The following is a 56,022-nucleotide window of genomic DNA, read 5'->3' on the forward strand; positions in this document are numbered from 1 at the left end:
GCGTTTCCGACTCTATCAGATCTTTCCGATCCGATTTCCTCGGTGCTTTCCAGGTTCCCGCTTCCGCGTTTCCCTTTCCGGCGGTTCCGACTTTACCAGATCCTTTTCCGGTCTGATCCCCAGTCAGCGGGGTTCGTCCTCGCGGCCGTTGGGCCGTTCCGACGAGTGAGACTTTAGCGGATTCCTGGCTCCCGATCTAATCGAGGGCCGGCGTCCTTTCGAACGCGGATTCCTCATTCCGTAAATACGCGCGCCAATGACACGACGGCAGCCGGACGACTGTCGTCGGAGAATGGTTGGTACTTATGGAGTGGCTGTCCGGGGACCGACCGGGGTCGGCGCTCACGTCGGACAACTCGGAGAACACTACGGATGGGCGTGGGGCGTGTCAACTTCGCTGCGGTCGGCACCCTGCGGGCGTACCCTGACGACCATGACGACGCGCACGTACAGCCAGTTTTGGTGGGCCGCCTGACGGCGGCCGATGTCACGTGCGCACACACGGCCGCCGCCCCGGCGGCCGTTCTCGTTTCTCCCTCCTGAGGTTCTGAGGGTCGGCCGGCCGGGACGGCGGCCTCGACCAGGAGGTGGAGAAGATGACGCGGGTCTTCAGCGGGATCAAGCCGACCGGGCACCTGACGCTGGGGAACTACCTGGGTGCGATGCGGCGGTGGGCCGCAGTGGATCAGCACCAGTCCGACGCCCTGTTCTGTGTCGTGGATCTGCACGCGCTGACCGTGGACCACGATCCGGCTCGGGTGCGCAGACTCAGCAGGCAGGCGGCGACGCTGTTGCTCGCGTCGGGGCTGGATCCCCGGCTGTGCACCGTCTTCGTGCAGAGCCATGTGGACGAGCACGCGCGGCTGTCGTACCTGCTGGAGTGCGTGGCCACGGACGGCGAGATGCGGCGGATGATCCAGTACAAGGAGAAGGCGGCGCGGGAGCGGGTGCGGGGCGGGAGCGTACGGCTGTCCCTGCTGACGTATCCCGTGCTCATGGCGGCGGACATCCTGGCGTACGGGACCGACCGGGTGCCGGTCGGGGACGACCAGACGCAGCACGTGGAGCTCGCGCGGGATGTCGCGGTGCGGTTCAACCAGCGGTACGGGCACACGTTCGTGGTGCCGCGGGCCACGGCGCCGCAGGTGGCGGCGCGGGTGATGAACCTTCAGGACCCGGCTTCGAAGATGGGCAAGAGCGATGACTCGGGGCCGGGCATCGTCTATCTCCTCGACGAGCCGGACACGGTGCGCAGGAAGATCATGCGGGCTGTCACCGACAGCGCCCGGGACGTCGTGTACGACCCGGAGGCGCGGCCGGGTCCGGCGAACCTGCTGGAGATCCTCGCGGCGTGCACGGGTGGGAACCCATCCGAGCTGAGCGGTGTATATGAAACGTACGGGGCTTTGAAGAGGGACACCGCGGACGCCGTGGTCGAGGCTCTGAGGCCCGTGCAGGAGAGGCACAGGGAGCTGTGCGCGGATCCCGGCTATGTGGAGGGGGTGCTGCGGGATGGTGCGGAGCGCGCGCGGGCGATGGCCCGGCCGACCGTGGATGCCGCGTATCGGGCGATCGGGCTGCTGCCGGCGGCCGCGGATGACGGTGCCGCCGTCGCCGATATCGGGGTGACCGCGTAGTCGGGCCGCCCGGTGCCGGGCGGCCCCGGGGCGTCAGCTGTTGCCGGAGGCCAGTTCGCGGCTGCGGTCGCGGGCGGCTTCGAGGGCGGCGATGAGGGCTGCTCGTACGCCGTGGTTCTCCAGTTCGCGGATGGCGTTGATGGTGGTGCCGGCGGGGGACGTCACGTTCTCGCGGAGCTTGACGGGGTGCTCCCCGCTGTCGCGGAGCATCGTCGCGGCGCCGATCGCGGACTGGACGATCAGGTCGTGGGCCTTGTCGCGGGGCAGTCCGAGCAGGATGCCGGCGTCCGTCATGGCTTCGACCAGGTAGAAGAAGTAGGCCGGGCCGGAGCCGGAGAGCGCGGTGCAGGCGTCCTGCTGGGACTCCGGCACGCGGAGCGTCTTGCCGACGGCGCCGAAGATCTCCTCGGCGTGGGCGAGGTGGGCCTCGCCGGCGTGGCTGCCCGCGGAGATGACCGACATGGCCTCGTCCACGAGGGCCGGGGTGTTCGTCATGACGCGGACCACGGGGGTGCCGGTGGCGAGGCGGGACTCGAAGAAGGAGGTGGGGATGCCCGCCGCGCCGCTGATGACGAGGCGGTCGGCGGGGACGTACGGGGCGAGTTCGTCGAGGAGAGTGCCCATGTCCTGCGGCTTGACGGTGAGGATCAGGGTGTCGGCCGACTTGGCGGCTTCCGCGTTGCTGACCGGGGTGACTCCGTGGCGGGAGCGGAGTTCCTCGGCGCGCTCCGGGCGGCGGGCCGTGACCAGGAGGTCGGCCGGGGTCCAGCCGCCGCGGATCATTCCGCTGAGCAGGGCTTCGCCGATCTTGCCGGTGCCGAGGACTGCGACTTTCTGGGTCATGGCTGGGGTGCCCTCCGGGGGTTGCGTCGTCCGGGTTCATCCTCGCACCGGAGGGCGGGGCGCGCGGTGGAGTGTCCGGTGGGCGGGACGTGGGGGGCGCGGGGGGTCAGGCCGTCCGTCGGCGCAGGGTCGCCGCGCCCAGACCGAGGACCAGGAGGGCGCAGCCCGCGACGATCAGGGCGTCGCGGATGAAGGTGGCCGTGATGTCGGTGTGCCTGAGCACTTCGTTCATGCCGTCGACGGCATAGGACATGGGGAGGACGTCGGAGAGGGCTTCGAGTGCGGGGTGCATGGCGTCGCGGGGAGTGAAGAGTCCGCAGAGGAGGAGCTGGGGGAAGATCACGGCTGGCATGAACTGGACGGCCTGGAACTCGGAGGCGGCGAACGCCGAGACGAAGAGGCCGAGGGCGGTGCCGAGGAGCGCGTCGAGCAGGGCGACGAGCAGGAGCAGCCAGGGGCTGCCGGTGACGTCGAGGTCGAGCAACCACAGGGCGAGTCCGGTGGCGAGCGCGGACTGGACGATCGCGAGGGCGCCGAAGGCGAGGGCGTAGCCGGCGATCAGGTCGCCTTTGCCCTGTGGGAGGGCGAGGAGGCGTTCGAGGGTGCCCGAGGTGCGTTCGCGCAGGGTGGCGATGGAAGTGACCAGGAACATCGTGATCAGCGGGAAGATCCCGAGGAGGGAGGCGCCGATGGTGTCGAAGGTGCGCGGGCTGCCGTCGAAGACGTAGCGCAGCAGGAAGAGCATGACGCAGGGCACGAGGAGCATCAGGGCGATGGTGCGCAGGTCGTGGCGGAGCTGGCGCAGGACGCGGGCCGCGGTGGCGAGGGTGCGGGCGGGGCTGAGGGCGCCGGTGGGGGCGGGGCGGAGCGGGGTGGGTGTGCTCGCGGTGGTGCTCATCGGGTGGTCTCCTTCGCGCGGGCGGCGGCGGCCGCCTCGTCGACCAGGTGCAGGAAGGCCGCTTCGACGGTCTCGGAGTCCGTACGGGCGCGGAGGGCTTCGGGGGTGTCGTCGGCGAGGACGCGGCCCTCGCGCATGAGGAGGAGGCGGTGGCAGCGCTCGGCCTCGTCCATGACGTGAGAGGAGATGAGGAGGGTGGCGCCGCGGGAGGCGGCGATGTCGTGGAAGAGGGCCCAGAGGTCGCGGCGCAGGACGGGGTCGAGGCCGACGGTCGGTTCGTCCAGGACGAGGAGTTCGGGGGCGCCGAGGAGGGCGACGGCCAGGGAGACGCGGCTGCGCTGGCCGCCGGAGAGGGTGCCGGCCAGGGCGTCGGCGTGGCTGGTGAGGTCGACGTCGGCGATGGCGCGGGTGACGTGGTCGGCGCGCCGGTCCGCGGCGGAGCGGCCGGGGTCGAGGATCGCCGCGAAGTAGTCGAGGTTCTGGCGGATCGTCAGGTCGTCGTAGACGGAGGGAGCTTGGGTGACGTAGCCGATGCGGGTGCGCAGGGTGGGGTGTCCGGCGGGGTGGCCGAGGACGTCCAGGGTGCCGGTGACTTTGGCCTGGGTGCCGACGATGGCCCGCATGAGGGTGGTCTTGCCGCAGCCGGAGGGGCCGAGCAGGCCGGTGATCTGCCCGCGCGGGACGGTGAAGGCGAGGTCCCGCAGGACCTGGCGGGTGCCGCGGACGACGTGGAGGGAGTCGGCCCGGACGGCGGGCTCGTCCGGGGTGCCGTCGGGTGGGTCGGTGCGGGCGGCGTCATAATTCATCATGCGATGAATAATGCTCGCGCCGGGGCGGGAGCGTCAAGCGCCGTGGGGGCTCTCAGCGCTCGGACGCCGGCGTGACGGCGACGACCAGGTCCACGTCGTACGTCTCCTCGACGGTCCCGTCCGGGAAGGCGTCGAGGAGGTGGCGCCTCTCCTCGTCGAAGAAGGCGGTGTTCGCCTCGGCGCCGTGGACCAGGAAGACCGAGTGGCTGCCGAGGTTGGCCAGGTGGGTGTCGACGGGGACGCGGCGGCTCCAGCGGACCCTGCGGGAGGTGAAGGCGAGGCGGCCCGAGGGGTCGGTCCGGGCGGCTCGGTCGCCCCTGCCCTGCTGCTCGACGGCGGGAGCGGGGCCGCCGGAGTGGAGGCCGAAGCGGCGCTCGATACGGACCGCCTGCTCGACGTGCCAGGGGATGTCGAGCGGGGTGATGTTCCACCAGAGGGCCAGCGCGCCGCCGGGGCGCAGCACCCGCAGGGCCTCCAGCACCGAGCGGGCGGGGTCGGTCCAGTGCCAGGCCTGGGCGTAGGTGAGGAAGTCGGCGGAGGAGGTGGCCAGGGGAAGGGCGTCGCCGTCGCCCCGCACGAGCGGGAGGCCGGGGTGGCTGTGGCGGAACTGGGCCGCCATGCCGGCGCCGGGCTCCACCGCCAGCACGTCGGCGCCCCGGTCGTGCAGCAGGGCGGTGGCGATCCCGGTGCCGGCGCCGACGTCGACGACCCGTGCGCCGGTCAGGGACCGCCCCGCGAGTTCCTCGACCGCGTGGAAGAGGGCGGGTGGATAGGAGGGGCGGTTCGCCGCGTACTGGGCGGCGGCGGCGTTGAAGGAGTGGGCGCGGGCTGCGTGGGAGGGGGTCGTCATGGGGCCATGGTCCCCCTGATGGCGGGGCGCGGGCCGGGCGGCCGGAGGGTCGCCGGCGACCGCGGGAAGCGGGCCGCGCGGCGAACGCGGTGGGCTGCGACGACCTCGAGGTCGTCGAGGCGCCGCGGGCGTCGTCAGGTGCGGCGCCTGCGCTTCGACGGGTTGCCGGTGCGGCGGGTGGTACGGGACTCGTGCCGCTTGCGGGCGGTCTCGTACTCCTGGCGGTGCAGCTTCTCGCCGGGGGCCTCGACGAGGGAGCGGAAGAAGTAGGCGAGGAGGGAGCCGACGAAACCGATGGTGAGCAGACCGCGCAGGCCGGCCTGGCGGTCCGGGTCGGGGCGCTTGGTGAAGCCGTCCCAGGTGTGGCGGAACGCGAGCGCGCTGCAGACCGCGAACATGACCACGACCAGGACGGTCACGAAGCTGCCGCTGCCGGCGATCGCGATGCCCTCGTAGGCGAAGCGCAGCACGAGGCAGGCGGCGGCCGCGGCGGCCAGGGAGCCGGCGGCCACGCCGAGGCGGCGGAGCGCGTAGCCGTGGTCGTGCTCGACCCAGGTCGTGCCGAAGAAACGCAGGGGCTCGGGGCGGGGGCCCGAGGAGCCCGCGGGCGTGGCCGGGGTGCCGTTCGTGTCGCTCACGCGTCGATTATGGCCCCGGCCCGGCCCGGCGCGGGCCGTGGCCGGGCGGGGCCGGGGGCCGGGGAGGGGCCACCTGGTTGCGGCAGCCCCTGCCCGGACCTCGGCCGAGTCCTCACCTAAACCCTCGCCCAGCCCTCGCTACGAGCAGCGCGGCCGGATGTAGCCGTCGCTGCCGGTCCTGATGTACGCGTCCGAGACGTACTCGCCGTTGGCGATGTTGTCCCAGATGGCCGAGGTGCCGTACGGGCCGGTCACGCTGGTGCCGGGCCGCTGGCAGTAGATCGCGACCTGCGCGCCCTCGGGCAGGACCTTGACGATCGGGTAGCTGGTGCCGGGGCCGCTGCGGACGTTGAGGCGCACGCCCGGCGCGACCGGGTAGTAGGTCACGGCCGCGGCGGCCTCGAGCGTGGTGACGGCGTCGTCCTCGCCGCGGTTCGTCATTTCGGCACGGTCGACAGACATAGGTACTCCCCCCGTTGGAGCCCACGACGATCGTGGGGCCCCGTTGATTCCCCCAAATCACGCCACGAAACAGGCGTACTCGCATCGAACGCGAACACTAGCAAGCCGCCTCCGTCTCGCACGCATCATCGACTAGGCTCCGTGCGTCGCGCGCGTGGACGAACAGCACGGGGGTGGTCCCATGGCGTCACGGCACAACATCGGGGCGGGCGCGGAAGCGGAACTTCCCGAGTACGCCGGGCACTACCGCCTGGAGTCCCCCCTCGGTGCCGGGGGCATGGGTGTCGTCCACCTGGCCAGGAGCACGTCGGGCATGCAGGTCGCCGTCAAGGTCGTGCATGCCGAGTTCGCGAAGGACCCCGAGTTCAGGGGCCGTTTCCGGCAGGAGGTCGGCGCGGCGCGCAAGGTCAGCGGGGCCTTCACGGCACCGGTGGTGGACGCCGACCCGGAGGCCGAACGGCCGTGGATGGCCACGCTGTATATCCCCGGTCCGACGCTCTCCGACCATGTGAAGCGGAACGGCCCGATGGATCCCGCGCAGCTGCGGCGGCTGATGGCCGGGCTGGCGGAGGCGCTGCGGGACATCCACCGGGTCGGTGTCGTGCACCGCGATCTCAAACCGAGCAACGTCCTGCTCGCCGACGACGGCCCGAAGGTCATCGACTTCGGTATTTCTCGGCCAAAGGACAGCGAACTGCGGACCGAGACGGGCAAGTTGATCGGCACGCCGCCGTTCATGGCGCCGGAGCAGTTCCGGCGGCCCCGGGAGGTCGGTCCCGCCGCGGATGTCTTCGCGCTCGGCTCGGTGATGGTGCACGCGGCGACGGGGCGCGGGCCGTTCGACTCGGACAGCCCGTACGTCGTCGCCTACCAGGTCGTCCATGACGAGCCGGATCTGACCGGGCTGCCGGAGAACCTGGCGCCGCTCGTGCTGCGCTGTCTCGCCAAGGAGCCCGAGGACCGGCCCACTCCGGACGAGCTGATGCGGGAACTGCGGTCCGTGGCGGCGTCGTACGACACGCAGGCGTTCATACCGGCGCAGCGCACGGGCGAGGAGCGGGCCCCCGAGCCCGAGCCCCGGTCCCAGCGAAGGTCCGCCGGGTCGCGGCGGCCCCGGACGGCCAGGCGGGGGCGGCCGGCCCTGGTGACGGCGGCCGTGGTGGCGCTGGGCGTCGCCGCGGGTGCCGTGCTGTGGCCGGGGGGCGTGGACGGGCCGAAGCGTGAGGCGGGTGCGGGCAGGCCCGCCGCCGCGTCGGCGGTCCGGCCCTGGGCCGTGAAGCCGTCCCCGAAGGGTGGCGGTCTGCCGCGGTGCGCGCACGAGGACCGGCGGTTGCTGTGTGCGCAGCCGGGGCTGGTCAGCGCGCTCGACCCGGCCGACGGTCAGGTGCTGTGGCGGTACGAGCTGGCCAAGGGTGATGCGCCGGGCCGCGCGCCCGAGGTCTCGGCCGGGCTCGCGCACGTCGTGACCCACGCGGGCCGGCATGTGGAGGCGATCGACCCCGCGTCCGGCGAGCCCCGCTGGGAGCTGGACGTGTCGGCGTACCGCGGGTTCCGGTTCGCGGGCGACATGCTGGTGCTGATCGGCGCGGACGGCACGGCGCGGGGCGTCGACAGCGCGTCCGGCGAGACCCGGTGGGAGCGGCGGATACCGGGCCTGGGTGACGCGTACGCCGTCTCGTTCCCGGGGAACCCCTGGCTCTTCGTCGCGGGTACGTCGGCCGACGGCACCCGTACCCGCGTGCGGTCCATCGACCCGAAGGACGGCAAGGTGCGCTGGGACGCGCCGTTCGACGGCGCCCTGACACCGGTCGGCGCCACCGACGGCGAGGTCTTCCTCGTCGCGGGCGACGGAGGCTACGGCGAGGCGACGGCTGTGGTCCGCTACAGCCCGGCGTCCGGCGCGACCCGGCGCGTGGCCCTGTCGGAGTCGCTCACCCAGGCGCAGGCCGGGGTGCACGACGGGACCGTCTACCTGCTGGGGACGGGCGGCTCCCTGGTGGCCGTCGACCTGCGCGCGGGACGGCAGCGGTGGTCGGTGCAGACGAGCGTCAGCCAGGGTTCGGCGCCGGTGTCGGACGGCCGGCGCGTGTACCTGAGCGCGGCCGACGGGCGGCTGCTCGCGGTGGACGCGGGCAAGGGGCGGCTCGTCGGCCAGACGGACCCCCGGCTGAACCCGGACGCGGCGGCGGCCACCGCCGACCTGCCGGTGCCCGCGCTCGCCGGCGGCCGTGTCCACGCCGGCGCCCCGGACGGCACGGTCTTCGCGGTCGACGCACGCTCCCCCGGCGCCTGGTGAGCCGGCCCGCGCACGGCGAAGGGGCCGCCTCCCGAGGAGGCGGCCCCTTCGACACGGCTTCTCGCCGTGCGGGTCAGCCCAGCTTCGAGACGTCGCGCACCGCACCCTTGTCCGCGCTGGTGGCCATCGCCGCGTAGGCGCGCAGGGCCGCCGACACCTTGCGGTCGCGGTTCTTCGGCGCGTACACGCCGTTCAGCGCCTGCTCGCGGCGGGTGAGCTCGGCGTCGTCGACGAGCAGTTCGATCGTGCGGTTCGGGATGTCGATGCGGATGCGGTCGCCGTCCTCGACGAGGGCGATGGTGCCGCCGGACGCGGCCTCCGGGGAGGCGTGGCCGATGGACAGGCCCGAGGTGCCGCCGGAGAAGCGGCCGTCGGTGATCAGCGCGCAGGTCTTGCCCAGGCCGCGGCCCTTGAGGAAGGACGTCGGGTACAGCATCTCCTGCATACCGGGGCCGCCCTTGGGGCCCTCGTAGCGGATGACGACGACGTCCCCGTCGGTGACCTGCTTGTTGAGGATCTTCTCGACGGCCTCCTCCTGCGACTCGCAGACGACGGCCGGGCCCTCGAAGGTCCAGATGGACTCGTCCACGCCCGCGGTCTTCACGACACAGCCGTCGACGGCGAGGTTGCCCTTGAGGACCGCGAGGCCGCCGTCCTTGGAGTAGGCGTGCTCGACGCTGCGGATGCAGCCGCCCTCGGCGTCCTCGTCGAGGGCCGCCCAGCGCTCCGACTGGGAGAACGCCTCGGCCGAGCGGACGCAGCCGGGGGCCGCGTGCCACAGCTCGACGGCCTCCGGCGAGGGGGAGCCGCCGCGCACGTCCCAGGTCTTCAGCCAGTCGGACAGCGACGGGCTGTGGACGGAGTGGACGTCCTCGTTGAGCAGGCCGCCGCGGTACAGCTCGCCCAGCAGGGCGGGGATGCCGCCGGCGCGGTGCACGTCCTCCATGTAGTACGTGCGGTCCTTGGCGACGTTCGGGGCGACCTTGGCCAGGCAGGGGACGCGGCGCGAGACGGCGTCGATCTCCTCCAGGCCGAACGGGACGCCCGCCTCCTGGGCGGCGGCCAGCAGGTGCAGGATCGTGTTGGTGGAGCCGCCCATGGCGATGTCGAGGGCCATGGCGTTCTCGAACGCCGCGAAGGTGGCGACGTTGCGCGGCAGGACGGTGTCGTCGTCCTGCTCGTAGTAGCGGCGGGTGATGTCCATGACGGTGCGGGCGGCGTCCTCGTACAGGCCCTTGCGGGCCGTATGCGTGGCGAGGACCGAGCCGTTGCCCGGCAGGGAGAGGCCGATGGCCTCGGTGAGGCAGTTCATCGAGTTGGCGGTGAACATGCCGGAACAGGACCCGCAGGTCGGACAGGCGTTCTCCTCGATACGGAGGATGTCCTCGTCCGAGATCTTGTCGTTCACGGCGTCGGAGATCGCGTCGACCAGGTCGAGGGTCCGGACCGTGCCGTCGACCAGCGTGGCGCGGCCGGACTCCATCGGGCCGCCGGAGACGAAGACCGTGGGGATGTTGAGCCGCAGGGCGGCGTTCAGCATGCCCGGGGTGATCTTGTCGCAGTTGGAGATGCAGATCAGGGCGTCGGCGCAGTGTGCCTCGACCATGTACTCCACGCTGTCCGCGATGAGGTCGCGGGAGGGCAGGGAGTAGAGCATGCCGCCGTGGCCCATGGCGATGCCGTCGTCGACGGCGATCGTGTTGAACTCGCGGGGGATGCCGCCGGCCTCCCTGATCGCCTCGCTGACGATCCGCCCGACGGGCTGGAGGTGGGTGTGGCCGGGCACGAACTCGGTGAAGGAGTTCGCCACCGCGATGATCGGCTTCCGGCCGATGTCCGCACCGGGTACACCGGAGGCGCGCATAAGGGCGCGGGCGCCCGCCATGTTGCGGCCGTGGGTGACTGTGCGGGACCTCAGCTCGGGCATCGTCGCTCGCTCCTTCAGACAGATAGGGCTCTCAATGAGCGTACGCCGGTCATCCAGTGGGCGGGACGAGGCGTCCGCCATACGGGACGGATGTCTCGCGGAGAGGGCCGTACGGGCCTCAGGGGCCGGTGAGGTGCCCCTGGACGACGGGGGCCACGCGCGCGACGATCCGCTCCAGGTCGGCCGAGGCGATCGGCTCGATCTTGATGACGTACCGCATCATCGCGATCCCGACGAGCTGCGCGGCGGCCAGCTCGGCGCGCAGCTCCGCGTCCGGCGCGTCGATCTCCCCGGCGATCCGGCGCAGCAACTGGCTGGCGACGAGGCGGCGGAACACGGTGGCCGCGACCTCGTTGGTGACCGCGGAGCGGACGATCGCGAGCAGCGGCTTACGGGTCGCCGGGTTCTCCCAGAGCCCGAACAGGAAGCGGGTCATCCGCTCGCCTACGTCGTCCAGCGGTGCCGCGAGGACGGCGTCCCGCACCTTCAGGGCGGGGACGAGGGCGACCTCGACGGCCGCCTCGAAGACCTGCTCCTTGGTGCCGAAGTAGTGGTGGACGAGGGCCGGGTCGACCCCGGCGGCCTTGGCGATGCCGCGTACCGACGTCTTCTCGTAGCCCCGCTCGGAGAACTCCTCGCGGGCCGCGTCCAGGATGCGCTCGCGGGTGCCGGCGGACTCGGTGCGCGGGGGGCGGCCGCGGCGTCGCGTGCCCGGCCCGTCCGGGGCCGGTCCGGCCTCGGTCACGGCCGGGGCACCTTCACCGGGGACGCCAGATGAAGGCGGGTGAAGGCGAGGGCCTCCGCGAGGTCGGCCTCCCGTTCGGCGCCGGACAGGGCGCGCCGGGTGTTGACCTCGATCACGACGTGCCCGTCGAAGCCGGTCCGGGCGAGGCGTTCCAGCACCTCGGCGCAGGGCTGGGTGCCGCGGCCGGGGACGAGGTGCTCGTCCTTCGCCGAGCCCCGGCCGTCGGCGAGGTGCACATGCCCGAGCCGGTCGCCCATGCGGTCGACCATCTGGAGCGCGTCGCAGCGGGCGGTCGCCGTGTGGCTCAGGTCGATCGTGAAGTGCCGGTAGTCGTCCCGGGTGACGTCCCAGTCGGGGGCGTAGGCGAGCATCTCGCGGTCGCGGTAGCGCCAGGGGTACATGTTCTCGACGGCGAAGCGCACGTCCGTCTCGTCGGCCATGCGCCAGATGCCCTCGACGAAGTCCCGGGCGTACTGGCGCTGCCAGCGGAAGGGCGGGTGCACGACGACCGTGCCGGCCCCGAGCTTCTCGGCGGCGGCCTGGGCGCGCTTGAGCTTGGTCCAGGGGTCGGTGGACCACACGCGCTGTGTGATCAGCAGACAGGGGGCGTGGACGGCCAGGATGGGGATGCGGTGGTAGTCGCTGAGCCGGCGCAGCGCCTCCAGGTCCTGGCTGACCGGGTCGGTCCACACCATGACCTCGACACCGTCGTACCCGAGGCGCGCGGCGATCTCGAAGGCCGTCGCCGTCGACTCCGGATAGACCGAGGCCGTCGACAGGGCGACCTTCGCATCCGGGATGCGCACCACTGGATCTGCCACGAGGGACAGCGTACGGGGACTCCCCCGGCCCGCGGGAACGGATGACCATGTGCCCGGCGCCTTCGCACACAACCGGCCACCTGTGCGAACAGGACGTTTACGGGTCGGGGCGCGGTCGGCGACCCGACGGGGGTGTGGCGGGCTTCACGCGGGTGGTGCGGTGGACCGCCGGAGCGCGCGGGGCGGACGCGGGCGCCGCCGGCGGCACACCCGGGAAGCGCGCCGTCACGGGGTCATGTGATCCAGCTTGCGCAGGATGACGCCTTCGCGCAGGGCCCACGGGCAGATCTCCAGCGTCTCCACGCCGAACAGGTCCATGGCGCCCTCGGCGACCAGCGCCCCGGCGAGCAGCTGTCCCGCGCGGCCGTCGGAGACGCCGGGCAGTTCCGCGCGCTGGGCGGCGGTCATGCCGGCCAGCCGCGGGACCCACGCCTCCAGGGACTCCCGCTTCAGCTCGCGCTGCACGTACAGACCCTCCGCGGAGCGGGCGGCACCGGCGATACGGGCCAGCTGGCGGAACGTCTTGGACGTGGCGACGACGTGGTCGGGCGCCCCGAACCGGCTGAACTCGCCGACCGTACGGGCGATCTCGGCCCGTGCGTGGCGCCGCAGCGCGCGTATGTCCTCCGGGTCCGGCGGGTCGCCCGGCAGCCAGCCCGCGGTGAGGCGGCCCGCGCCCAGGGGCAGGGACACCGCGGCGTCCGGTTCCTCGTCGATGCCGTACGCGATCTCCAGGGAGCCGCCGCCGATGTCCAGCACGAGCAGTTTCCCGGCCGACCAGCCGAACCAGCGGCGGACGGCCAGGAAGGTCAGCCGGGCCTCCTCCTCCCCGGCGAGGACCTGGAGCTCGACGCCGGTCTCGGCCCTCACGCGCGCGAGGACCTCGTCGGCGTTGACGGCCTCGCGCACGGCCGAGGTGGCGAAGGGCAGGACCTCCTCGACCCCCTTGTCCTCGGCGGCCTGGAGCGCGTCGCGGATCACGCCCACCAGGCGGTCGACGCCGTCGGTGCCGATGGCGCCCTTGTCGTCGAGGAGCTGGGCCAGGCGCAGTTCTTCCTTGTACGAGTGCGCGGGCAGCGGGCACGCGCCGGGATGCGCGTCCACCACCAGCAGATGCACCGTGTTGGAACCCACATCGAGGACACCGAGTCTCATGTACGGCACGCTACTGCCAGCCGGGCGCCGCTCCGTCCTCGAAGCCGCGGGTGCGCACGCCGTACCCTGGACCCGTGCCAAAGACGAAAAAGGCGAAGGACGACAAGACGGCCAAATCAGCCGGGGTTTCTTCGCAGGCGAAGGCAGCCGCGGTGGCGAGGCCTCCCAGGAAGGCCCCGGAAGCGGACGAGAAGGGGCTCGACTTCGCGCGCGCATGGGTGGAGTTCCCTGATCCGGCGGACGACGAGCAGGTGTTCCGCTGCGATCTGACATGGCTGACCTCTCGCTGGAACTGCATCTTCGGCAGCGGCTGCCAGGGCATCCAGGCGGGCCGCGCGGACGACGGGTGCTGCACGCTGGGCGCCCACTTCTCCGACGAGGACGACGAGAAGCGGGTCGCGGGGCATGTGGCGCGACTCACTCCGGACATCTGGCAGCACCATGACGAGGGCACCCGGAACGGCTGGGTGTCCGAGGACGAGGACGGCGACCGCCAGACGCGTCCCTTCAACGGTTCGTGCATCTTCCAGAACCGCCCCGGCTTCGCCGGCGGCGCGGGCTGCTCGCTGCACATCCTCGCCCTGCGGGAGGGCCGCGAGCCGCTGGAGACCAAGCCGGACGTCTGCTGGCAGCTGCCGGTCCGGCGCACCTACGACTGGATCGACCGGCCCGACGACACGCGCGTGCTGCAGATCTCGATCGGTGAGTACGACCGCCGCGGCTGGGGCCCCGGCGGCCACGACCTGCACTGGTGGTGCACCTCGGCGACCTCGGCGCACGGCGCGGGCGAGCCGGTCTACGTGTCCTATCGGCCCGAGCTGATCGAGCTGATGGGCAAGGCCGCCTACGACCGCCTGGTCGAGCTGTGCGAGGAGCGGCTGGCCTCGCAGCTCCCGCTGGTGGCGCCGCACCCGGCGGACCCGGCCGGCTAGCCGCGGGCCGCCGCGCCACGGCGGCGGCGCCCTACGAGTCCGACGGGCTCGGCTCGCCGCTCCCGTCGGCCGGCGGAGTGGAGTCCGCCGAGCCGGAGGGGTCCGTCGGGCCGGAGGGGCCCGTCGGGCCGGGTGAGGACGGGTCCGTCGAGGGAGGCGGCTCGCCGGTGCCGGGGTCGGTGGGCGTCGGATCGGTCGGTGCCGGGGTGGTCGGCGTCGGATCGGGACCGGACGACGAGGGCGGCGGATCGGTGGGCGTCCCCGGGTCGGTCGGGCGGCCGGGGTGGGAGGGGGTCGGCTCGGGGCCGTAGCCCTGGATGGTGACGAGGGTCCCCGCGGGCGAGATCGCCAGGCGCGCGCTCCAGAACCCGGACGGCTCGCGCAGGTGGTCGACGTACACCCTGACCGTCGACGACTCGCCGGGGGCGAGCGTGCCCGACGACCGGCTGAGGTAGAGCCAGGACGCGGAGGTGCTCGCGGACCAGCGCACCGGCGCGCGGCCCGTCGCCCGGAGCGTGACCAGCGTGGTGTCGCCGCTGGTGGCCGCCGACACCTCCAGCCGGGCGGCCCCCTTGCCGCCCGTGCCGCCGACGCTGACGACCTCCACGGAGACGTCCGGATCGTCGTCGCCGGCGGCGAAGTGGTCGTCCCGGCGAGGGCTGGCGTTGCCGGCGTTCTCGTAGCCGCCGTCCGCGCCCTGTCCGTCGAGGGCGCCCGGGCCCTGCGCCTCGCCGGCGGTGGCCGAGTGGCCGTCGACGGACTCGCCGGTCGTGGTGCCCCGGTAGGCGGCCCACAGGGCGATGACCGGGGCGGCGACGACCGTCGCGACGACGGTCGTGGTGACGGCACGCGAGCGCAGCCGGTCCCGGCGGGCGGCGCGGTCCTTCGGGTCCATCGGGAAGCCGCGCCGGTCGAAGCGGGGCGTCACGGCGCTCCGCGCGCGCGGGGAGTGCGCGAGCGCCATGTGCAGGGCCGCGCGCGGAGCGGGCAGGACGGGCAGTTCCGCGGGGGTGACGGCGGCGCCGGGCCACCGGCCGGGGACGGCGCGCTCGGCGGTGCGGCGGCAGCGCGGACAGTCGTCGACGTGCCGGACGAGTTCGCGGCGCAGGGCGGTGCCGAGGACGAGCTGGCGGTCGCCGGTGAGCCGGGCGACGCCCGGGCAGGTGCCGGTCTCGACGACGGCGAGGGCCGCGCGGGTGCGTTCCACCTCGCAGGCGGCGGAGGCGAGCAGTTCTCGGGCGGCGGCGAGACCGAGGCCGAGGACGGCGGCGACCTCGTGGGCGGCGAGGTGGTGGCGCACGGCGAGTTCCAGGGCCTCGCGCTGCTCCGGGGTGGTGCCGGCGGCTTCCGGCCAGGCCAGCAGGGCGAGTTCGCGGCTCCGCTGCTCCTGGACGTCCTCGGGGACGGACGGGCCCGGCTCGGGCCCGGTCTGCCGGTGGGTGCCGTGCCGACCCGCCGCGTGGCTGCCCTGACGTTTCTGCTTGGCCTCGGCCAGCTTGCGCAGGCACGCCCAGCGGGCCACCGCGTACAGCCAGGGCCGGCGGTCGGCGGCGCCGGCCGGCATCCGCCGGCCGCGGCGGTCGGCGAGCGCGAGGACGTCGGCGAGGGCGGCGGTCGCGGCGTCGTGGTCGCACAGCACGGACAGGCAGTAGGTGAACAACCCGTCCAGATACGGCTCGTAGCGCGCGGACGGGTGCTGCGCCACCGTTCGCGCCGCCGCACGATCACGCGCCTCACGATGCGCCCTGTGCGCGCCGGTGGTGCGGGTCGGGGTCTCCGGACTGCTGCTCATCATTGGGGGACCGTAGGCGGCCGGCGCCGGCGCCTTCTCCCTGCTTGAGCACTTTTAATCCATACGGGTGAAACGATCCCTCAATGGGGTACAGGAGCCCGGGATTCCATGTCCTGTGCATGCCGAGCCGTCCGGCGGGCGGGGCGTTGTCAGTGGCCTCGGCTACGGTTCTTCGCATGGCTGCCCGTACCAAGTCCACCAAGGACCGCCCGTCCTACCGCTGCACCGAGTGCGGCTGGCAGACGGCCAAGTGGCTCGGCCGCTGCCCCGAGTGCCAGGCGTGGGGGACGGTCGAGGAGTACGGCGCGCCCGCGGTCCGCACCACGGCCCCCGGCCGGGTCACCAGCTCCGCCCTGCCGATCGGCCAGGTCGACGGCCGCACGGCGACCGCCCGCAGCACCGGCGTGCCCGAGCTGGACCGGGTGCTCGGCGGCGGCCTGGTGCCCGGCGCGGTCGTCCTCCTCGCGGGCGAGCCCGGCGTCGGCAAGTCCACGCTGCTGCTGGACGTCGCCGCCAAGTCCGCGAGCGACGAGCACCGCACCCTCTATGTCACCGGCGAGGAGTCCGCGAGCCAGGTGCGGCTGCGCGCCGACCGCATCGGCGCCCTCGACGAGCACCTGTACCTCGCGGCCGAGACCGATCTGGCGGCCGTGCTCGGCCACTTGGACGCGGTGAAGCCCTCCCTGCTCATCCTCGACTCCGTGCAGACGGTGGCCTCCCCGGAGATCGACGGCGCCCCCGGCGGCATGGCCCAGGTCCGCGAGGTGGCCGGGGCCCTGATCCGCGCCTCCAAGGAGCGCGGCATGTCGACGCTGCTCGTGGGACACGTCACCAAGGACGGCGCCATCGCCGGGCCCCGCCTCCTGGAGCACCTGGTCGACGTGGTGCTGCACTTCGAGGGCGACCGGCACGCGCGTCTGCGGCTCGTCCGAGGCGTCAAGAACCGCTACGGGGCGACCGACGAGGTCGGCTGCTTCGAGCTGCACGACGACGGCATCACGGGCCTGACCGACCCGAGCGGCCTCTTCCTGACCCGCCGTGACGAGCCGGTACCGGGCACCTGCCTGACGGTCACCCTGGAGGGCCGCCGCCCCCTGGTCGCCGAGGTCCAGGCGCTCACCGTCGACTCCCAGATCCCCTCGCCCCGGCGTACGACGTCCGGGCTGGAGACCTCTCGGGTGTCGATGATGCTCGCCGTGCTGGAGCAGCGCGGCCGGATCAGCGCGCTCGGCAAGCGGGACATCTACACCGCGACGGTGGGCGGAGTGAAGCTCTCCGAGCCCGCGGCCGATCTCGCGGTGGCCCTCGCGCTGGCCTCCGCCGCGAGTGACACACCTCTCCCCAAGAATCTCGTCGCGATCGGCGAGGTGGGCCTCGCGGGCGAGGTCAGACGGGTCACGGGCGTGCAGCGCAGGCTGGCCGAGGCGCACCGTCTGGGCTTCACGCACGCCCTCGTGCCGGGCGACCCCGGGAAAGTCCCGTCGGGCATGAAGGTGCTGGAAGTGGCCGACATGGGGGACGCCCTCAGGGTCCTTCCGCGCTCGCGTCGGCGAGAGGCCCCACGGGACGACGAGGACCGCCGGTAGACTTTGCCCAGGTCTCGCCCGTCCGTACGAACCGAGTGTGCGAAACGGGAGCGCCTTGGAACCTGCGACCGGAGGAGTGCAGTGGCAGCCAACGACCGGGCAGCAGCTCCCGGAAAGGCCGGTGGGAGCTCCGGTGCCGATGGCCTGATGCGCGCCTCACTGAGCGCCGTGGCACCGGGCACGGCGCTTCGCGACGGCTTGGAGCGGATCCTCCGCGGCAACACGGGCGGACTCATCGTCCTCGGCTCCGACAAGACCGTCGAGGCGATGTGCACGGGTGGATTCGTCCTGGATGTCGAGTTCACGGCGACGCGTCTGCGTGAGCTGTGCAAGCTCGACGGCGGCATCGTGCTCTCGTCCGACCTGTCGAAGATCCTGCGGGCCGGCGTCCAGCTGGTCCCGGACCCGACGATCCCCACGGAGGAGACGGGCACCCGGCACCGCACGGCGGACCGGGTCAGCAAGCAGGTCGGCTTCCCCGTCGTCTCGGTCTCCCAGTCGATGCGGCTGGTCGCGCTGTACGTGGACGGTCAGCGCCGCGTCCTGGAGGACTCGGCGGCGATCTTGTCCCGCGCCAACCAGGCGCTGGCGACCCTGGAGCGCTACAAGCTCCGCCTGGACGAGGTCGCGGGCACGCTGTCGGCGCTGGAGATCGAGGACCTGGTGACGGTCCGGGACGTCTCGGCGGTCGCCCAGCGCCTGGAGATGGTCCGGCGCATCGCGACGGAGATCGCCGAGTACGTGGTGGAGCTGGGCACCGACGGCCGGCTCCTGGCGCTCCAGCTGGACGAGTTGATCGCCGGTGTGGAGCCCGAGCGGGAGCTCGTGGTGCGCGACTACGTCCCCGAGCCCACCGCCAAGCGCTCCCGCACGGTCGACGAGGCGCTCTACGAACTGGACGCCCTGTCCCACGCCGAGCTCCTCGAAATGCCCACGGTGGCCAAGGCGTTGGGGTACACCGGCTCCCCGGAGGCGCTGGACTCGGCGGTCTCGCCGCGCGGCTTCCGGCTGCTGGCCAAGGTGCCGCGGCTGCCGGGCGCCATCATCGACCGGCTGGTGGAGCACTTCGGCGGCCTGCAGAAGCTGCTGGCCGCCAGCGTCGACGACCTCCAGACCGTGGACGGTGTCGGTGAGGCCCGCGCCCGCAGCGTCCGCGAGGGCCTGTCGCGCCTGGCGGAGAGCTCGATCCTGGAGCGGTACGTCTAGGACCCGACCAGACCTTGCGGTCGGCCGCCAGGGGTGTCGCGTCGAGTGTCGTGTCGCTCACGCCGGGAGCCCGGCACGATCGGCAGGAATCCCTCTAGTCCTTGTCCAGCACGAAGGACGTCTGCACCGTGCCGAAGCCCGGCGTCTTCGTCTCCACCAGGTAGGTCCCGGCCTTGGCCGCGCCGGCCTTCGGGGTCGCGCACTGCGGCGCGCTCGCCTTGCGGTCCCACTTCACGGTGTACGTGATGCTCGCCCCGGCGGGCACCCGGAACTGCAGGTTGCCGGCGCCCTTGGGGCAGTCGGCGGAGGACCAGATGTCGTCGTCGGCTCCGGCCTGCGTGATGGTCGTCACGGCGTTCTTCGGGCCCAGATCGATCTTGCAGTCGTAGCCGGAGGAGTTCGCCGCCGTCAGCCGCAACGTGGGCTGCCGGCCGGGGGCGTAGGAGTTGCGCAGGCTGCGCAGCGTCAACTTCACCTGTCCGGCCACGCAGTTGGGCAGCGAGGACCCCTCGGCGACCGTGTCGCCCGCGCCGACCGCGGTGCCCGGGCCGCCGACCGCGGAACCGCCGCCGGAGCCGGCCTCACCGCCGGAACTCCCGCCCTCGCCGCCGCCGGAGCCCGACCCGGAGCCGTCGTCCGAACCCGATCCGCCGGAGTCCCCGCCGCCGGTCGACTCGTCGCGTCCGCCCGGCGCCTGGCTGATGGCGGGACCCGAGCCCGACGGACCCGGAGTGATCGTCGAGGGCGAGGGGTTCTTGCCGTCGGATCCGTCGGCGCCGTTCTTGCCGCCGCCACCGCCCGAGGTGACCACCCAGGTGACCAGGAGGGCCAACAGGGCGAGCACGGACAGCATGACGGCCCTCCGTCGCCAGTAGATGGAGGAGGGAAGCGGCCCGACCGGATTGCGCAGAGATCCCACGGCTCAAACTGTACGAGAGATCGGTGCCCGACCTGGCGTCACCCGCCGCCGAGGCGACAACTTTTCCGGATCATCATCCCGGAGACCCCCCGCGGCGGCCCTGCGCGGTCGAACTGGTCGGACCCGAGCGGCACTTCACGGCCCGGGGCACGGGCCGCGGCACAGCCCGCGACCGGCGGGAAACGCACCGAGACCGCCGCCTCCCCTTCCCGCCGCCCCCGGCATGGCAGGATCGGAAGGCCATGACTGCGCCCACGAAACCCCCGCACAGCCACTCCGCCGCGCCCCGTTCCGACGGCCCCCAGGGTCAGCCGCTGCACGGCGCCGTCATCGACTGGTTCGAGGAGAACGCACGCGACCTCCCCTGGCGGCGCCCCGACGCCGGCCCCTGGGGCGTGATGGTCAGTGAGTTCATGCTCCAGCAGACACCGGTCAGCCGCGTCCTGCCCGTCTACGAGCAGTGGCTGGCCCGCTGGCCCCGCCCCGCCGACCTCGCCAAGGACACTCCCGGCGAGGCGGTCCGCGCCTGGGGCCGCCTCGGCTACCCGCGCCGCGCGCTGCGGCTGCACGGTGCCGCCGTCGCCATAGCGGAACGGCACGGCGGCGACGTACCGACCGACCACGCCCAGCTCCTGGCGCTGCCCGGCATCGGGGAGTACACGGCGGCGGCGGTCGCGTCCTTCGCCTACGGGCAGCGGCACGCCGTCCTGGACACCAACGTCCGCCGGGTGATCGCCCGCGCCGTGACCGGCGTGCAGTACCCGCCGAACGCCACGACCGCCGCGGAGCGCAAACTCGCCCGCGCGCTGCTCCCCGAGGACGAGCGCACCGCCTCGCGGTGGGCGGCCGCGTCGATGGAGCTCGGCGCGCTGGTGTGCACGGCGAAGAACGAGGCGTGCCACCGCTGCCCGATCGCCGCGCAGTGCGCGTGGCAGCTGGCGGGCAAGCCGGAGCACGAGGGTCCGCCGCGCCGGGGTCAGACGTACGCCGGGACCGACCGGCAGGTGCGCGGCAAGCTGCTCGCCGTGCTGCGGGACGCGCACGCGCCCGTCCCGCAGGCCGCGCTCGACCGGGTGTGGCACGAACCGGTGCAGCGGGCCCGCGCCTTGGACGGTCTGGTCGCGGACGGTCTGGTGGAGCCGCTGCCGGACGGGATGTACCGGCTGCCGGCGAGCTGACGGCCGGCGGGAGGCCCGGTCCCTGTCACAGGAACCGGGCCCCCGTGCCCCGTACTTCACAGCCGTTTCTCAGTCCACACTCGGGCATATCGCCACATAAGATGTCCAACCATCCCGGTCGTTTCGCCCGTTTCCTGCTTCCGTTACACAACCGACGGACAGCCGAGCGTTCCCCGCAGGCTGCCTCGGACAGCCCCGTGACAACGCCTCCGTAGCTTCTTTCCCGTACCCGGCGGACGGGGACGACCACGAAGCACAGGCAGGAAGACCGACGGCGAACAGGCCGCCGGTGACGGGGAATCAGGAGGCGGTCAGCATGGCGCAGGGAGAGGTGCTCGAGTTCGAGGAGTACGTCCGTACGCGGCAGGACGCGCTGCTGCGCAGCGCACGCCGGCTGGTCCCGGACCCGGTCGACGCCCAGGACCTGCTGCAGACCGCGCTGGTGCGCACGTACCACCGCTGGGACGGCATCGCGGACAAGCGCCTCGCCGACGCCTACCTGCGCCGCGTGATGATCAACACCCGTACCGAGTGGTGGCGTGCGCGCAAGCTGGAGGAGGTCCCCACCGAACAGCTGCCCGACGCCTCGGTCGACGACGCCACCGAGCAGCACGCGGACCGCGCCCTGCTGATGGACATCATGAAGGTTCTCGCTCCCAAGCAACGCAGTGTCGTGGTCCTGCGACACTGGGAGCAGATGTCCACGGAGGAGACGGCCGCCGCCCTCGGCATGTCGGCGGGAACGGTCAAGAGCACGCTGCACCGGGCGCTCGCCCGGCTCCGCGAGGAGCTGGAGAACCGCGATCTGGACGCACGCGCGCTGGAGCGTGAGGAGCGGGAGCGTTGCGCGGCCTAGGCACGACGACGGGCGGCACCGGGCGCTCGGACGACGGCGGTCCCGGCACCGAGCCAGACGCCGAGGACGGCGAACCGGCGGTCCGGGGGAACCTTCAGGCGGCGTTCACGGCGGTGGCCGTGGTCGTCGCCCTCGCCCTTTTCGCCTCCGCCTGCGCCACCGGCGGCACCGGCGCCCGGGACGAGGGCCCGGCGCACGCGGAGACCGTGGGCAGTTCGGCCCGCACCTCACCGGAGCTCGCCTCCGCCACCCCCACACCGGTCCCGGACCGGCGCACGGCCGTCCGGCTGGTCAAGGCGGACCCCGAGGTCTCCGGGCAGGTCAAGCGGGAGCTGAAGCCGTGTGTGTCCGACGAGTACCCGGTGGACGTGTCGTACGGTGAACTCACCGGAGGGCCGTCCGACGACATCGTGGTCAACGTCCTGTCCTGCGGGGACGCGGTCGGGGTCGCCTCGTACGTGTACCGGGAGCGCGGCGGCGCGTACCGCAACGTCTTCAAGGCCGAGGAGCCTCCCGTCTACGCCGAGATCGACCGGGGCTACCTGGTGGTGACCGAGCAGGTGTACGCCAAGGACGACGCGCTGTCGAACCCGTCGAGCGAGAACGTCGTGTCGTACCGGTGGACGGCCGGCCGGTTCGTGCGGGAGTACAGCACGCACACCGACTACGGCACCCTGGACGACGGCCAGGACACGCCCGCGCCGGCCGGCTGAGTGGCGCCGCCCACGGCGGTGAACGCTTCGCCGGGTCCACGCGTCTGTGAAGTGAGCACGTCCGACGCACCCCTGACCGCACACGAGGACTGAGAGCACCTGGATGGCAGAGCAGACCCACGTCCTGTTCGTCGAGGACGACGACGTCATCCGTGAGGCCACCCAGCTCGCCCTGGAACGGGACGGCTTCGCGGTCACGGCCATGCCCGACGGGCTGTCGGGGCTGGAGGCGTTCCGGGCCGACCGGCCCGACATCGCGCTCCTGGACGTCATGGTCCCGGGCCTGGACGGCGTGAGCCTGTGCCGCCGTATCCGGGACGAGTCGACCGTTCCGGTGATCATGCTGTCGGCCCGCGCGGACTCCATCGACGTGGTGCTGGGCCTGGAGGCGGGCGCCGACGACTACGTCACCAAGCCCTTCGACGGTGCCGTCCTGGTCGCGCGCATCCGGGCGGTGCTGCGCCGCTTCGGGCACGCGAGCGGCCACGACCGGGGGGAGGACGGCGGGGACGGGGCCGCCGGCGGGCTGCTGACCTTCGGGGACCTGGAGGTCGACACCGAGGGCATGGAGGTGCGCCGGGCCGGGGAGCCGGTGGCGCTCACGCCGACCGAGATGCGGCTGCTGCTGGAGTTCTCCTCCGCCCCCGGGACCGTGCTGTCCCGCGACAAGCTGCTGGAGCGCGTGTGGGACTACGGCTGGGGCGGCGACACCCGGGTCGTGGACGTCCATGTGCAGCGGCTGCGCCAGAAGATCGGCCAGGACCGGGTCGAGACGGTCCGTGGCTTCGGCTACAAGTTGAAGGCCTGAGCGGGGCGGCATGCGGGGGTTGTTCGGACGTACGGCCGCGCCGGGCGCGGGGAGCGCCGGGCTCACCGAGCCGGCCACGGGCGGGGGCCCGGGCGCCGGCGGTGCCATGGACCTGGACCGGCCTGGGGGTGCGCTCATGAGGGGTCGTACGCGGGGGCGCTTCGCCGGTCTGCGGGGCCGGGTGGCGATCCGCACGGGCCTGCGCTGGAAGCTGAGCGCGGCGATCGCGCTGGTCGGCGCGCTCGTCGCGGTCGTGCTCAGCCTGGTCGTGCACAACCAGGCCCGGGTCTCGATGCTGGACAGCGCGCGTGACGTCGCGGACGAGCGGGTGCAGATCGCCCAGCGCAGCTTCGAGCAGTCGAAGCGGCCGAACTTCCCCAACGCCACGATCGACGATCCCGAGCTGCCCGCCGCGCTGCGCGACAAGGTCGAGGAGGGCCGGCGGGCGACCTACGTCACGGAGACCGCCGGTGGCGCGCCCGACATCTGGGCGGCCGTCCCGCTGAGCAACGGGCATGTGCTGTCGCTGCGGACCGGCTGGACCGACCGCAGCGAGCAGATCCTCAACCGGCTCGACCAGGCCATGATCATCGGCTGTATCGCGGTGGTGCTCGGCGGGAGCGCGCTCGGGGTGCTCATCGGCGGGCAGCTGTCACGCCGGCTGCGCAAGGCGGCGGCCGCGGCCAACCGGGTCGCGAGCGGCGAGCCGGACGTCCGGGTGCGGGACGCCATCGGGGGTGTCGTACGGGACGAGACCGACGATCTCGCGAGTGCGGTGGACGCCATGGCGGACGCGCTCCAGCAGCGGCTGGAGGCGGAGCGCCGGGTCACCGCCGACATCGCGCACGAACTGCGCACGCCGGTGACCGGGCTGCTGACGGCGGCCGAGCTGCTGCCGCCCGGGCGGCCGACGGAGCTGGTCCTGGACCGGGCGAAGGCCATGCGCACGCTGGTCGAGGACGTCCTGGAGGTGGCGCGGCTGGACAGCGCCTCGGAGCGGGCCGAGCTGCAGGACATCCTGCTGGGCGAGTTCGTCGTCCGCCGGGTCGCGGTGAAGGACCCCGCGATCGAGGTGCGGGTCGTGCACGAGTCGGAGGTCACGACGGACCCGCGGCGGCTGGAACGCGTGCTGTTCAACCTGCTGGCGAACGCCGCGCGACACGGCAGGCCGCCCGTCGAGGTCACCGTGGAGGGCCGGGTCGTCCGGGTGCGCGACCACGGCCCCGGTTTCCCCGACCACCTGCTCGCCGACGGCCCCAGCCGTTTCCGCACGGGCAGCAGCGACCGCGCCGGGCACGGCCACGGTCTGGGTCTGACGATCGCGGCGGGCCAGGCCAGGGTGCTGGGCGCCCGGCTGACGTTCCGCAACGTCCGCCCGGCGGGCTCCCCGGACCACGTGCCGGCCGAGGGCGCGGTGGCGGTCCTGTGGCTGCCGGAGCACGCGCCGACGAGCACGGGCAGCTATCCCCTGCTCCCCTGAGGCCACGCGCGAGGGCCCCCGTACGGCGTCCGTACGGGGGCCCTCGCGTGGTCCGGCGGGGTGCCTACTTCGTGGGCCCCGCCTCGGGCCCGGTCCCCTTGAGCGGGACCTCCTTCACGAACACGGCCGTCACCAGCGACAGCACGGCGACCACGGCGCCCAGCAGGAACGCGGAGTGCGTCCCGGACGACACCGCGTGCTGGTACGCCTCACGGGCCGCCTCCGGGAGCTTCGCGAGGCTGGCCGCGTCCAGCTGCGCCGACTGCTCGGTGATCTTCGTGCCCAGGGCACCGGCCCGCTCGGACATGACGTCCTGCACCCGGTTGTTGAACAGCGCGCCCATGATCGCGACGCCGAAGGAGGAGCCGAGCGTACGGAAGAGCGTGGTGGAGGAGGAGGCGACGCCCATGTCCTTCATCTCGACGCTGTTCTGCGCGACGAGCATGGTGATCTGCATCAGACAGCCCATGCCGAAGCCGACGACCGCCATGAACACGCCGGACGTGAACCGGCTGGTCCCGGTGTCCATGGTCGACAGCAGGTAGAGGCCGACGACCATCAGCGCGCTGCCGACGACCGGGAAGAGCTTGTAGCGCCCGGTGTTCGTGGTCACCCGGCCGGCGACCATCGAGGTGACGAGCATCGCCCCGAGCATCGGGAGCAGCAGCAGACCGGAGTTGGTGGCCGAGGCGCCCTGCACGGACTGCTGGTACAGCGGCAGGAACAGCGTGGCGCCGAACATCACGAAGCCGGTGATGAAGCCGATCACGGACATCAGGGTGAAGTTCCGGCTGCGGAAGATGTGCAGCGGCACGACCGGCTCGGCGGCCTTGGTCTGCCAGAACACGAACCCGACGAGCGCGACGACGCCGATCGCGACGAGCTCCATGATCATCGCGGAGGTCCAGGCGTACTCGGTGCCGCCCCACGTGGTCACCAGCACGATCGCGGTGATGCCCACGGTCAGCAGCCCCGCGCCCAGGTAGTCGATGCGCGCCTGCGCCCGCTTCCTCGGCAGGTGGAGCACGACGCTGATCGCGGCGAGCGCCACGACGCCGAGGGGCAGGTTGATGTAGAAGGCCCAGCGCCAGCCCCAGTGGTCGGTGATGGTGCCGCCGACGAGCGGGCCGCCGATCATCGCCAGCGCCATGACGCCGGCCATCATGCCCTGGTACTTGCCGCGCTCCCGCGGCGGGATCAGGTCGCCGATGATCGCCATGACCCCGACCATCAGACCGCCGGCGCCGAGGCCCTGCACGGCCCGGAAGCCGATGAGCTGGCCCATGTCCTGGGCCATGCCGCTGAGGGCGGAGCCGACGAGGAACAGCACGATCGACGCCATGAAGACGCCCTTGCGCCCGTACATGTCGCCGAGCTTGCCCCACAGCGGGGTGGAGGCGGCGGTGGCCAGCGTGTACGCCGTCACGACCCACGACAGATGTTCCAGACCGCCGAGCTCGCCCACGATCGTCGGCATCGCGGTACCGATGATCATGTTGTCGAGCATGGCCAGCATCATCGTGACCATCAATGCGAGGAGGACGACGCGCACGCTCCTCGGCTGTTTGCCGGCCTGGTCCTCCTGACCCGCCGGTCCGGTGTCCACCGTCAGTGTCTCGGCCATGATCCCCACTCCCCCAGGTACTTACTTGCCGCCCGGCTAGTTGTCTACACTCAGGGAGGAAATTAGACAGTGAACTAGCCGGGCGTCAAGTAAGTTTTCCTGAGGGCCGAGGAGTACGAGGATGGGTGGCACCATGGACGGCACCAAACAGCGGCGCCGCGGGAACACCCGCCAGCGCATCCAGGACGTGGCCCTGGAGCTCTTCGCCGAGCAGGGATACGAGAAGACCTCGCTGCGGGAGATCGCCGAGCGTCTGGACGTCACCAAGGCCGCGCTCTACTACCACTTCAAGACCAAGGAAGAGATCATCGTCAGCCTCTTCGAGGATCTGACGAAGCCGATCGAGGAGCTCATCGAGTGGGGCCGGCGGCAGCCGCACACCCTGGACACGAAGCAGGAGATCGTCCGCCGCTACAGCCAGACCCTGACCGACGCGGCCCCGCTCTTCCGCTTCATGCAGGAGAACCAGGCGACGGTCCGCGAGCTGAGCATCGGCGAGATGTTCAAGTCCCGCATGCTCGGCATGCGGGCCATCATCATCGATCCGGACTCCGAGCTGGTCGACCAGGTGCGCTGCGTCAGCGCGCTGTTCACGCTGCACGCCGGGATGTTCGTACTCAGAGACCTCGAAGGCGACCCCGAGGACAAGCGGGAAGCCGTCCTCGAGGTCGCCATCGATCTGGTCACCCAGGCGCATCAGGGCGCCCGGACGTCCCGGTAGGTCAGACCTTCACACCCTTGGCCCGCAGGAAGGACATCGGGTCGATCGCGGAGCCGTAGTTGGGGGTCTTGCGGATCTCGAAGTGCAGGTGGGGACCGCTGGAGTTACCGGTGTTGCCGGACTTGGCTATCTCCTGGCCGGTCTTGACGACCTGGCCGATCCGCACCTCGATGCGCGACAGGTGGGCGTACTGGGAGTACGTGCCGTTGCCGTGCTTGATCACGATGGCGTTGCCGTACGCCGGACCGTCACCGGCGCCGTTGCCGCCGGCCTTCACGACGGTGCCGCCGTGCGCGGCCACGACCTGGGTGCCGCTGGGCACCGCGAAGTCCTGGCCGCTGTGCTTGTGGGCCCAGCGGGCGCCGTTCTGCATGAACGAGGCGGACTTCGTGTACTTCTTCACCGGGGCCACCCAGGCCATGGCCTTCTTGGCGGCGGCGCTCTGCGCCGTGACGGCGGCGGTGGCACCGGTGCCCGAGTTCATCTCGGCAGCGACCGCGCCTCCGGCGCCCAGCACGACCGAGGCCCCCAGGCCGGCGGCCAGCACAGCTGCACGGGTGCGGAACGCGGACGTACGGGGCGAACGGAGAGAAAAGCGCGGGGACATTCGAAACCTCATGGGGAAGACGACAGGAAAGGCCATTCGGCGCGTGAGCCGCACCGGATGGCGCCATCCCTTGGTAACCCCACTCCCACCCTGGAACAAAACCCCTTATCTACGACGGACTCTAGTACTCCAGCGTAAAAATCAATGAATCTTGGCAGAGTTCTCAATACGGACGAACCAGGTCACAAGGCTTGCGGCATGGACTCGCGAGGGGTGTAATGCCCGTTTTGTCCCGCCGGGGTGTTCACTATTTCCGTTAGTAAGTGACGTAGCTCCTGTGCCCCATGTCACCGGCCCCGCCCTCTCCGGAACCCCGGAATGTGACCTGCGCTACGTGAATGCACGGGCCTTTCGGTAACAAATTCGCGCCCGCCTATGTGAGCCACGCCTCTCTGTCGGCTACCGTCCGGTAACCCGCGGGATTCCCGCGCGTCACTACGTTCCACGACCATGCACGCGACAAGTCAGCGCACATGACGTGAGAGGACCCCCCACATGACGCTTCGCCCCTGGGCGCGCCGTATCGCGGTCGGAACCACCTCCGCCGCCGCCCTCGTGGCCCTCGCGGTACCCGCCGAAGCGGCGGCGCCCGCGACGACGTCCGCGGCCGCCACGACCGCCGTGACGGCCGCCGCGGACGTCGACTACGCCACCTGGCAACGGGACTGCCAAGCGGTGATGGACCGGGCCCTGCCGGAGCTGAAGCAGCGGATCGCCGCCGCCCGGCCCGGTGAGCGGCAGGCGATCGTGTTCGACATCGACAACACGACCCTGGAGACGGACTTCGGCTTCAGCTTCCCGCAGCCGGCCAACGGACCCGCCCTGCGGGTCGCCCGGTACGCCCAGGACCACGGTGTCGCCCTGTTCTTCGTGACGGCCCGCCCGGGCATCATCGCCGGGGTCACCGACTTCAACCTCGAGCACGTCGGCTACGAGGTCTCGGGCCTGTATGTGCGCGGGTTCCTCGACCTGTTCAAGAACGTCGCCGACTACAAGACGGCCCAGCGCGTCGACATCGAGAAGCGCGGCTACACGATCATCGCGAACATCGGCAACAGCGCCACCGACCTCTCGGGCGGCCACGCCGAGAAGACGTACAAGCTCCCCGACTACGACGGACAGCTGTCGTAGGAAGCCGCCCGGGCACGCCGAAGGGGCCGGTGCTGGTCGGCACCGGCCCCTTCGGGTGGGTCGTGAGGCTTACGCCTCCTTGCTCAGGTTCGGGCCCGTCCCACCGGCGGCCTGCTCGATCGGCGGGACGTCCGGCAGGGCCGACTTCTCCTCGCCGCGGAAGGTGAAGGTCTTGCTCTCACCCTCGCCCTCGGTGTCCACGACCACGATGTGGCCGGGGCGCAGCTCGCCGAAGAGGATCTTCTCCGACAGGGAGTCCTCGATCTCGCGCTGGATGGTCCGGCGCAGCGGCCGGGCGCCCAGCACGGGGTCGTAACCCTTCTTGGACAGCAGCTCCTTGGCGGACTGGGAGAGCTCGATGCCCATGTCCCGGTCCTTCAGGCGCTCGTCCACCTTGCCGATCATCAGGTCGACGATCCGCAGGATGTCCTCCTGCGTGAGCTGCGGGAAGACGACCACGTCGTCGACGCGGTTGAGGAACTCGGGGCGGAAGTGCTGCTTGAGCTCGTCCGACACCTTGTTCTTCATGCGCTCGTAGTTGGTCTTCGTGTCGCCCGAGGCCGCGAAGCCCAGGTTGAAGCCCTTGGAGATGTCCCGGGTGCCGAGGTTGGTCGTCATGATGATGACCGTGTTCTTGAAGTCCACGACCCGGCCCTGGGAGTCGGTCAGGCGACCGTCCTCCAGGATCTGCAACAGCGAGTTGAAGATGTCCGGGTGGGCCTTCTCGACCTCGTCGAAGAGGACCACGGAGAACGGCTTGCGGCGGACCTTCTCGGTCAGCTGGCCGCCCTCTTCGTAGCCCACGTAGCCGGGAGGCGAACCGAAGAGCCGCGAGACCGTGTGCTTCTCGCTGAACTCCGACATGTCGAGGGAGATCAGCGCGTCCTCGTCGCCGAAGAGGAACTCGGCGAGCGCCTTGGACAGCTCGGTCTTACCGACACCGGAGGGGCCGGCGAAGATGAACGAGCCACCGGGACGCTTCGGGTCCTTCAGACCGGCACGCGTACGGCGGATCGCCTTCGACAGCGCCTTGACGGCGTCGACCTGGCCGATGACCCGCTTGTGGAGCTCGTCCTCCATGCGCAGCAGGCGGGAGGACTCCTCCTCGGTCAGCTTGAAGACCGGGATGCCGGTGGCGGTCGCGAGGACCTCGGCGATCAGCTCGCCGTCGACCTCGGCGACGACGTCCATGTCGCCGGCCTTCCACTCCTTCTCCCGCTTGGCCTTGGCGGCGAGGAGCTGCTTCTCCTTGTCGCGCAGGGAGGCGGCCTTCTCGAAGTCCTGCGAGTCGATCGCGGACTCCTTGTCCCGGCGGACACCGGCGATCTTCTCGTCGAACTCGCGCAGGTCCGGCGGCGCGGTCATCCGGCGGATGCGCATCCGGGAACCGGCCTCGTCGATCAGGTCGATCGCCTTGTCCGGCAGGAAGCGGTCCGAGATGTACCGGTCGGCCAGGGTGGCGGCCTGGACCAGCGCCTCGTCCGTGATGGAGACCCGGTGGTGGGCCTCGTACCGGTCGCGCAGACCCTTGAGGATCTCGATCGTGTGCGGCAGGGACGGCTCCGCGACCTGGATGGGCTGGAAGCGGCGCTCGAGGGCCGCGTCCTTCTCCAGGTGCTTGCGGTACTCGTCCAGGGTGGTCGCACCGATGGTCTGCAGCTCACCGCGGGCCAGCATCGGCTTCAGGATCGAAGCGGCGTCGATGGCGCCCTCGGCGGCACCCGCACCGACCAGCGTGTGGAGCTCGTCGATGAACAGGATGATGTCGCCGCGGGTGCGGATCTCCTTGAGGACCTTCTTCAGGCGCTCCTCGAAGTCACCGCGGTAGCGGGAGCCGGCGACCAGCGCGCCGAGGTCCAGGGTGTAGAGGTGCTTGTCCTTGAGGGTCTCGGGCACCTCGCCCTTGACGATGGCCTGGGCGAGGCCCTCGACGACGGCGGTCTTGCCGACGCCGGGCTCACCGATCAGGACCGGGTTGTTCTTGGTACGGCGGGACAGCACCTGCATGACCCGCTCGATCTCCTTCTCGCGCCCGATGACCGGGTCGAGCTTGGACTCACGAGCGGCCTGGGTGAGGTTCCGGCCGAACTGGTCGAGGACCAGGGACGTCGAGGGGGTGCCCTCGGCAGGCCCGCCGGCGGCGGCGGTCTCCTTGCCCTGGTAACCGGAGAGCAGCTGGATCACCTGCTGCCGCACGCGGTTCAGATCAGCGCCCAGCTTGACCAGGACCTGGGCGGCGACGCCCTCGCCCTCACGGATCAGGCCGAGCAGGATGTGCTCCGTGCCGATGTAGTTGTGGCCCAGCTGAAGGGCCTCGCGGAGCGACAGCTCCAGGACCTTCTTGGCACGGGGGGTGAAGGGGATGTGCCCGGACGGGGCCTGCTGGCCCTGACCGATGATCTCCTCCACCTGCTGGCGGACCGCCTCGAGCGAAATCCCGAGGCTCTCAAGGGCCTTGGCGGCGACACCCTCACCCTCATGGATCAGGCCCAGGAGGATGTGCTCGGTGCCGATGTAGTTGTGGTTGAGCATCCGGGCTTCTTCCTGAGCCAGGACGACAACCCGCCGCGCGCGGTCGGTGAACCTCTCGAACATCGTTAATCGCTCCTCAGAGCGGTCAGGCAGTGGGGGGAACTTCCCCTCCCTGTCCTTCCGCAGCTTAGTCCCGCAAGCGGGGACCGCTCATTCCAACTGCCGACACCGTGGATGGCCTCCTGACCCGTGACGCCGACATCTGCTCCAACCCGATGGTGCGAGACGATGTTCCCGCAGGCCAGGTGGTTACCCTCACCATCACTACGCCGATGGCGAACGTAAGACTCACTCTCCTGCGTGTCGCCCCCTCCCACTAGGGATGTCTTACCCGCTGGGACTGACACTCCATGCCGTGGCCCCCGGTTCCCTCCGCTATGGGCGAACAACCTTGCGCCGCCTCACACCTCCGGGCGCCCCCCAGAGCCGGACGCTCCGCAGCCGTCACGGCACCCACCGTAACCGTCGAGGTCGTCCGGCTGTTTCACCGTGCATGGTCGGCCCCCGCCCCGCGGTCGCCGCGGAACCCGCCCCGATCCCCCCGCCCCGCCGGCCGCCCGATCCGCACGCACCGCTCCGCCGGTGGTACGGGACGGTCCTCGGCTGGGCGGCGCTGCTCACCCCGCCCGGCCCCGCGCCGCGCCTGCGCCTGGGGGTGCGGTTCGACGTGCTGGACGTCCCGGCCGAAGCGGGCCGGGCAGCGCTGCGCCATCTCGCCCCCGGGTCCCCGGTCTCGGCCCTGGGCGGCCGGATGCGGCTGCTGGTGGCGGCGGGAAGCGCCCCGGAGGTGCCGGGGGTGCTGGACTGGCTGGAGTGGGGCGCGCTGCCGCTCGACCTGGAGGTGCTCGGCGCGGGCGCGTACATGGAGGCGCCCCTGCCACCCGGGCAGGGGCTCATGACGCCTGTACGAGGCTCCGCCGGCCGGCCGGTGCTGCCGGAGCCGGGCGGGATGCGGCCGCTTCCCCGGGGCCGCTCCGGTGCCGTGCAGGGGGCCGCCGTGTGGCTGCGGCCCCCCGAGCCTGGGGACGAGGTCGAGGCCTCACTGCCGACGCTGTCGGCCCTTGGGGGCGGTGGGGGCGCCCCCGATCTGGTGCGGGTGCTGGACACGGTGGCGACGCACTGCCACCGCCTGCGGCTGCGGCGCGGACACGCCCGGCCGTCCGTCGGTCCGTAGCTCAGCCGTTGGCCTTCTCGTAGGCCTCGCGGATGCTCGCGGGCACACGGCCGCGGTCGTTGACCTCGTAACCGTTCTCCTTCGCCCACGCACGGATCTGCGCGGTGTCCTGGCTGCCGCCGCCGGACGCGGCACGCGCCTTTCCACGCCCACCCGAAGTACGGCCTCCGGTACGACGGCCGCCCTTCACGTAAGGCTCGAGAAGGCCACGGAGCTTGTCCGCATTGGCAGTCGTGAGATCGATCTCGTACGTCTTGCCGTCCAGCGCGAACGTCACGGTCTCGTCCGCCTCGCCGCCGTCGAGGTCATCGACAAGAAGGACCTGAACCTTCTGTGCCACCGGATTTCCTTTCATCGATAACGTGAGGGCCGGGGGTCGCGGCGTCCGCCGTTTCGCCGTCCCCTGTTATATGCAGTACTGCAGTACGTCGGAAAGCAAACCGCTTTTGCCGGAAAAACACAAACCCCCGGGAGAGACCGGCTCCCGCCCACGACCCGGAAACATGCGCGTTTCGGACATAGGGCACCTGGGCAGGCCCGGCCGGGCGGAATACGGCTTGTCGATCCGGCGATCACAGATGCAGAAGCATCCGGCTGTTGCCCAAGGTGTTCGGTTTCACTCGTTCGAGACCCAGGAACTCCGCGACGCCTTCGTCATAGGAACGCAGCAGCTCGGCGTAGACATCCGTGTCGACCGGGGTCTCCCCGATCTCGACGAAGCCGTGCTTGCCGAAGAAGTCCACTTCGAAGGTCAGACAGAAAACCCGCCGAACGCCCAGCCAGCGCGCGGTGTGCAGCAACTTCTCCAGCAACTGGTGCCCGACGCCGGCGCCCCGCAGGCCGGGCTTCACGGCCAGGGTGCGGACTTCCGCCAGGTCCTCCCACATGACATGGAGGGCACCGCAGCCGACGACCTCGCCGTTGTCGTCACGTTCCGCGACCCAGAACTCCTGGATGTCCTCGTAAAGCGTGACCGTGGCTTTGTCGAGCAGGATGCGGCGCTGGACGTACGCGTCAAGCAGTCGGCGCACCACCGGGACATCGCCGGTACGCGCCCGCCGGACGGTGATGGCTTTTGCGGTGACTTCCTGGCTCCCCGCCGAGGCGCTTCCCCCGGAGTGACTCTCTGCTGACATGAGCGGACGCTATCGCCCGCCGGGCCCCTGGGCCGAGCCGGGGTTCTCCTCAGCGGTATCGCCGCCCGTATGGGAGTCGGTATCGGTGCCGGAGGTATAGGTGCCGCCGCTATCGCCGCCGGTAACGCCGCGCGTATCGGGCGGTTGCGGCGGCTCGGCCGATTCCGGGCCCTGGGCGATGCGTACGGCGTCCCGCAGGGCGGTGCGCTGTTCCTCGCTCATCATGCCGAAGAACGCGACGAGAGCGGCGGCGGGGTTGTCGCTCTGCGACCAGGCCTCGTTCATCAGGGCCGCCGCGTAGGCGGCGCGAGTGGAGACCGCCTCATATCGATAGGCCCGGCCTTCCGCCTCACGTCGGACCCAGCCCTTCTGATGAAGATTGTCCATAACGGTCATCACGGTCGTGTACGCGATGGACCGTTCCTGCTGGAGATCTTCCAGGACTTCTCGAACGGTCACCGGGCGGTTCCACTTCCACACCCGCGTCATGACCGCGTCTTCGAGTTCTCCCAAGGGGCGAGGCACAACTCAGAACAATAGTGGGAGAACTGAACGTCTGCTCTCCGACGTGCACCTTCAGCGGCAAAGCTGAACAAAAAGGGCGTACGACTCGGAAAGCGCACGGAGAGCGTGCGCGGCCGGAGTCGTACGCCGCAGGGGCCGGGCGGGTCAGGCGTCGGGCTGCGAGGAGGTCCCGCGGGAGCCCTCCGCGCGCGCCAGGGCGGCGTCCACGGCCGCGTCCTCCTTGGCCTTGTTCGCCCCGCCCTGCGTCTTCACGATCACCCGGATCAGCCCGATGAAGAACACGGCCATCACGACCGGGGGGAGCAGTGCGGAGACGTAGTCCATGGGTCCCAGGGTAGCCACGGGGCGGGGCGGTCTTCGCGCAGGGGCGGTCAGCCGGCCGCCAGCTGCTGGGGCGGGGCGGTGGCCGGCGGAGCGGGCTTGCGGCGGGGGAAGACCTCGCCGGGGGTCGGGATGGGGCGGTCCGGCTTCGGGGCGGCGGGCTCCCGGCCGGGTGCCGGCGCCGGGGTGGCCGGCTTCTCGGCGGGCCGTTTGCGGGCCGGCTTCGCGGGCTCGTCCCCGGCGGACTGGGCGGGCAGGGTGACGGCCGCGTCCTGGAGACCCCCAGGGAGGGCCTGGAGGCGGGCACGGGACGCCGGGATGAGCGGCCTGGCCGGAGCGGCCGGGGTGGCGGCGGGACGCGGCAGAAGGGCCACCACGTCCGTCGCGGCCTGGGGGCGGCAGCGGGCCAGCAGGGCGGCCGCGACGCGGTTGCCGCGCAGGGCACCGAGGGCGGCGAGGTCGTCGGCGGTGGGCCGGTGCCCGGCGTCCAGGGCTTCCGCGAGAAGGGCGAGGTAGCCCGTCGCGCTGCCGGGGAGGGCGGCGCGGTAGCGGGCGAGGTCGTCCAGCAGGAAGGCGCGCTGCCGGGCGCCTTCACGGATCGCCTCGTCGAGCGACTCGGCGAGATGGAGACAGTCATGGACGTCTTCGGCCGAGGCGGGGCCGGCATGGAGGGCAAGGGCCAGGGCGCGGCGGAGCACACGCAGCTCCTCCGCACCGAAGGCCATGCCGCCGAGGGATCCGTAGGGCGTGGGCATGCCGCGACGATACGCGCTAATCGGACAATCCAGGCATAGCGGAATGGGTGTCGCCGGGGAGACACCCGGCTGGGGGTGCGCCGGACGACGACCGGGCTCACCAGGGCCGATACGGCGTGACCGGCCCTGGTGGGGTCAGGACCGGGCGACGTTGCGTTCGTAGACCAGGCGGAGCCCGATCAGGGTCAGCCACGGCTCGTGCTCGTCGATGACGGCGCTCTCCCCGAGCACCGTCGGGGCCAGCCCGCCCGTGGCGATCACCGTCACGTCGTCGGGGTCGTCCGCGAGTTCGCGCGCCATGCGGGTGACGACCCCGTCGACCTGGCCCGCGAATCCGTAGACGATGCCCGACTGCATCGCCGCCACGGTGTTCTTGCCGATCACGGTCCGGGGCCGGGCCACCTCGATCTTCCGCAGCTGCGCGGCCTTGACCCCCAGGGCCTCCACCGAGATCTCGATGCCGGGCGCGATCACGCCGCCGACGTACTCCCCGCGCGCGGAGACCGCGTCGAACGTGGTCGCCGTGCCGAAGTCGACGACGATCGCCGGGCCGCCGTACAGCTCGTTCGCCGCGACCGCGTTGATGATGCGGTCGGCGCCGACCTCCTTGGGGTTGTCGAACTGGATCGGCACGCCCGTCTTCACGCCCGGTTCGACGAGGACGGCGGGGACGTCGCCGTAGTAGCGGCGGGTCACCTCGCGCAGCTCGTGCAGGACCGACGGGACGGTCGCGCAGATGGCGATGCCGTCGATCCCGTCGCCCAGTTCGTCACCGAGGAGCGGGTGCATGCCCATCAGGCCCTGCAGCAGGACGGCGAGCTCGTCGGCGGTGCGGCGCGCGTCCGTGGAGATGCGCCAGTGCTCGACGATGTCCTCGCCGTCGAAGAGGCCGAGGACGGTGTGGGTGTTGCCTACGTCGATCGTGAGCAGCATGCCGGTACCTACTCCGCCGCTCGCAGGTCCAGGCCGATGTCGAGGATCGGCGAGGAGTGGGTGAGGGCGCCGACGGCGAGGTAGTCCACGCCGGTGGCGGCGTACGCCTCGGCGTTGTCGAGGGTCAGCCGGCCGGACGCCTCCAGGGCGGCGCGGCCGTCGACGATCGCGACGGCCTCCTCGCACTCGACCGGTGTGAAGTTGTCCAGCAGGATCAGGTCGGCGCCGGCGTCCACGACCTCGCGGAGCTGGTGCATGGTGTCGACCTCGACCTCGATCGGCACGTCCGGGAAGGCCTCGCGGACCGCCTTGAAGGCCTGCGCCACTCCGCCTGCCGCGACGACGTGGTTGTCCTTGACCAGGGCCGCGTCCGACAGGGACATGCGGTGGTTGACGCCGCCGCCGCAGCGCACGGCGTACTTCTCCAGCGCGCGCAGGCCCGGCGTCGTCTTGCGGGTGTCGCGGACCTTCGCCCTGGTGCCGTCCAGGGCGTCCGTCCACGCGCGCGTGGCCGTGGCGATGCCCGACAGACGGCAAAGGATGTTCAGGGCGCTGCGCTCGGCGGTCAGCAGGTCGCGGGTGCGGGTGGTCACGGACAGGAGCTTCTGCCCCGCCGTGATCCGGTCGCCGTCCTCGACGTGCCGCTCGACCTCGAACTCGTCCTCGCAGACGATCGAGAGGACGGCCTCGGCGACCCTGAGGCCGGCCACGACGCCTCCCTCGCGGGCGACGAAGTCGGCGGTGGCGACGGCGTCCTCGGGGATGGTCGCGACCGTCGTCACGTCCACGCCGCCGGCGAGGTCCTCCTGGAGGGCCACATTGGCGATGTCCTCGACCTCGACGGGGTCGAGACCCGCGTCGGCGAGGAGCTGGGCGAGCGCGGGGTCGAGCCCGCACTCCAGGTACTCCTCGCCGGCGCCGCAGGCGCAGTCGTCGCCGCAGCCGCCGTTCGAGGCGAGGGGAAGGTCGGGGGTGGTCACTGCTGTCACTGCTCCTGGGGCCGGGTCGGGGGGAGGTCTGCGGTGTCGGTGGTGTGCACGGCCAGTGTGCGGTCGGGGTTCAGGCGCACGACGATGTGCCGGCGCCAGGCCGCGTCGTCGCGGTCGGGCCGGTCCTCGCGCCAGTGGCAGCCCCGGGTCTCCTCCCGCATCCGGGCGGCGGCCACCAGGGCGCGGGCCACGTACAGCAGGTTCGTCGCCTCCCAGGTGTCGACGCCGGGCTCGGCGGTCTTGCCGTTGTCCACGAGGGCGTCGCGGGCCTCGGCGCGCAACCGCCGGATCTGCTCGGCGGCCTCGGTGAGGGAGGCTTCGGAGCGCAGCACGCCGGCGCCGACGGTCATGATCCGCTGGATCGCGAAGCGGGCCTCGGGGGCGAGCAGGGGGTGCTCGGGGCTCTCCGGGTACGGCACGGGCTGCGGCACGCGCGCGGTGAGGCCGTCCGCCGCGCGGGCCCCGGCGATGTCGGCGGCGATGCGCTCGGCGTAGACGAGCCCTTCCAGGAGCGAGTTCGAGGCGAGGCGGTTGGCGCCGTGCACGCCGGTGCAGGCCACCTCGCCGCACGCGTACAGGCCGGGGACCGTCGTACGGCCCCGGGAGTCGGTGCGCACGCCGCCCGAGGCGTAGTGGGCGGCCGGGGCGACCGGGATGGGCGTGGTGACGGGGTCGATGCCGTGCGCGCGGCAGGCGGCCAGGATCGTCGGGAAGCGGTGCTCCCACATCTCGGCGCCGAAGTGCCGGGCGTCGAGGAACATGTGCTCCGCGTCCTGCTCCTGCATCCGCCGCGTGATGCCCTTGGCGACGATGTCCCGGGGCGCGAGCTCCGCCAGTTCGTGCTGTCCGACCATGAACCGCACGCCGTCGGCGTCGACCAGGTGGGCGCCCTCGCCGCGCACCGCCTCGGAGACCAGCGGCTGCTGGCCCTCCGCCTCCGCGCCGAGGAACAGGACGGTCGGGTGGAACTGCACGAACTCCAGGTCGCTGACCTCGGCGCCCGCCCGCAGCGCGAGGGCCACGCCGTCGCCGGTGGACACGGACGGGTTCGTCGTCGCCGAGAAGACCTGGCCCATGCCGCCGGTGGCCAGGACCACGGCGGGCGCGTGCACCGCGCCCACGCCGTCGTGCTGCCCCTCGCCCATGACGTGCAGGGTGACGCCCGCGGTACGGCCCTCGGCGTCCGTGAGGAGGTCGAGCACCAGCGCGTTCTCGACGGTGCGCAGGCCGCGCGCGCGGACCGCCTCGACCAGGGCGCGGGAGATCTCCGCGCCGGTCGCGTCGCCGCCCGCGTGGGCGATGCGGCGGCGGTGGTGGCCGCCCTCGCGGGTGAGTTCGAGGCGGCCCTCGGAGGACTCGTCGAAGTGGGCGCCGGTCTCGATCAGCCGCCGGACGGCGTCGGGGCCCTCGGTGACGAGGATGCGCACGGCCTCCTCGTCGCACAGCCCGGCGCCGGCCACCAGGGTGTCGTCCAGGTGCTGCTCGGGGGTGTCGCCCTCGCCGAGCGCGGCGGCGATGCCGCCCTGGGCCCAGCGGGTCGAGCCGTCGTCCAGGCGTGCCTTGGTGACGACGACGGTGTCGAGGCCGGCCGCCTCGCAGCGCAGGGCGGCCGTCAGGCCCGCCACGCCGGAGCCGACGACCACGACGTCCGCGGAGATGGCCCACCCGGGCGCGGGCGCGTGCAGTCGTATGCCTGTGCTGGTCACGAGGCGGCTCCGAAGGTGAGGGTGATGTTGTCGATCAGCCGGGTCGCGCCGACCCGGGCGGCGACGGCGAGGACGGCCTCGCCGGTGAAGTCGTCCCCGATCTCGGTGAAGTCGGACGGGTCGACGAGGGCGAGGTAGTCCAGTTCGAGCGGCGGCGTGAGCCGGGCGGCCTCGTCCAGGACCAGGCGGGCGGCGGCCCGGACGGCCGCGGCCGAGCCGGGCGTGGCCTTGGCGACGGCGTGCGCGTCGGCCGCGGCGCGTGACTCGCCGATGGCGCTGAGGGCTTCGGCACGCGCACGCGTGGCCGGGACCTCGCGGGCCCGCGCGCGCAGCGCCTCCTGGGCCGCGTGCCGGTCGGCGCCGGCGAACAGCGCCTGCGACAGGGCGAGCGCCGTGCGCCGTTCCCCGGGCGAGAGGTAGCGGTTGCGGCTGGACAGCGCGAGGCCGTCCTCCTCGCGCACGGTGGGGACGCCGACGATCTCCACGCCGAAGTTCAGGTCGCGGACCATCCGGCGGATCAGCGCGAGCTGCTGGGCGTCCTTCTGCCCGTACAGGGCGACGTCGGGACGGGTCAGGTGGAGCAGCTTGGCGACGACGGTGAGCACGCCGTCGAAGTGGCCGGGGCGGGAGGCGCCCTCCAGCCGCTCCCCCATGGGTCCGGCGGTGACCCGGACCTGGGGCTCGCCGCCCGGGTAGACCTCGTCGACGGCCGGGGCGAACACGACGTCCGCGCCTGCCCGTCCGGCGACCTCCACGTCGGCGTCCAGGGTGCGCGGGTAGCGGTCGAGGTCCTCGCCCGCGCCGAACTGGAGGGGGTTCACGAAGACGGTGACGACGACCTCGCCGTCCGGTCCGGCGATCCGGCGGGCCGTGCGGATCAGGGTGGCGTGCCCCTCGTGCAGGGCGCCCATCGTCATCACGACGGCACGGCGGCCCGTGCGCACGCGCGCGTGCAGCTCGGCGGCGGTACGCAGCAGGGTGGTGGTCATCGGGCCTCTCCCTCGGCGCCGTCGGTCCCGGTCGCGAGCACGCCGAGCAGGTCCTCGGCGAGCTCCGGTTTCAGCAGCCCGTGGGCCAGTGCGCGGTCGGCGGTGGCGCGGGCCATCGCCAGATAGCCGGCGACGGTCTGCGGCGCGTGCCGGCGCAGCTCGGTGACGTGCGCGGCGACGGTGCCCGCGTCGCCGCGCGCGACGGGGCCGGTGAGGGCGGCGTCGCCGGACCGCAGGGCGTTGTCCAGGGCGGCGCCGAGCAGCGGCCCCAGCATCCGGTCGGGGGCGGCCACGCCCGCCTCGCGCAGCAGCTCCATGGCCTGGGCGACCAGGGTGACCAGGTGGTTCGCGCCGAGAGCGAGGGCCGCGTGGTAGAGCGGGCGCCGCTCCTCGGCGATCCACTCGGGCTCGCCGCCCATCTCGATGACCAGCGCCTCGGCGGCCAGCCGCAGCTCCTCCGGGGCGGTGACGCCGAAGGAGCAGCCGGCCAGGCGCTGGACGTCGACGGGGGTGCCGGTGAAGGTCATCGCCGGGTGCAGGGCGAGCGGCAGCGCGCCCGCGCGCAGGGCCGGGTCCAGGACCTTCGCGCCGTACCGCCCGGAGGTGTGCACGAGCAGTTGGCCGGGGCGGACCGCGCCGGTCTCGGCGAGCCCCTCGACCAGGCCGGGGAGCGCGTCGTCGGGCACGGTCAGCAGCACGAGCTCGGAGCGGGCCAGGACCTCGGCGGGCGGCACCAGCGGCACCCCGGGCAGCAGGTCCTCGGCGCGGCGCCGGGAGGCGTCGGAGACCCCCGAGACGGCGACCGGGCGGTGTCCGGCCAGTTGGAGGGAGGCGGCGAGCGCGGGGCCCACCCGGCCGGCGCCGACGACACCGACGGTGAGCCGCGCGGGGCGGTCCCTGGGATCCGGTTGCTGGCTTGTACTCACTCGACGGTGGCCTTCCCGTTCCAGTCCGCTCGGGGTACCGGACGATTTCTCGTCATGTTAACGCGATTGGTTCCGGAGGGGTCCGGTCGTCCACAGGCTGTGGGCCATCGCACGGCCCGGGGCGGAGGCGGCCGGTGCCGCGTGATCCGGGTGCTCGCGCGCACCCCCGTACGGGATCATCCCCGGATGAGCGACACGGCGCCGCGGCGCGGCCACCAGGAGCACGACACGTCGGACGAGGAACGGCGGGGGCGGCTGCGCGAGCGGCGCATCACCGCCCAGCGCACCGCATCGCGCGTGCTCGCACGCCACGGCTTCCAGAAGACCCTCCGGGAACGCCTGGCCCTGCTGGACGCGGCCCAGGACGTGTACGACCTGGACGAACCGTCGGACGTCTACGGCAACCGCGTCGTCGAGGCACTGGAGGAGAGGGTCGCCGGGCTGCTCGGCATGGAGGCCGCCGCGTTCTTCCCGACCGGCACCATGGCCCAGCAGATCGCCCTGCGCTGCTGGGCGGGCCGCACCGGGAACCCGGCGGTCGCCCTGCACGCGCTGAGCCACCCCGAGATGCACGAGCGCCATGCGTTCAGCCAGGTCAGCGGCCTGCGCCCGGTGCGGGTGACGTCCGAGCCCCGGATGCCGACGGCCGCCGAGGTGCGGGACCTCGCGGAGCCCTTCGGGACGCTCATGCTCGAACTCCCCCTGCGGGAGGCCGGGTTCCTCCTGCCCACCTGGGACGAGCTGACCGAGGTGGTGGAGGCGGCGCGCGAGCGGGACGCCGTGGTGCACGTCGACGGCGCCCGGCTGTGGGAGTCCACGGTCCGGCTCGGCCGCCCGCTGGAGGAGATCGCGGGCCTGGCGGACAGCGTGTACGTGTCGTTCTACAAGTCGCTCGACGCCTTCGGGGGCGCGGCCCTGGCGGGCCCCGGCTCCTTGATCGAGGAGGCGAAGGCCTGGCGGCACCGGTACGGCGGCCAGGTCTTCCAGCAGTTCCCCACCGTGCTGTCGGCGCTGGTGGGCCTGGAGACGCGGCTGCCCCGGCTGCCCGAGTACGTCGCCCACGCGCGCGTGGTGGCCGCCGCGCTGCGCGAGGGGTTCGCGCGGGCCGAGGTGCCGTGGGCGCGGGTCCACCCCGAGCCGCCGCACACCCACCAGTTCCAGCTGTGGCTGCCGTACGACGCCGAGGTGGTCGCGGAGGCGGCGGTCCGGCAGGCGGAGGAGACGGGGACGTTCCTGTTCGCCCGCGCGTGGGAGGCCGGGGGCCCCGGACTGGCCTTCACCGAGGTCTGCGTCGAGGCCCCCGGGCTCGAGTGGTCGGCCGACGACGTGCGGGAGGCCGTCGCCGGGTTCGTGGCCCGGCTGCGGCAGGAGGCCGGCCGGTAGCGTGCCGCCACCGGTCCAGGGCCCGCCGTACCGGCCCGCGGGCCGGGCGGCCCGCCACGACGGCCCGGAACTCGCGCCTCCCGCGGATCTCGCGCAGGACCCCCCGGTCGTGGCTGCCCGGGGCCGGGTGGCTCCGCCTCACCGACCCACCGGGCCCGGTGGGTGTCGAGGAGGTGGTCCCGGATGCTGCTCAGGGCCGATCGCCCTCTCCCGGACCGCGGGGCGACGGGCGGCCCCGCGGCCCCCGCGGAAGTCCCGAACCGCTCCGGGGCCGTGCCGCTGCCGCGTCGATTGACGGCCGCCGTCAATCGACGGCCGCGTTGTCGGTGGCGGGGTGCACCATGAGGGCATGAGCGTGAGCATCGACGTCGCGGGGCTGCGGCCGGAGAGGGTCGCCGTCGTGCCCTCCCCCCTCGCCGAGCTCGGCATGGCGCTGCACGCGCTGTCCGAGCCGGGGCACCACCCGGGCCTCCAGGGCTGGGTGACGGGCGTGACGGCCCGGCTCGACCCGCACCTGGCCGACCGCATGTGCGAGGCGGACTTCCTGTGGCGGACGACGTTCTCTGACCTGTTCCTGCCCTACGCGGGCGTCCCGGGCGGAGCCCTGCCCGGCGCGACGCTCGCCGAGGAACTGGATCTGCTGGACAAGCTCTCCGACGAGCAGTTCGTGGACGCGGCCCTGGAGTTCACCTGCGCCCTGCCCTACGGCACGCCGAGCCGGAGCGTGCTCGCCGACGCCGAGCTCCACCGCCGCGCCCTGGAGCTGGCCGCCGCGCGCGGGCCGCAGCAGCTGCGGTTCAGCAGGCGGCTGCTCGACGAGCCGGCGCTGATCCGGTCCTGGCTGCGGCAGTTCCTGCAGGACTGCGACGAGGCGTTCTTCGCCGACACCTGGTCCCGCCTGCGCCACCAGCTGACCGCCGACGCCCGCCACAGGACCGACCTCCTGCGGCACAAGGGACTGGCCGAGGCGCTGACCTCGATCTCCGCGGCGGTGACGGTCGACGAGGCCGCCGGACGCATCACCATCGACAAGCTCCGCCGGGGCCACAGCCTGATCAGGGACGGCGGTCTGCTGCTCGTGCCGACGAGCCTGGGCTGGCCGCACCTGACGGTGCTGCACCGGTACGGCTGGCAGCCGGTCCTGCACTACCCGGTCAACTCCCCGGAGATCGCGTCACCGCCGTCGGTCGGGCAGCTGACCCTGCGCATGACCGCGCTGTCCCACCCGGTGCGCATGCAGCTGTGCCGCAACCTCGCCCGCAGCACGTACACCACGAGCGAGCTCGTCCAGATCCACGGCATGTCCGCCCCGGAGATATCCCGGCATCTGAGCGTCCTCAAGAAGGCGGGCCTGATCACCACCCGCCGCCGGGGGCGGTACGTCCTGTACCAGCTGGACGTGACCGCGGTGGCGCGGCTCGGCAGCGACTTCCTCGAAGCACTGCTGAGATGACGTCGCACGGGACGCGGGCCGCCGTCAGTCGAAGCGGATGTGCCGGATCCCGACCGCGGCCTGCCGCAGCCGCGTGCGGACCGCGCCCTCGTGGTTGGGCCGGAGTTCCAGTCCGGCCAGCAGGGCGATCCGGTCCGCCGTCCTCGGCACGCTCGTGCGGTCGGTCCACAGGTGCTCGGCGAACTCCGGCCGGCGCAGCCGCTCCAGGCAGTGGTCGAGCCGGGACACCGCCCAGCTCTCCCGGCGCGGCCCGGGGCCCTTCCCGGCGACGTACTGCGCCAGACGCCCGAAACCGCGCTCGCGGAGCCGCCTGAGGACGGTCTCGCGCTCCGCGAGGAGCGTGAAGTGCCGGACGTCGTGGCCCAGTTCGCCGAGCCGGCCCACGGTCTCGGCGAAGTAGTCCGGGTGCGTGACGGTCATCGGCGCGATGACCACGCCGCCGTGCCGGGTGAGCGCCAGGTCGAGGACCTCGACGACGCCCTGCCGCCAGGCGGCCAGGTCCTGGAAGTCCCCGCGCAGCTCCGGCGGGAGCATGCGCCGCAGGCCGAACCCGGCGTGCTCGGGATCGCAGACGACGCTGCCGGGCAGCCGGCGCCGGATCTCGTGTGCGGTCTGTGTCTTGCCGCCCCCGAAGGGGCCGTTGATCCACAGGAGCATGCGCCGACCCTAGGGCCTTTCGTTTGGATCAGCCCGGCTGTGGCCGACGGGACATGGTGACGTGCGACGCCGGGATGATCCAAACGAAAGGCCCTGGGCCGTGTCGGGGCTCAACCGTGCCCGCCCGCCCGGACCAGGCCCGTCTCGTAGGCCAGGACGACCACCTGCACGCGGTCGCGCAGGCCGAGCTTGGTCAGGATGCGGCCGACGTGCGTCTTCACGGTGGCCTCGGACAGGACCAGCCGGGCCGCGATCTCGCCGTTGGACAGGCCCTGCGCGACCAGGACCATGACCTCGCGCTCCCGGTCGGTGAGCCGGTCCAGCTCCTTGTGCTTCGGCTCCCCGCCGGTGGAGGGCAGCATGGGCGCGAACCGGTCCAGCAGCCGCCGGGTCGTCGACGGGGCGACGACGGCGTCGCCGCTGTGCACCGCGCGGATCGCGCCGAGGAGCTCCGCGGGCGGCACGTCCTTGAGCATGAACCCGGAGGCCCCGGCCTTCAGCCCGGAGAACGCGTACTCGTCGAGGTCGAAGGTGGTCAGGATCAGCACCTTGGGCGGCTCGGGCTCCGAGCAGATGCGGCGGGTGGTCTCCACGCCGTCCAGCTTCGGCATGCGGACGTCCATGAGGACGACGTCGACGGCGGTCGAGCACAGTACTTGGAGGGCCTCGACACCGTCCCCCGCCTCCGCGACGACCTCCATGTCCGGCTGGGCGGCGAGCACCATCCGGAACCCGGTGCGCAGCAGCACCTGGTCGTCGACGAGCATCACGCGGATCGCCATCGGGTCCTCTTCCGTGTCTTTCGGGCTTCCGGTTTCTTCCGGGTCCCTACGAGTGTGCCGGGGCCGTGTCAGTGGGCCGGTTTCAGCGGCAGCAGCGCGCTGATGCGGAATCCTCCGCCCGGCCTCGGTCCGGCGTCCAGGGTTCCGCCGACCATGCCGACCCGCTCGCGCATGCCGATCAGGCCGTGCCCCCGGCCGTCGGCGCCGCCGTCCTCGTACAGCTCGTGCGGGGCGCCCTTGCCGTCGTCCTCGACGAGCAGCCCGAGGCCGTCGTCGAAGTAGACCAGGCGCACGCTCGCCCCGGCGTTGGGTCCGCCGTGCTTGCGGGTGTTGGTGAGCGCCTCCTGCACGATGCGGTACGCCGTGAGCTCGACGCCGCTGGGCAGCGGGCGCGGGGTGCCCTCGACCTTGAAGTCGACCGGCAGCCCGGAGCTGCGGCACTGCTCGACGAGCTCGTCGATCTGGTCGACGTCGGGCTGCGGGACGTACTCGCCGGTCTCCTGGTGCTCGCCGGTGCGCAGCACGCCGAGCAGGCGGCGCATCTCGGCGAGGGCCTGCCGGCCCGTGGACGAGATCGTCTCCAGGGCCTTCTTGGCCTGGTCGGGGGCGGCGTCGAGGACGTAGGCGGCGCCGTCGGCCTGCACCACCATCACGGAGACGTTGTGCGCGACGACGTCGTGCAGCTCGCGCGCGATACGGGCGCGTTCGGCGGCGACCGCGACCTTCGCCTGGGCCTCGCGCTCCTTCTCCAGCCGGGTCGCGCGCTCCTCCAGCTGCTCGTAGTAGGCGCGGCGGGTGCGGATGGAGTCGCCGAGCACCCAGGCGAGGGCGAACGGCACCGTGAGGAAGATGATCAGCGCCACATTGCTCAGGACGGTGGCCTCCTGCTCCGGCCACCGCAGCTGGGACAGGGGCGCCGCGCACAGGCCCGCGCCCAGCGCGAGCCGTGAGGCCCACCGGGTGCCGGTCGCGGCGACGGTGTAGGTGATCACCAGGAAGGCGAAGTCGGAGGGCGTGGTCGCCACGTCCAGCACCAGCTGCATCAGCCCGACCCCGATGGCCAGCAGCAGCATCTTCTCCGGCATCCGCCGGCGCAACGCGATGACCAGGGACAGCAGCAGCAGGACCGGGATGATGACGGCCTCGGACCCGGTGCCCTGGCCGCCGGCCTGCCCGCCCCCCGGCTGGACGGCCACGCTCACCGCGGAGATCCCGAACAGGAGGACGGCCCAGAAGGTGTCGACCCCGGTCGGGTGCCTGCGGAGGAAGTCATAGAGGCGCTGCACGTGACCCAGCGTAGGGACACCAGATGCGTGCAGGGGTCAACCGGAGGGCCGATCCCCGCCCCGCGCGCGTACTCCGCAAGGTGGAGGGCCCGCTCTCCTGTACGCGGGAAGGGGCCTAGCCTGGGCCGGTGGCAGCAGAGGCGACCGACGCGTGGCAGGGGTGGCGGGCGGCGGCGGAGTCCGCCCTGTACGGGCCGGAGGGCTTCTACCGCCGCCCGGAGGGACCGGCCGGGCACTTCCGGACGTCCGTGCACGCCTCGCCGCTCTACGCGGCCGCGGTGGCCCGGCTGCTGTGCCGGGTGGACGCGGCGCTGGGGCGGCCGGAGACCCTGGACCTGGTCGACATGGCGGCGGGCCGGGGCGAGCTGGTGACGGGGGTGCTGGCCGCGCTCCCCACCGAGGTGGCGGCCCGCACGCGCGCGTACGCCGTGGAGATCGCCGCCCGCCCACCGGGACTGGATCCCCGGGTCACATGGCTGGCCGAGCCGCCGGGGCGGGTGACGGGCCTGCTGTTCGCCAACGAGTGGCTGGACAACGTCCCGGTGGAGGTCGCCGAGGTGGACGGCTCGGGAGTGCCGCGCCGGGTCCTGGTCCGGCGGGACGGCGCCGAACGCCTCGGGGAGCCGGTGACCGGCGCCGAGGCGCGATGGCTCGCCCGCTGGTGGCCCCTGCCCGAGGAGGGCGGCGAGGGGCTGCGCGCCGAGATCGGGCTGCCCCGGGACGAGGCGTGGGCCGCCGTGGCCGGCACGCTGGAGCGGGGCCTGGCGGTCGCCGTGGACTACGCGCACACGCGCCTGTCACGGCCGCCCTTCGGCACGCTGACGGGCTTCCGGGACGGGCGGGAGACGGCCCCTGTGCCGGACGGCTCGTGCGATCTCACCGCCCATGTGGCGCTGGACGCGTGCGCGCTGCCCGGCGCCCGTCTGCTCTCCCAGCGCGAGGCGCTGCGCGCCCTCGGGATCACCGGCGCACGCCCCTCACTCGAACTCGCCTCCACGCGCCCCGCCGAGTACGTGCGCGCCCTCGCGAGCGCCGGTGAGGCCGCCGAGCTGACGGCGACGGGCGGGCTCGGGGACTTCGGCTGGCTGCTCCAGCCGGTCGGCGTCCCGGACGTCCTGGACGCCCGGTGAACCGCGCGTGACGATCCCGTCCAGGGCTACTTGTCGATGTCCCCGACCACGAAGAACAGCGACCCCAGGATCGCCACCATGTCCGCGACCAGCGTCCCCGGCAGCAGCTCCACGAGCGCCTGGATGTTGTTGTACGAGGCCGAGCGCAGCTTCAGCCGGTACGGCGTCTTCTCGCCCTTGCTGACGAGGTAGTAGCCGTTGATGCCGAGGGGGTTCTCGGTCCACGCGTACGTGTGCCCCTCGGGCGCCTTCAGCACCTTGGGCAGCCGCTGGTTGATCGGCCCCGGCGGCAGCTGCGCGAGCCGGTCGAGGCAGGCGTCCGCGAGGTCGAGGGAGTTGTGCGTCTGCTCCAGCAGGCACTCGAACCGGGCGAGGCAGTCGCCCTCCTCCCGGGTCACCACCTTCAGGACGTCACCGAGTTCGCCGTAGGCCAGATACGGCTCGTCCCGGCGCAGGTCGAAGTCGACGCCCGAGGCGCGCGCGATCGGCCCGCTGACGCCGTACGCGTGCACGGCCTGCGGTGAGAGGGCGCCCACGCCCCGGGTGCGCCCGCGGAAGATCTCGTTGCCGAGGACCAGGTCGTCGAACCGGTCCATGCGGGAGCGCACGCCGGCGACGGCGCCCCGCACGCGCGTGGCCCAGCCGGCCGGGAGGTCTTCCTTGAGGCCGCCCACCCGGTTGAACATGTAGTGCATGCGCCCGCCGGAGACCTCCTCCATGACGTGCTGGAGTTCCTCGCGCTCGGTGAAGGCGTAGAAGATCGGCGTGATCCCGCCCAGCTCCAGCGGGTACGACCCGAGGAACATCAGGTGGTTGAGGACGCGGTTCAGCTCCGCCAGCAGCGTCCGCGTCCACACGGCGCGCTCCGGCACCTCCATGCCGAGCATGCGCTCCACGGCGAGGACCACGCCCAGCTCGTTGGAGAAGGCCGACAGCCAGTCGTGCCGGTTGGCGAGCATGATGATCTGGCGGTAGTCGCGGGCCTCGAAGAGCTTCTCCGCGCCGCGGTGCATATAGCCGATCACCGGCTCGGCGCTCACGATGCGCTCGCCGTCCAGGACGAGCTTGAGGCGCAGCACACCGTGCGTCGAGGGGTGCTGGGGGCCGATGTTGAGCACCATGTCGGTGCTCTCCGCGGCGCCGCCGATACCGACCATGGTCTCCGTCGTAGGAGTCATGGACCCAGTCTCCCCTACGTACGCTGGCCCCATGGAGACGGGGAGCCCGAAGGACACGGGAATCACGCCGGAGGCGCGCACGGGGGACGAACCGGTGTGGACCGCGCTGCCGCCGGGGCTGCTGCGGATGCGCCGGCTGCTGCTGGTGGTGTGGCTGGGACTGCTGACGGCCGGACTGGGCGGGCTGCTCGGCTGGCTCGCCGGGCCCGGCTGGGCGGCGTTCGCCGCACTGCCGCCGGCCCTCATGGTGTGGGGCTGGGTGATGCTCGAACGCAACTGGCGTTCCTGGCGCTACGCCGAGCGCGCCGACGACCTGCTGATCAGCAGGGGCGTGCTGTGGCGCGAGGAGACGGTCGTGCCGTACGGCCGCATGCAGCTGGTGGAGGTCACCTCCGGGCCGGTGGAACGTCACTTCGGGCTGGCCAGTGTGCAGCTGCACACGGCCGCCGCCGCGACCGACGCCACCATCCCCGGCCTCGACCCGGCCGAGGCGGAGCGGCTGCGGGACCGGCTCACCGAGCTGGGCGAGGCCCGATCGGCGGGCCTGTGACGACCCCGGGCGCCGAAGGCGCCCTGCGCGAGGCGCGGCCCGTGCCGGAGCGCCGGCTGCACCCCGTGACGCCGCTCAGGCGCGCGTGGGCGCCCGTCGCCGTGCTCATCGGGTGGGCGGTGCACGACCCCGACCAGGCGCAGCGCCAGCTGACCCGGCTGACGACCACGACCCTGCTGATCGCGCTCGCCGTGCTGGTCCCGGCCGCCGCCCTGTACGGCTTTCTCACCTGGTGGTACACGCACTTCGCCGTCACCGACACCGAACTGCGCATCCGTACGGGCCTGGTGTTCCGGCGCACCGCGCACATCCGGCTGGAACGCGTCCAGGCCATCGACGTCACCCAGCCGCTCCTCGCGCGCGTGGCGGGCGTCGCCAAGCTGAAACTGGACGTCGTCGGCACGGACAAGAAGGACGAACTCGCCTTCCTCGGGGCGGAGGAGGCGCGCGCCCTGCGTGCGGAACTCCTCGCGCGCGCAGCCGGGTTCGCGCCGGAGACCGCCCACGAGGTGGGCGAGGCGCCCTCCCATGAGCTGCTGCGGGTGCCGCCGCGCGTCCTCGCCGTCTCCCTCGTCCTGACCGGCGCGACCTGGGGCTCGCTGGCCGCCGCGCTCGTCGTGCCGACCGTGCTGTGGCTGGTCACGGAGAGCGCGTGGACGGTCCTCGCCACGGCGGTCCCGCTGGTCGGTGCGGCCGGCGCGGCCAGCGTCGGACGGTTCGTCACCGAGTACGACTGGACGGTGGGCGAGTCGCCGGACGGGCTGCGCCTCGACCACGGCCTGCTCGACCGCGCCCACGAGACGGTGCCGCCGGGCCGGGTGCAGACCGTACGGCTGGTGGAGCCGCTGCTGTGGCGGCGGCGCGGCTGGGTGCGGGTGGAGCTGGACGTGGCGGGCTCGTCCAACTCGGTGCTGCTGCCGGTCGCCCCGCGCGAGATCGCCGAGTCGGTCGTCGCCCGGGTGCTGCCCGGGGTGACCGTTCCGCCGCGGGAGGCGCCGGCGCGTCCGCCCCGGCGGGCGGGCCGGTGTGCGCCGCTGTGGTGGCGCGGGCACGGACTGGCCGTCACGGACGCGGTGTTCGCGGCCCGCTCGGGTCTGCTGAGCCGCAGCCTGGCCCTCGTCCCGCACGCGAAGGTGCAGAGCGTACGGCTCACCCAGGGGCCCTGGGAGCGGCGTTGGAACGTCGCCGACGTGCACGTGGACACCGGGGCCGGCAAGACCGTCACCGCGCGGCTGAGGGACGCCGGGGAGGCCGCGGAGCTGCTGCGGACGCAGGCCGAGCGGTCCCGCACGGGGCGCCGGGACGCACGGCCGGACCGCTGGATGGTGTGACAAGCACGAGGGGGGCGCCGGAGACCGTCGTCCCCGGCGCCCCCCTCGCACGGGTCAGGAGACCGCGCTGCGCAGTCCCTGGAGGTCGATGTGCTCGGTCTCGTCGTGGGCCGTCAGGTCGATGACCTGGCCGATGCCGCGGGACCGCTCGTCGGCGGGCTTGAACTCCGCCTCCGCCTCGGCCTTGTGCAGGGCGAGGGCCTCCTCGCCGACCACGTCGGCCAGGTCCTCGTTCTGCACGGACTCCAGCGCGGCGGGCCCGGTCTCCTTCTGGGTGCCGAAGAAGTCGAAGCCGCCCTCGACCGCGGGACGCCGCACGGGTGTCGCGGGGACGACGGCCACCGCGGTCGGCTCTATGAAGTGGCCCGAGGGCCGGCGGGCCGGCGGCAGCGTGGGCTGGACCGGGGCGGACGCTCCGGTCTGGGTGGTGGCGGCCGCGCGCTGGTGCCCGTCGGCCGCCGCGGACTTCCCCTGCGGGTCGTCCTCCGGCGCGCGCTCCGTCTCGGAAGCCGCGGTGCGCGCCGTCTCGGGCGCGCCCGCGCCGGCCTTCACGGCCCTCCGGCCGGAGGGACCCCGCGGCGGGACGTGCTGCGGGGGCTCACCCTTCGGGGAGCCGCCGACCGGCGTCCCGTCGGCGTCCTCGGCGGCGGCGACGTCCTCGGCGGCGGCGGTGTCCTGAGGGGCGTCGGTGTCCTGAGGGGCGGAGTCGTCCGCGGGTTCCCCGGCGGCTTCCGCGTCCCCGTCCGCGCTCTCCTCGGCCTTGCCGTCCCGCGCGTCCTTGTCGTCCTCGTCGAACCGCGACAGGGCCGCCTTGGCCCGCAGGAACAGACGGGAGCCCTCGGGGGAGAAGACCGCCGGGGCCTCCTCGCCGGACTCCGTGTCCTCGGCCGCCGCGGCCTCGTCCGGTTCCACCGCTCCGGCCTGGTCCAGCGCCTGAGCGTCCGCCAGTGCCTCGGCCGCGGCGCTGTCCTCGCCGGCCGGGGCGGCCACGGCCCCGTCAGCGGCGGCGGCCGCGCCCGGCGGCAGAGCGCGCGCGGGCGTGGTCGCCTCTATCTCCAGGACCCGGCGCTCCTCCAGGACGCTCGCCCGCTCGGTCTCCGCGGTGGCGTAGCGGCGCAGCAGGGCCGCGTGCTCGTTGCGCAGCTTCGCGAGCTCGGCCCGCTTGGCGCGCAGTCGCTGCTCCAGCTTCTGGCGCAGTTCGCGGGACTCGTCGAGGTCGGTCTCCAGTTCGGCGACGCGTTCCTCGTGCCGCCACTCGTCGCTCGCCCGCGCGCGCGTGAGGTCGGCGACCTGTTTGCCCGCCTGGGCGTCCCAGCGGCGCATGACGACCGCGCCGACGACCGCGGTGACCGCGGCGGCCGCGGCCAGGCCGCGCAGCACGACGGGTTCGGTGAACACCCAGGGCGCCAGTGCCCAGACGACGGACACGCCTGCGATCGCCGACGGGGGCAGCACCCTGTGCAGGGGCGGGGAATGACGGTGACGTCCACGTGGCATGGCCAGAAACTTACCGCGCGTAGGCGATTCTTGGAGCCCCGCCCCGTAAAAACACGGCCATCCCGCGCCGTTCACACGGCATCAGGAATCACATTCACCGCCGAATTGACCAGGAATCAAGATCGGAGCGGCGCTTCGGCCCTTCCCGGGGTGCCCAGCCGCTCGCCCATCCACTCCAGCGTCGCCGGAATCTCGCGCCGCCAGGTGTTGAAGTTGTGCCCGCCGCTTTCGAGGATGATCGAGGAGATCCGCGTCCGCTTCGTCGCTTTCACTCGCTCGATGAACTTCAGGGTGTCCTTGTAGTTCGATTCGCCGGCCTTGCTGCTGCTGACGAGGAGCGAGGTGTCCGGGGCGGGCAGGTGCTCCAGGCACCACCGCAGGTCGGCGCGGTCGCGCAGGGCCCGGTCGCCATGGAAGAGGTCACCGGTCGTCGCGTCGACGGGCGCCTTGTAGTAGGCGGAGAGCCCGGCCCCCGCGCCGAACACCGCGGGGTGGTGCAGGGCGAGCTTCAACGCGCAGTACCCGCCGGTGGAATCACCGATCACCCCCCAGCCGCCGGGCTGTCCGCCCACCCGGTAGTGGCCGCCGACGGCATCGGGCAGATCCTCGGCGAAGAAGCTCTCGGTCTGCGGCCCGCCGGGGATGTCCACGCATTCCGTGTCCCGGGGCGGCGCCACGGTCGGGCGCATCATCACCAGCACCATCGGAGGCATACGGCCCTGATCGGCGAGCCGCGCCGCCGTCCGCGGATAGTCGAGCTTGTCCACCAGCGCCCGGGCCGTCCCCGGATAGCCGGTCAGGACGACGGCCGCGGGAAACGCCCGGGTGCGAAATCCCGGATGGAAATACTCCGGTGGCAGATAGACGTACGCGGACGTGGCGATACGGGTCGTACGGCCCACGATCTCGACCTTCTGGACCTGTCCGCTCACCGCCGGGTCCCCGCTCGCCGACCCCGGCACCCGCCGCGTCTCCACGACGCGCAGCGGACCGCCCGGCGGGGTGTGGTCGACCACAACCCCCATGCGCTTCTCCTGCCCGAACAGGTCGGCCCAGTCGGCGTAGAACCCGAAGGCCTGGTTCGCGGTGAGGCCGACCGAGGTGAACAGCGCCACCTGCGTACCCGGCAGCAGCCCGACCCGCCCCGCCACGGCCCGGACGCTCCGCCGTGCCAGCCGTGGCCACAGCCACACCGTGCCGGCGAACAGCCCCACGGCCGTCAGGACCGCCAGCGCCAGCACCTTGTCGCTCGTGAGACCCATCGATGGTTACCCGTCCGCGCTTTCCTTGGCCTTTGAAAACGGTTTAGGGGAGCCGAGTGAACCTCTTCCCCCACGACACCGTCCTAGAGGGCGCAATGTCGCCGGATGCCCGAATCGGCACCGGATCCAAATCTCTCGCAGAACTCATGGGATGCGATGTCTGTCAGGACAGATGTGGAAATGTCGGGCGGGGTTCCGCAACGGGCGAGCCGGATACGGCATCTGTCGGACCGGCTGCGGCCGCTTCTGCTGGGCCCGCGCCCCGAGTCCGCCCCCCTCCTGGTCGGACGGGCCTGCGCCCTGGTCGGCCTGCTGAACGTCGCCGCGGGCGTCTTCCCGCGCTTCCGGCACAGCCGGATGCACGCCCTCGCCGAGGTGCTGCCCGGCGCCTTCGGCCCGTTCGCGGCCGCGCTGTCGCTCAGCGCCGGTGTGCTCCTGCTGCTGCTCGCCCACGGGCTCAGGCGCGGCAAGCGGCGGGCGTGGCGCGCGGCCGTCGTCCTGCTGCCCGCCGGAGCGGTGGCCCAGTTCACCTACCGCCACTCCGTCATCGGCGTCCTCATCTCCGTCTGGCTCCTCGTCACCCTGCTGCGCCACCGCGACCAGTTCGTGGCCCTGCCCGACCCGCGCAGCCGCTGGCGGGCCCTGGCCAACCTGATCCTCATGGGCGCCGGCTCGCTCGCCCTCGGACTCGTCATCGTCAGCGCCCACCCGGGCACGCTCCTCGGTGACCCGAGCCTGGCCGACCGCATCAGCCACGTCCTGTACGGCATGGCCGGCTTCGAGGGCCCCGTCGACTACCGGGGCAGCACCTCCTGGACCGTCGCCTTCTCCCTCGGCGCCCTCGGCTGGATCACCGCCGTCACCACCATCTACCTCGCCTTCCGGCCCGAACACCCGGCCGCGCACCTCACCGAGGACGACGAGGCACGCCTGCGCGCCCTGCTCGCCCGGCACGGCGGCCGGGACTCCCTCGGCCACTTCAGCCTGCGGCGCGACAAGGCCGTCGTCTTCTCCCCCAGCGGCAAGGCCGCGGTGACCTACCGCGTCGTCTCCGGCGTCATGCTCGCCAGCGGCGACCCCATCGGCGATGTCGAGGCGTGGCCCGGCGCCATCGAGCGCTTCATGGACGAGGCCAAGGCCCACTCCTGGACCCCGGCCGTCATGGGCTGCTCCGAGACCGGCGCCGAGGTCTGGACCCGCGAGACCGGGCTCGACGCCCTGGAGCTGGGCGACGAGGCGGTGGTGGACGTCCCGGATTTCTCGCTCACCGGCCGCGCGATGCGCAACGTGCGCCAGATGGTCAAGCGCATCGAGCGCGCCGGTTACGAGACCCGGGTACGCCGCGTCCGTGACCTCGGCGACACCGAACTGGAGCGCGTACGGCGCGCCGCCGAGGACTGGCGCGGCACCGACACCGAGCGCGGCTTCTCCATGGCCCTCGGCCGCGTCGGCGACCCCGCCGACGGCGACTGCCTCATCGCCACCGCCCACAAGAGCGACGCGGAGCCCGGCCCCTACGGCGACCTCAAGGCCATACTGCACTTCGTGCCCTGGGGCACCGACGGAGTCTCCCTGGACCTGATGCGCCGTGACCGCTCCGCCGACCCCGGCATGAACGAACTGCTGATCGTGGCCGCCCTCCAGGCCGCCCCCAGGTTCGGCATCGCGCGCGTGTCGCTCAACTTCGCCATGTTCCGCTCGGCCCTCGCCCGCGGCGAGAAGATCGGCGCGGGACCCGTCCTGCGGGCCTGGCGCGGCCTGCTCGTCTTCCTCTCGCGCTGGTTCCAGATCGAGTCCCTGTACAAGTTCAACGCCAAGTTCCAGCCCCGCTGGGAGCCCCGCTTCGTCGTCTACCGCGCCTCCGCCGACCTCCCCCGCCTCGGCATCGCCGCCATGCAGGCCGAGGGCTTCGTCAACCTGGCCCTGCCGCGCTTCCTGCGCCGCCGCGGCGCAGCCCCGCGCCCCTGCCCGCACCGCGTCACGGAAGGGGACGTCCGGGCCGCCTGAGGCCCCGACCAGGGCGGGACCGGGCCGCGGCACGTCACCGCCCCGGCTTGGGCCTACGCTGAACGTATGAGCAAGCAGAGCGGACGCGGGCGGGTCGCGGGCCTTCCGCAGTGGGGCCGGTGCGCGGTCATGGGAGTCGTCAACGTCACCCCCGACTCCTTCTCCGACGGCGGCCGCTGGTTCGACACCACGTCCGCCGTCAAGCACGGCCTCGCGCTGGTCGAGCAGGGCGCCGACCTCGTCGACGTCGGCGGCGAGTCCACCCGCCCCGGCGCCACCCGGGTCGACGAGGACGAGGAGCTGCGCCGGGTCATACCCGTCGTCCGCGGCCTCGCCGCGGAGGGCGTCACGATCTCCGTCGACACCATGCGCGCCTCCGTCGCCGAGCGGGCCCTCGCCGCCGGCGCCGCCCTCGTCAACGACGTCAGCGGCGGCCAGGCCGACCCCGCGATGATCCCGGCCGTCGCCGCCGCGGGAGCCCCCTTCGTCGTCATGCACTGGCGCGGCTTCCTCCAGGGCGGGAACGTCAGGGGTGTGTACGCCGACGTCGTCACCGAGGTCGTCGACGAGCTCCACGCGCGCGTGGACGCCGTCCTGGCCGGCGGCATCGCCCCCGACCGCGTCGTCGTCGACCCCGGCCTGGGCTTCTCCAAGGACGCCGAGCACGACCTCGTCCTGCTCGCCCACCTCGACCGGCTGCACGCCCTCGGGCACCCGGTCCTGGTCGCCGCCTCCCGCAAGCGGTTCCTCGGCCGCGTCCTCGCGGGCCCGGAGGGCGAGCCGCCGCCCGCCCGTGAACGCGACGCCGCGACCGCCGCCGTCTCGGCGCTCGCCGCGCACGCCGGCGCCTGGGCCGTACGCGTCCACGAGGTGCGCGCCACCGCCG

51 protein-coding genes (1 of these 51 only partly in view) are annotated in these 56,022 nt (G+C 72.7%); 20 read left to right on the top strand and 31 right to left on the bottom strand.

Going from position 1 to position 56,022, the window contains the following annotated elements; translation table 11 throughout:
* Positions 1-596 precede the first annotated feature (596 nt).
* A complete protein-coding gene (gene trpS, locus ABZ899_RS14045) occupies positions 597-1,637 on the top strand; it encodes a tryptophan--tRNA ligase (protein ID WP_361345257.1) in 1,041 nt (346 codons plus the stop codon).
* A 33-nt stretch (positions 1,638-1,670) separates the two neighbouring features.
* Here trpS and proC read toward each other — a convergent pair whose 3' ends face one another.
* The 6 genes from proC to ABZ899_RS14075 form a co-directional block, all read right to left on the bottom strand.
* On the bottom strand, positions 1,671-2,480 hold the full coding sequence (gene proC / locus ABZ899_RS14050) for a pyrroline-5-carboxylate reductase (protein ID WP_361345259.1): 810 nt from the start codon (positions 2,478-2,480) through the stop codon (positions 1,671-1,673).
* A 106-nt stretch (positions 2,481-2,586) separates the two neighbouring features.
* A complete protein-coding gene (locus ABZ899_RS14055; protein WP_361345261.1) occupies positions 2,587-3,378 on the bottom strand; it encodes an ABC transporter permease in 792 nt (263 codons plus the stop codon).
* The gene (locus tag ABZ899_RS14060; protein ID WP_361345263.1) at positions 3,375-4,187 is read right to left on the bottom strand and encodes an ABC transporter ATP-binding protein; all 813 of its coding nucleotides are present in this window, start codon (positions 4,185-4,187) and stop codon (positions 3,375-3,377) included. Before ABZ899_RS14060 ends, ABZ899_RS14055 begins: the two co-directional genes overlap by 4 nt.
* Before the next feature lie 52 nt (positions 4,188-4,239).
* Positions 4,240-5,037 (bottom strand): class I SAM-dependent methyltransferase, encoded by a 798-nt coding sequence (locus ABZ899_RS14065; protein ID WP_361345265.1) that lies wholly within the window; start codon positions 5,035-5,037, stop codon positions 4,240-4,242.
* A 134-nt stretch (positions 5,038-5,171) separates the two neighbouring features.
* Positions 5,172-5,675: an EamA/RhaT family transporter gene (locus ABZ899_RS14070; protein WP_361345267.1), complete on the bottom strand. Its 504-nt coding sequence runs from the start codon at positions 5,673-5,675 to the stop codon at positions 5,172-5,174.
* 138 nt (positions 5,676-5,813) lie between these two features.
* Complete coding sequence (locus tag ABZ899_RS14075; protein ID WP_361345269.1) at positions 5,814-6,137, bottom strand: SH3 domain-containing protein; 324 nt, start codon at positions 6,135-6,137, stop codon at positions 5,814-5,816.
* A 181-nt stretch (positions 6,138-6,318) separates the two neighbouring features.
* Between ABZ899_RS14075 and ABZ899_RS14080 the strand changes: the two genes are divergently transcribed.
* Positions 6,319-8,433, top strand: coding sequence for a serine/threonine-protein kinase (locus ABZ899_RS14080; protein ID WP_361345271.1), 2,115 nt, complete (start codon positions 6,319-6,321; stop codon positions 8,431-8,433).
* A 73-nt stretch (positions 8,434-8,506) separates the two neighbouring features.
* Here the strand turns inward: ABZ899_RS14080 and ilvD are convergent, their stop codons facing one another.
* The 4 genes from ilvD to ABZ899_RS14100 all read right to left on the bottom strand — a co-directional run bounded on the left by ilvD (position 8,507) and on the right by ABZ899_RS14100 (position 13,081).
* Positions 8,507-10,360 (bottom strand): dihydroxy-acid dehydratase, encoded by a 1,854-nt coding sequence (gene ilvD / locus ABZ899_RS14085; RefSeq protein ID WP_361345273.1) that lies wholly within the window; start codon positions 10,358-10,360, stop codon positions 8,507-8,509.
* A 118-nt stretch (positions 10,361-10,478) separates the two neighbouring features.
* Positions 10,479-11,105: a TetR family transcriptional regulator gene (locus ABZ899_RS14090; protein ID WP_361345275.1), complete on the bottom strand. Its 627-nt coding sequence runs from the start codon at positions 11,103-11,105 to the stop codon at positions 10,479-10,481.
* Positions 11,102-11,926 carry a sugar phosphate isomerase/epimerase gene (locus ABZ899_RS14095; protein WP_361345277.1) on the bottom strand — a complete coding sequence of 275 codons (825 nt, stop codon included), beginning with the start codon at positions 11,924-11,926 and terminating at the stop codon, positions 11,102-11,104. Before ABZ899_RS14095 ends, ABZ899_RS14090 begins: the two co-directional genes overlap by 4 nt.
* 225 nt (positions 11,927-12,151) lie before the next feature.
* Entirely contained in the window at positions 12,152-13,081 is a 930-nt protein-coding gene (locus ABZ899_RS14100) for a Ppx/GppA phosphatase family protein (RefSeq protein WP_361345279.1), read from the bottom strand.
* Between the two features lie 74 nt (positions 13,082-13,155).
* Between ABZ899_RS14100 and ABZ899_RS14105 the strand changes: the two genes are divergently transcribed.
* Positions 13,156-14,013: a hypothetical protein gene (locus ABZ899_RS14105; RefSeq protein ID WP_361345281.1), complete on the top strand. Its 858-nt coding sequence runs from the start codon at positions 13,156-13,158 to the stop codon at positions 14,011-14,013.
* Between the two features lie 31 nt (positions 14,014-14,044).
* Here ABZ899_RS14105 and ABZ899_RS14110 read toward each other — a convergent pair whose 3' ends face one another.
* The gene (locus tag ABZ899_RS14110) at positions 14,045-15,808 is read right to left on the bottom strand and encodes a hypothetical protein (RefSeq protein ID WP_361345283.1); all 1,764 of its coding nucleotides are present in this window, start codon (positions 15,806-15,808) and stop codon (positions 14,045-14,047) included.
* A gap of 173 nt (positions 15,809-15,981) precedes the next feature.
* Between ABZ899_RS14110 and radA the strand changes: the two genes are divergently transcribed.
* Positions 15,982-17,391 carry a DNA repair protein RadA gene (radA, locus tag ABZ899_RS14115; protein ID WP_361345285.1) on the top strand — a complete coding sequence of 470 codons (1,410 nt, stop codon included), beginning with the start codon at positions 15,982-15,984 and terminating at the stop codon, positions 17,389-17,391.
* Positions 17,392-17,472: 81 nt separating this feature from the next.
* Complete coding sequence (disA, locus tag ABZ899_RS14120) at positions 17,473-18,597, top strand: DNA integrity scanning diadenylate cyclase DisA (protein WP_361345287.1); 1,125 nt, start codon at positions 17,473-17,475, stop codon at positions 18,595-18,597.
* Positions 18,598-18,691: 94 nt separating this feature from the next.
* On the opposite strand, the gene ABZ899_RS14125 is transcribed toward disA, so the two are convergent.
* Positions 18,692-19,516, bottom strand: a complete 825-nt coding sequence (locus tag ABZ899_RS14125; RefSeq protein WP_361345288.1) for a hypothetical protein — start codon at positions 19,514-19,516, stop codon at positions 18,692-18,694.
* A 242-nt stretch (positions 19,517-19,758) separates the two neighbouring features.
* Between ABZ899_RS14125 and ABZ899_RS14130 the strand changes: the two genes are divergently transcribed.
* From ABZ899_RS14130 to cseC, 5 genes are all read left to right on the top strand, one after another.
* Positions 19,759-20,694 (top strand): A/G-specific adenine glycosylase, encoded by a 936-nt coding sequence (locus tag ABZ899_RS14130; RefSeq protein WP_361345290.1) that lies wholly within the window; start codon positions 19,759-19,761, stop codon positions 20,692-20,694.
* A gap of 316 nt (positions 20,695-21,010) precedes the next feature.
* Entirely contained in the window at positions 21,011-21,550 is a 540-nt protein-coding gene (locus ABZ899_RS14135; protein ID WP_055624676.1) for a SigE family RNA polymerase sigma factor, read from the top strand.
* 113 nt (positions 21,551-21,663) lie between these two features.
* The gene (locus tag ABZ899_RS14140) at positions 21,664-22,263 is read left to right on the top strand and encodes a hypothetical protein (protein WP_361345770.1); all 600 of its coding nucleotides are present in this window, start codon (positions 21,664-21,666) and stop codon (positions 22,261-22,263) included.
* A 103-nt stretch (positions 22,264-22,366) separates the two neighbouring features.
* Positions 22,367-23,071, top strand: coding sequence for a two-component system response regulator CseB (gene cseB, locus ABZ899_RS14145; protein WP_361345292.1), 705 nt, complete (start codon positions 22,367-22,369; stop codon positions 23,069-23,071).
* Between the two features lie 10 nt (positions 23,072-23,081).
* Positions 23,082-24,551: a two-component system sensor histidine kinase CseC gene (gene cseC, locus ABZ899_RS14150; RefSeq protein ID WP_361345294.1), complete on the top strand. Its 1,470-nt coding sequence runs from the start codon at positions 23,082-23,084 to the stop codon at positions 24,549-24,551.
* 64 nt (positions 24,552-24,615) lie between these two features.
* On the opposite strand, the gene ABZ899_RS14155 is transcribed toward cseC, so the two are convergent.
* Entirely contained in the window at positions 24,616-26,175 is a 1,560-nt protein-coding gene (locus ABZ899_RS14155) for an MDR family MFS transporter (protein WP_361345296.1), read from the bottom strand.
* Positions 26,176-26,296: 121 nt separating this feature from the next.
* Here ABZ899_RS14155 and ABZ899_RS14160 point away from each other — a divergent pair, with 121 nt between their 5' ends.
* Complete coding sequence (locus tag ABZ899_RS14160; RefSeq protein WP_361345298.1) at positions 26,297-26,896, top strand: helix-turn-helix domain-containing protein; 600 nt, start codon at positions 26,297-26,299, stop codon at positions 26,894-26,896.
* 1 nt (position 26,897) lies between these two features.
* Here the strand turns inward: ABZ899_RS14160 and ABZ899_RS14165 are convergent, their stop codons facing one another.
* On the bottom strand, positions 26,898-27,503 hold the full coding sequence (locus tag ABZ899_RS14165) for a M23 family metallopeptidase (RefSeq protein WP_361345772.1): 606 nt from the start codon (positions 27,501-27,503) through the stop codon (positions 26,898-26,900).
* 495 nt (positions 27,504-27,998) lie between these two features.
* Between ABZ899_RS14165 and ABZ899_RS14170 the strand changes: the two genes are divergently transcribed.
* Positions 27,999-28,634 carry an HAD family acid phosphatase gene (locus ABZ899_RS14170; RefSeq protein WP_361345300.1) on the top strand — a complete coding sequence of 212 codons (636 nt, stop codon included), beginning with the start codon at positions 27,999-28,001 and terminating at the stop codon, positions 28,632-28,634.
* Between the two features lie 69 nt (positions 28,635-28,703).
* Here ABZ899_RS14170 and ABZ899_RS14175 read toward each other — a convergent pair whose 3' ends face one another.
* Positions 28,704-31,229, bottom strand: coding sequence for an ATP-dependent Clp protease ATP-binding subunit (locus ABZ899_RS14175; RefSeq protein WP_361345301.1), 2,526 nt, complete (start codon positions 31,227-31,229; stop codon positions 28,704-28,706).
* Between the two features lie 430 nt (positions 31,230-31,659).
* On the opposite strand from ABZ899_RS14175, the gene ABZ899_RS14180 reads away from it, so the two are divergent.
* Positions 31,660-32,340: an SCO3374 family protein gene (locus tag ABZ899_RS14180; protein WP_361345303.1), complete on the top strand. Its 681-nt coding sequence runs from the start codon at positions 31,660-31,662 to the stop codon at positions 32,338-32,340.
* Between the two features lies 1 nt (position 32,341).
* Here ABZ899_RS14180 and ABZ899_RS14185 read toward each other — a convergent pair whose 3' ends face one another.
* The 10 genes from ABZ899_RS14185 to ABZ899_RS14230 all read right to left on the bottom strand — a co-directional run bounded on the left by ABZ899_RS14185 (position 32,342) and on the right by ABZ899_RS14230 (position 40,620).
* A complete protein-coding gene (locus ABZ899_RS14185; RefSeq protein ID WP_361345305.1) occupies positions 32,342-32,680 on the bottom strand; it encodes an Lsr2 family protein in 339 nt (112 codons plus the stop codon).
* Positions 32,681-32,912: 232 nt separating this feature from the next.
* Complete coding sequence (locus ABZ899_RS14190) at positions 32,913-33,476, bottom strand: amino-acid N-acetyltransferase (RefSeq protein ID WP_361345306.1); 564 nt, start codon at positions 33,474-33,476, stop codon at positions 32,913-32,915.
* 9 nt (positions 33,477-33,485) lie between these two features.
* Positions 33,486-34,001 carry a BlaI/MecI/CopY family transcriptional regulator gene (locus tag ABZ899_RS14195; protein ID WP_361345308.1) on the bottom strand — a complete coding sequence of 172 codons (516 nt, stop codon included), beginning with the start codon at positions 33,999-34,001 and terminating at the stop codon, positions 33,486-33,488.
* 144 nt (positions 34,002-34,145) lie between these two features.
* Positions 34,146-34,325: a hypothetical protein gene (locus ABZ899_RS14200; RefSeq protein WP_361345310.1), complete on the bottom strand. Its 180-nt coding sequence runs from the start codon at positions 34,323-34,325 to the stop codon at positions 34,146-34,148.
* 47 nt (positions 34,326-34,372) lie between these two features.
* Positions 34,373-35,047 (bottom strand): hypothetical protein, encoded by a 675-nt coding sequence (locus ABZ899_RS14205; RefSeq protein WP_361345774.1) that lies wholly within the window; start codon positions 35,045-35,047, stop codon positions 34,373-34,375.
* A gap of 165 nt (positions 35,048-35,212) precedes the next feature.
* On the bottom strand, positions 35,213-36,010 hold the full coding sequence (locus ABZ899_RS14210) for a type III pantothenate kinase (RefSeq protein ID WP_361345311.1): 798 nt from the start codon (positions 36,008-36,010) through the stop codon (positions 35,213-35,215).
* Between the two features lie 8 nt (positions 36,011-36,018).
* Complete coding sequence (gene nadC / locus ABZ899_RS14215; protein ID WP_361345313.1) at positions 36,019-36,990, bottom strand: carboxylating nicotinate-nucleotide diphosphorylase; 972 nt, start codon at positions 36,988-36,990, stop codon at positions 36,019-36,021.
* Between the two features lie 5 nt (positions 36,991-36,995).
* Complete coding sequence (locus tag ABZ899_RS14220) at positions 36,996-38,705, bottom strand: L-aspartate oxidase (RefSeq protein WP_361345315.1); 1,710 nt, start codon at positions 38,703-38,705, stop codon at positions 36,996-36,998.
* Positions 38,702-39,694 (bottom strand): pantoate--beta-alanine ligase, encoded by a 993-nt coding sequence (panC, locus tag ABZ899_RS14225; RefSeq protein WP_361345317.1) that lies wholly within the window; start codon positions 39,692-39,694, stop codon positions 38,702-38,704. The genes ABZ899_RS14220 and panC overlap by 4 nt, the downstream gene beginning before the upstream one ends.
* Positions 39,691-40,620, bottom strand: coding sequence for a DUF2520 domain-containing protein (locus ABZ899_RS14230; RefSeq protein WP_361345319.1), 930 nt, complete (start codon positions 40,618-40,620; stop codon positions 39,691-39,693). The genes panC and ABZ899_RS14230 overlap by 4 nt, the downstream gene beginning before the upstream one ends.
* A 186-nt stretch (positions 40,621-40,806) precedes the next feature.
* Here ABZ899_RS14230 and ABZ899_RS14235 point away from each other — a divergent pair, with 186 nt between their 5' ends.
* On the top strand, positions 40,807-42,003 hold the full coding sequence (locus ABZ899_RS14235) for a beta-eliminating lyase-related protein (RefSeq protein WP_361345321.1): 1,197 nt from the start codon (positions 40,807-40,809) through the stop codon (positions 42,001-42,003).
* Positions 42,004-42,352: 349 nt separating this feature from the next.
* Positions 42,353-43,456 (top strand): DUF5937 family protein, encoded by a 1,104-nt coding sequence (locus tag ABZ899_RS14240; protein ID WP_361345323.1) that lies wholly within the window; start codon positions 42,353-42,355, stop codon positions 43,454-43,456.
* A 24-nt stretch (positions 43,457-43,480) separates the two neighbouring features.
* Here the strand turns inward: ABZ899_RS14240 and ABZ899_RS14245 are convergent, their stop codons facing one another.
* From ABZ899_RS14245 to ABZ899_RS14255, 3 genes are all read right to left on the bottom strand, one after another.
* Positions 43,481-44,113, bottom strand: a complete 633-nt coding sequence (locus tag ABZ899_RS14245) for an AAA family ATPase (protein ID WP_361345325.1) — start codon at positions 44,111-44,113, stop codon at positions 43,481-43,483.
* 110 nt (positions 44,114-44,223) lie between these two features.
* Positions 44,224-44,895, bottom strand: coding sequence for a response regulator transcription factor (locus ABZ899_RS14250; RefSeq protein ID WP_361345327.1), 672 nt, complete (start codon positions 44,893-44,895; stop codon positions 44,224-44,226).
* A 68-nt stretch (positions 44,896-44,963) separates the two neighbouring features.
* A complete protein-coding gene (locus tag ABZ899_RS14255; protein WP_361345329.1) occupies positions 44,964-46,181 on the bottom strand; it encodes a sensor histidine kinase in 1,218 nt (405 codons plus the stop codon).
* A 128-nt stretch (positions 46,182-46,309) separates the two neighbouring features.
* On the opposite strand from ABZ899_RS14255, the gene ABZ899_RS14260 reads away from it, so the two are divergent.
* Positions 46,310-47,311: an SAM-dependent methyltransferase gene (locus ABZ899_RS14260; RefSeq protein WP_361345331.1), complete on the top strand. Its 1,002-nt coding sequence runs from the start codon at positions 46,310-46,312 to the stop codon at positions 47,309-47,311.
* Positions 47,312-47,337: 26 nt separating this feature from the next.
* Here the strand turns inward: ABZ899_RS14260 and ABZ899_RS14265 are convergent, their stop codons facing one another.
* Complete coding sequence (locus tag ABZ899_RS14265) at positions 47,338-48,489, bottom strand: NADH-quinone oxidoreductase subunit D (protein ID WP_361345333.1); 1,152 nt, start codon at positions 48,487-48,489, stop codon at positions 47,338-47,340.
* Between the two features lie 31 nt (positions 48,490-48,520).
* On the opposite strand from ABZ899_RS14265, the gene ABZ899_RS14270 reads away from it, so the two are divergent.
* Together ABZ899_RS14270 and ABZ899_RS14275 are read left to right on the top strand one after the other, a co-directional pair.
* The gene (locus ABZ899_RS14270) at positions 48,521-49,039 is read left to right on the top strand and encodes a PH domain-containing protein (RefSeq protein ID WP_361345335.1); all 519 of its coding nucleotides are present in this window, start codon (positions 48,521-48,523) and stop codon (positions 49,037-49,039) included.
* A complete protein-coding gene (locus tag ABZ899_RS14275; protein ID WP_361345337.1) occupies positions 49,036-50,370 on the top strand; it encodes a PH domain-containing protein in 1,335 nt (444 codons plus the stop codon). Before ABZ899_RS14270 ends, ABZ899_RS14275 begins: the two co-directional genes overlap by 4 nt.
* Positions 50,371-50,424: 54 nt before the next feature.
* On the opposite strand, the gene ABZ899_RS14280 is transcribed toward ABZ899_RS14275, so the two are convergent.
* Positions 50,425-51,867: a hypothetical protein gene (locus tag ABZ899_RS14280; RefSeq protein ID WP_361345339.1), complete on the bottom strand. Its 1,443-nt coding sequence runs from the start codon at positions 51,865-51,867 to the stop codon at positions 50,425-50,427.
* A 116-nt stretch (positions 51,868-51,983) separates the two neighbouring features.
* Positions 51,984-53,129, bottom strand: a complete 1,146-nt coding sequence (locus ABZ899_RS14285) for an alpha/beta hydrolase-fold protein (RefSeq protein WP_361345341.1) — start codon at positions 53,127-53,129, stop codon at positions 51,984-51,986.
* A 180-nt stretch (positions 53,130-53,309) separates the two neighbouring features.
* Here ABZ899_RS14285 and ABZ899_RS14290 point away from each other — a divergent pair, with 180 nt between their 5' ends.
* Positions 53,310-55,136 (top strand): phosphatidylglycerol lysyltransferase domain-containing protein, encoded by a 1,827-nt coding sequence (locus ABZ899_RS14290; RefSeq protein WP_361345343.1) that lies wholly within the window; start codon positions 53,310-53,312, stop codon positions 55,134-55,136.
* 66 nt (positions 55,137-55,202) lie between these two features.
* Positions 55,203-56,022 carry the 5' portion of a dihydropteroate synthase gene (gene folP / locus ABZ899_RS14295; RefSeq protein ID WP_361345345.1) on the top strand. Its footprint extends 71 nt past the window's final position, so the window shows 820 of its 891 coding nt (coding positions 1-820); the start codon lies at positions 55,203-55,205; the stop codon falls past the right edge of the window.

The organism is Streptomyces sp. NPDC046859, from assembly GCF_040645135.1.
Lineage (GTDB): Bacteria > Actinomycetota > Actinomycetes > Streptomycetales > Streptomycetaceae > Streptomyces.

Bases quoted from the DNA above. Each gene is read 5' to 3' on its own strand.
- trpS (WP_361345257.1), top strand. From the start codon at position 597: ATGACGCGGGTCTTCAGCGGGATCAAGCCGACCGGGCACCTGACGCTG.
- proC (WP_361345259.1), bottom strand. From the start codon at position 2,480: ATGACCCAGAAAGTCGCAGTCCTCGGCACCGGCAAGATCGGCGAAGCC.
- ABZ899_RS14055 (WP_361345261.1), bottom strand. From the start codon at position 3,378: ATGAGCACCACCGCGAGCACACCCACCCCGCTCCGCCCCGCCCCCACC.
- ABZ899_RS14060 (WP_361345263.1), bottom strand. From the start codon at position 4,187: ATGATGAATTATGACGCCGCCCGCACCGACCCACCCGACGGCACCCCG.
- ABZ899_RS14065 (WP_361345265.1), bottom strand. From the start codon at position 5,037: ATGACGACCCCCTCCCACGCAGCCCGCGCCCACTCCTTCAACGCCGCC.
- ABZ899_RS14075 (WP_361345269.1), bottom strand. From the start codon at position 6,137: ATGTCTGTCGACCGTGCCGAAATGACGAACCGCGGCGAGGACGACGCC.
- ABZ899_RS14080 (WP_361345271.1), top strand. From the start codon at position 6,319: ATGGCGTCACGGCACAACATCGGGGCGGGCGCGGAAGCGGAACTTCCC.
- ilvD (WP_361345273.1), bottom strand. From the start codon at position 10,360: ATGCCCGAGCTGAGGTCCCGCACAGTCACCCACGGCCGCAACATGGCG.
- ABZ899_RS14100 (WP_361345279.1), bottom strand. From the start codon at position 13,081: ATGAGACTCGGTGTCCTCGATGTGGGTTCCAACACGGTGCATCTGCTG.
- ABZ899_RS14110 (WP_361345283.1), bottom strand. From the start codon at position 15,808: ATGATGAGCAGCAGTCCGGAGACCCCGACCCGCACCACCGGCGCGCAC.
- radA (WP_361345285.1), top strand. From the start codon at position 15,982: ATGGCTGCCCGTACCAAGTCCACCAAGGACCGCCCGTCCTACCGCTGC.
- ABZ899_RS14130 (WP_361345290.1), top strand. From the start codon at position 19,759: ATGACTGCGCCCACGAAACCCCCGCACAGCCACTCCGCCGCGCCCCGT.
- ABZ899_RS14135 (WP_055624676.1), top strand. From the start codon at position 21,011: ATGGCGCAGGGAGAGGTGCTCGAGTTCGAGGAGTACGTCCGTACGCGG.
- cseB (WP_361345292.1), top strand. From the start codon at position 22,367: ATGGCAGAGCAGACCCACGTCCTGTTCGTCGAGGACGACGACGTCATC.
- cseC (WP_361345294.1), top strand. From the start codon at position 23,082: ATGCGGGGGTTGTTCGGACGTACGGCCGCGCCGGGCGCGGGGAGCGCC.
- ABZ899_RS14155 (WP_361345296.1), bottom strand. From the start codon at position 26,175: ATGGCCGAGACACTGACGGTGGACACCGGACCGGCGGGTCAGGAGGAC.
- ABZ899_RS14160 (WP_361345298.1), top strand. From the start codon at position 26,297: ATGGGTGGCACCATGGACGGCACCAAACAGCGGCGCCGCGGGAACACC.
- ABZ899_RS14165 (WP_361345772.1), bottom strand. From the start codon at position 27,503: ATGTCCCCGCGCTTTTCTCTCCGTTCGCCCCGTACGTCCGCGTTCCGC.
- ABZ899_RS14170 (WP_361345300.1), top strand. From the start codon at position 27,999: ATGACGCTTCGCCCCTGGGCGCGCCGTATCGCGGTCGGAACCACCTCC.
- ABZ899_RS14175 (WP_361345301.1), bottom strand. From the start codon at position 31,229: ATGTTCGAGAGGTTCACCGACCGCGCGCGGCGGGTTGTCGTCCTGGCT.
- ABZ899_RS14180 (WP_361345303.1), top strand. From the start codon at position 31,660: ATGGTCGGCCCCCGCCCCGCGGTCGCCGCGGAACCCGCCCCGATCCCC.
- ABZ899_RS14190 (WP_361345306.1), bottom strand. From the start codon at position 33,476: ATGTCAGCAGAGAGTCACTCCGGGGGAAGCGCCTCGGCGGGGAGCCAG.
- ABZ899_RS14200 (WP_361345310.1), bottom strand. From the start codon at position 34,325: ATGGACTACGTCTCCGCACTGCTCCCCCCGGTCGTGATGGCCGTGTTC.
- ABZ899_RS14205 (WP_361345774.1), bottom strand. From the start codon at position 35,047: ATGGCCTTCGGTGCGGAGGAGCTGCGTGTGCTCCGCCGCGCCCTGGCC.
- ABZ899_RS14210 (WP_361345311.1), bottom strand. From the start codon at position 36,010: ATGCTGCTCACGATCGACGTAGGCAACACCCACACCGTCCTCGGCCTC.
- panC (WP_361345317.1), bottom strand. From the start codon at position 39,694: ATGACCACCACCCTGCTGCGTACCGCCGCCGAGCTGCACGCGCGCGTG.
- ABZ899_RS14235 (WP_361345321.1), top strand. From the start codon at position 40,807: ATGAGCGACACGGCGCCGCGGCGCGGCCACCAGGAGCACGACACGTCG.
- ABZ899_RS14240 (WP_361345323.1), top strand. From the start codon at position 42,353: ATGAGCGTGAGCATCGACGTCGCGGGGCTGCGGCCGGAGAGGGTCGCC.
- ABZ899_RS14245 (WP_361345325.1), bottom strand. From the start codon at position 44,113: ATGCTCCTGTGGATCAACGGCCCCTTCGGGGGCGGCAAGACACAGACC.
- ABZ899_RS14250 (WP_361345327.1), bottom strand. From the start codon at position 44,895: ATGGCGATCCGCGTGATGCTCGTCGACGACCAGGTGCTGCTGCGCACC.
- ABZ899_RS14265 (WP_361345333.1), bottom strand. From the start codon at position 48,489: ATGACTCCTACGACGGAGACCATGGTCGGTATCGGCGGCGCCGCGGAG.
- ABZ899_RS14270 (WP_361345335.1), top strand. From the start codon at position 48,521: ATGGAGACGGGGAGCCCGAAGGACACGGGAATCACGCCGGAGGCGCGC.
- ABZ899_RS14280 (WP_361345339.1), bottom strand. From the start codon at position 51,867: ATGCCACGTGGACGTCACCGTCATTCCCCGCCCCTGCACAGGGTGCTG.
- ABZ899_RS14285 (WP_361345341.1), bottom strand. From the start codon at position 53,129: ATGGGTCTCACGAGCGACAAGGTGCTGGCGCTGGCGGTCCTGACGGCC.
- ABZ899_RS14290 (WP_361345343.1), top strand. From the start codon at position 53,310: ATGTCGGGCGGGGTTCCGCAACGGGCGAGCCGGATACGGCATCTGTCG.